Genomic DNA, 52457 nt, shown 5'->3' with positions numbered 1-52457 from the left:
CTACTTCCCGCTGCCGTTCGACTTGCATGTGTTAGGCCTGCCGCCAGCGTTCAATCTGAGCCATGATCAAACTCTTCAATTAAAGTTTGATGCTCAAAGAATCTTTACTGTTAGTTCGTAATGAATTAACTGATGTTCACTCTTCAAGACTTTTATCTATCGTTTGCGCCGAAGCGCTGTTGGATAGTGTCCTGTGAGTGCCCACACAGATTGTCTGATAAATTGTTAAAGAGCGTGCGTCAGGGGAAAAACTTCCCGTGACGCGGGCTGCGTATATTACGCCATCCCGTTTCAGAGTCAAGCGGTAAATCACCGATTTGCGCATTTGCTTCTGAGGCTAACACGGCTTGTGCCGTGTCAGTGGAGGCGCATTATAGGGGTTCGCTGCGGGCTTTCAAGCGCTAATTGAGAAAAGTTGACTGAATGGTCTATTTTTCACCAAAATGCAACGCCACTTACCGAAATGAATAATAATTGAGCGACCCAATAAGCGGGAATTCAGCATTTTGGTTGCAAAGCGTGTGTTAACAGTTGATGGTAATAAGCTGATTATACGAATATGATTGTTCTATACTAACTAAAACACATTTTTACATTTTCATATTTATCAATAAATTATAATAAATATCACTTCTTTTTTAAGGACCACAAAATGCAATTTAGCCTTCAGCAGCAGGCTGCTCACCGAAACTTATCGTACGTAGTTGCAGAAAAGATAGCTCACCGCATTCTGTCTGGAGAATACGCTGCTGAAAGCATTCTTCCCGGAGAGAACGAGCTTTGCGATATTTACAGCGTAAGCCGTACGGCAATTAGAGAAGCGGTAAAAATGCTTACCGCAAAAGGCATGCTGCTAGCGCGACCTCGCATAGGCACCAGGGTCATGCCCCAGCATTACTGGAACTTTCTTGATAAAGAGCTGCTTTCGTGGTGGATAACAAAAGACAATTTTATTGAAGCAACGCAGCATTTCGTTGTGCTTCGCCGCGCGCTTGAGCCTCAGGCGGCCGCTCTGGCAGCCGTTAACGCCAGCAACGAACAGCGCTATCAGCTCTCTTTACTTATGGCCGAAATGAGGGCCTTGCATAAGGAGTTCAATCCGGAAACCTGGGTCCGTGTTGATACGGACTTTCATGAACTCATCTATACTGCTAGCAATAATCCCTTGCTAACGTCGTTCTCTATTTTATTTAGCTCCGTTTATAAAATATATTTCAGATCGGTCACCAATAATGAAGTCATCAAATTAGAGCACCACCAGGCTATTGTTGATGCAATCTTGAAAAAAGACGGGCAGGCCGCTCTTAAGGCAACGCAGGATCTGTTGGAAAAGGATATCAAAGTCTACAACTTCTAATCGATGGGGTAGTGAATGACTCAGGCAACGCGCAGCGTAGCGGGCCTTCCCTGGATAGCCGCGATCGCATTTTTTATGCAGGCGCTGGACGCAACCATTCTTAACACGGCAATTCCCGCAATTGCCAAAAGCCTCAATCACTCTCCGCTCGCTATGCAGTCCGCCATTATCAGCTACACGTTGACCGTTGCGATGCTTATACCTATCAGCGGCTGGCTGGCGGATAAATTCGGCACTCGCAGAATATTCTCTATCTCGGTTTTTTTGTTCGTTTTAGGCTCCCTGCTTTGTGCAATGTCTGGCTCGCTTCTCATGCTGGTCGGCGCCAGAATTATCCAAGGCATCGGCGGCGCAATGATGATGCCCGTAGCCCGTCTGGCGCTGCTAAGGGCCTACCCTCGCAGCGAACTTCTTGCGGTGCTTAACTTTATTACCATCCCTGGATTAATAGGCCCTATCGTCGGCCCGATGCTGGGGGGATGGCTGGTTACCTATGCGACCTGGCATTGGATTTTCTTGATCAATATTCCTATCGGCATCATCGGTATTTTTTGCGCACGCATCTATATGCCGGACTTTACGGCCCCCAGTAAAAAATTCGACACGTCAGGATTTTTTCTGTTTGGGTTTAGCCTGGTCATAATGCTCAGCGCGCTGTCTCTTTTTAGTGAACAAATCGTATCGACGGCCATTTCCGTTGTCGTATTTATCGCAGGCATCCTTTTACTGTTGATGTACATACGCCACGCGCTCAAGTCCCGCTATCCGCTGTTTCACCTGTCGCTGTTTAAAATAAGAACTTTCTCTATCGGTATTTTTGGCGGGATTATTTCCAGGCTGGGAACGGGAAGCGTCCCTTTTCTTATGCCGCTGATGCTGCAAATAGGGTTTGGCTATTCAGCCCTGACGGCAGGCCTTATGATGGCGCCAACCGCCGTTGGGTCTCTATTGGCTAAATCAGCGGTTACCAACATATTAAGACGATTTGGCTATAGAAAGACGCTTATTGGCGTCACTATGATGATTGGCCTAATGATTGCCATGCTCTCTCTACAAACCGCCGATGAGCCTCTCTGGATGCTGATAATTCCCCTTTTCTTTTTGGGAATGGTCATGTCTACCCAGTTCACATCAATGAATACCATTACGCTTGGCGATCTGGATGACAAAACGGCAAGCTCTGGCAACAGCCTGATGGCGGTTAGCCAGCAGCTTGCCGTTAGCTTTGGCGTTGCCGTCAGCGCAACGGTGCTTCACGCTTATGAAAGCATATCGTTCGGCGACACTATCGATCACTTCCACTACACGTTTATTACTATGGGTATCATCACTCTGCTGTCATCAACCGTATTCATGATGTTAAAACCTCACGACGGCAGAGGCCTGATAGATAAAAATCAGTAACCCTTATCAGATTGAACCCCGTCACGTATCCCGTGGCGGGGTTCAATTTAGATATCAATTTGAGTACCAAGCTCAATCACCCTGTTTGGCGGAATTTTAAATTGATCCGGCGCTTTCAGAGCGTTACGGTTAAGCGCCAGAAACAGTCGCCCTCTTATCCGCAGATACCATGGACGTTTACCCAACCTTACTGACTCGTGGGAAAGGAAAAACGACGATTCCTCCATGCTGAAAGAAAGCCCCTCCAATCCGCACAGATAGAAGATGTTTTCAACGTTTGGCGTCTCTTTATAGCCATAGCTAGTCACGACGCGCCAAAAAGAAGGAGAGAGCTGCTCAATAGTCACCCTTTTAACGTTGTGAACATAAGGTGTATCAACAGTTTTTATCGTTAGTAATACAACGCGCTCATGCAGAACCTTATTATGAGTCAGGTTGTGCAGCAACGCGAAGGGAATAACATTCGTCGTTCGAATCATAAAAACGGCCGTCCCCTTCACGCGGGTAGGGGGATTTTTCTCTAAAGACGCAATCAGCGCTTCCAGAGAGTTACCGTGTTCGTTCATAAGACGCAGCAGCCTAAAGCGTTCGCTCTTCCAGGAAGTCATGACGATAAACATGCCCAACCCCAAAAGCAGCGGCAGCCAGCCGCCGGAAAGGACTTTTACTGCGTTGGCGGAAAACAGCGGCACGTCAATGAACAGGAAAACGCAGAGAATCAAAATAACCAGCGGTTTTGACCAGTTCCAGTTTTGCACCGCAACCGTACAGGAAAGAAATGACGTGATCACCATCGTACCCGTTACGGCAATACCATAAGCCGCCGCCAGGTTGCTTGAGTGCTTAAACGTCACTATTACCAGCACAACGGCAAAGTAGAGCATCCAGTTAATAACGGGAATGTAAATCTGTCCGGCTTCCATATCGGAAGTATGCAGTATTCTCATTGGCGGCAGATAGCCCAAGTGGACAGCTTGCCTGGTCAAAGAGAAAACGCCGGAAATAACGGCCTGTGAAGCAATAACCGTCGCCAAAGCAGCCAGTATCAATAACGGGATAAGCGCCCACTCCGGCGCCAGCAGGAAGAACGGGTTTTTAATGGCTTCCGGCGTTCTTAACAGCAAAGCGCCCTGCCCAAAGTAGTTCAGCACCAGACAGGGCAAAACTACGGTAAACCAGGCGTAGCGAATAGGCATCTTGCCGAAATGCCCCATATCCGCATACAGCGCTTCCACGCCGGTAATAGCCAACACCACTGCGCCAAGCGCAAAAAACGAAAGCGATTTATATTGCAAAAAGAAGTCGAGCGCCCAGCTTGGATTAAGCGCATAGAGAATTTGAGGGCTTAGAAAAATGCTGCGAACGCCGAGCGCTCCAATAACCACAAACCACAGCAGCATCACCGGAGCAAACACTTTGCTTATGCCGCCCGTACCGTGTTTTTGTATGCAAAATAAAATAGTGAGCACCAGGATTGCGCACGGAACAATATAGGCATCTAAAGACGGCGCCAATACCTCAAGCCCTTCCAGAGCAGACATAACGGACACCGCCGGCGTAATAACGACTTCTCCGTAAAAGAAGCTGCCGCCGATAAGGCCTACGATGACGATAAGCGCCGTTTTTTTATCGCTGGCAAACCTGCCGGCCAGCGACATCAGGGTCAAAATCCCCCCTTCACCTGAGTTATCGGCCCTCATAACGAAGCAGAGATACTTAATTGAAACAACAAATATCAACATCCAGAAAATCAGCGAGAGAAATCCGAAAATGACGTTCGGTTCAACGCTAAATCCATAATATCCTGAAAAACATTCCCTTAAGGTATAAAGCGGACTGGTGCCAATATCACCATAAACAACGCCTATCGTAGCGAGCATTGCGGCCGGTAACGAACGTTTATTATCTGTACTCATAAGGGCTTCTTTTACCGACGATCCCGGCGGTTGAATATTATTGAAAGTGCATTAACGCACGTTAATGAACAAGATAGGGTAATTATAGATGGTATAGATTCGTTGCACTTTTCTTAAGAAAATATTTTTATAAATGGTAAGTACATATGTTCATTATTTATAACGATAAGATAATTCTATGAATGCTATAATGATAGCTATCTCTAGCGACAGATACCACCTACCATTATGTCTACCTCTATTCCTCTGTCAGAAAGAATTACTCGCTTAAGCAACCACCTTGAGTCAGGCCTCTATGAAAGGCAGCATGCCGTTAGGCTCTGCCTGCTGGCAGCGCTGTGCGGAGAAAGCGTCTTTTTACTCGGTCCGCCGGGCATAGCTAAAAGCCTTATCGCCCGCAGGCTGAAATATGCCTTTAAACAGGCCAAATCGTTTGAATATTTAATGACGCGTTTTTCTACGCCGGAAGAAGTCTTCGGGCCGCTGTCTATTAAAGCGCTAAAGGAAGAAGGCCGCTACGTTCGGATAACGCGTAACTATCTACCTGAAGCTGAAATCGTTTTTCTGGATGAGATTTGGAAGGCGGGCCCCGCCATTCTCAACACGCTGCTTACCGCAATCAACGAACGCCGTTTTCGTAACGGCGATATGGAATCTGCGATCCCGTTAAAACTTTTAATCGCCGCCTCCAACGAACTTCCAGAAGAAGACAGCGGTCTGGAAGCGCTCTATGACAGGATGCTCATTCGAATTTCGTTAACCAACGTACAGGAAAAACACCACTTCTTAATGCTTATAAATCAGCGCAATGAAGAAAACGTTAACTCCGCCGTTGAGGCTCTGGGAATAGACGGGGAGGAATATGAACAGTGGCAGGATAAAATTAATCAAATAGCGATCCCTGAAGAGGTTTTTGAGCTGGTTTATCGCCTGCGCCAGGAAATCAGCGAGCTGGATAACGGCCCCTATATTTCCGACAGGCGCTGGAAAAAGGCCGCCAGACTGCTGCAGGCCAGCGCCTTTTTTAACGATCGCGCGGCGATTAGCATCGTTGACATTATTCTGCTCAAAGACTGCCTGTGGTACGACGAACGCTCTCAATCGCTGGTTGACCATCAGTTAGAAGGATTAATGACTGAAATTGCCTATCAGCAGCAGGCTATGCTGATGCAAATTCGGCAAATAGACAAAGACTGGATGAAGTTTCAACAGCAGCAGTCCAAGCAGCAGTCTTTGACCGTTGAAATAAAAAACGCAATGTTTAGCCGCAAGCCTATTTATCTATTAAACCTTCCAGCCGACACATCAGAAGTCACATTGACTCTGGAAACGCCCCTTACGCTGCACGAAATAGACGTAACGCATGTAGTAATAGAAAAGCAGAGGCTCGAACAGTGGCTGGCTAAAGGTGAATATCTGAAAGGCAAGCTAAACGGCATTGGTTTTATGCAGTCGTTGGATATGGCCGTTAACGACGCTCAACAGCTGGTTTTACAGGATGCCGGCCTGTCGACCTCCACGCTCTATTTATCTAATAATTCGGACCATATTAAGCCTTCGGAAGCGTTAACCCAGCGCCTACAGCAGGTTCAAAACCGGCTTGATGAACAAAGAAAGCGGTTTAACGACGCTCAGCCCTGCCTGTTCGTAGACAAAAGCTGGTTAGCAAAAATAGAGGCCAGCCTTCTTGCCGTTCACGAAGAGATAGAAAAACAGAAACAGCGCTTCCATTCGTCCGGTTCAACTCGATGAGCCTACAAACTATAGAGCTCTTGCTTTCCATCAGCGAAACGGAGCTCATTGAAGAGATTATTATAGGGCTGCTAGCGGCACCTCAGCTTGCGCTTTTTTTTGAAAAATATCCCAAAATAAAGCGCTCATTCGACAAAGAAGTTGCCGCCTGGAAAAAAAAACAACGCTATCAGCTCCAGCAATCAGACGTACCTTCGCCTATATCCCGAGAGTTCGCATTTTACAAACAGGCCATCGCCTGGAGCAGCGCCGACTTTGCCTCGGAAGTAAAAACCATCGTTGAACGGCTTGAGTCGCTCAATTCGTCATTCAGTAACTCGGCCAAAGCGCTTTTAAACTCAACGGAGCGCCACGGCGAAGGGTTTCAAAAGCTGTTTATAGAGCGCTGGCGAAAATCTCTGTCGCTACAGGTGACCTCTCTGCACGTTTCCTTACTCGAAACGGAATGGGAAAAGCTAATGGAAGAGCTGCAGGAGCGGCTGGAGGTCAGCAGTAAGCTGGAGCCTCTGCTGGTTGAAAACGACAAAGGCGCAGGCAGCCTGTGGGACATGAGCCGTCAGCAAAAGTACAAAGCCGACTGCGAAAAGCTTATTGAATACGGTAATTTTCTCGTCAAACAGCCAGAACTGCGTCGACTGGCAGAGATGTTGGGTAGAAGCTATAAGCCTGCCGTTATCTCTCGCCATGAATCCCAAAAAGAAGAATATAAAATCATGGTCAGGGAGCCCGCCGTGCTGCCTGACAGCCTCGAAGGCATACACCAGAGTGATGATATTGTCCGCATGCTGCCGACGGAAATGGTCTTGCTTAACGTAGACGAGCTGGAAACCGAATTTTACCGCCGGTTTCTGGAGCAACGGCTGCTGACCTACCGCCTGAAGGGCGATATATGGCGAGAAAGAACGAAAGTTCGATCTGTTTCAAAAACCGTCAGCGAACGCCAACCCGGCGGGCCGTTTATCGTGTGCGTCGACACATCCGGATCGATGGGCGGATTTAACGAGAAGTGCGCCAAAGCCTTTTGCTTGGCGCTACTGCGCATCGCCATGACGGAAGGCAGAAAGTGCCACGTGATGCTGTTTTCAACCGGCGTGATCCACTACGAGCTTACGTCGGGAACGGGAATTTCAGAAACCGTACGTTTCCTTAGCCAGCGTTTTAAGGGGGGAACCGACCTGGCGGGCTGCCTGCTGCAAACGCTCGAAAAAATAGAAGAAAAAGAGTGGCAGGACGCAGATATTGTCGTGATATCAGACTTTATAGCCCAGAGGCTGCCTGAAAATTTGGCCCTAAGGCTGATTGAAAAGCAGAAAAAAAGCGGCCACCGCTTTCACGCAGTGGCCATGTCTAAACACGGTAAGCCCGGCGTTATGAAAACCTTCGACCGCATCTGGCGGTTCGAAACCGAGCTTGGTCAGCGGCTAAAGCGCCGCCTGTTTAGCCGTTAAAGCATACATTCTACAGCTTCGCGCTGCTCAGGCGTCCACACGCCGCACTGTACCTGTCCAATATGCTTTTGCTGTAGCAGTAGCATAACCAGGCGGGATTGGCCGATACCGCCGCCGATAGTTTGAGGCATTTCGCCGCGCAGCAGCGCCTGATGCCATTCCAACGCCAAGCGAGACTCGTCCTTCGTCAGCGCCAGCTGACGTTTTAGCGTTTCAGCGTCGACGCGAATACCCATGGAGGATATTTCAAACGCATCCTGAAGCGTCGGGTTCCAGACCAGAATATCGCCGTTCAGACCAAGCCCGTCTTCACCCGGCGTTGTCCAATCGTCGTAGTCAGGCGCGCGAATATCGTGCGACTCGCCGTGAGACAGCTTCCCACCAATACCGATAAGGAAAACGGCGCCCAGCTCTTTGGCGATTGCGCGTTCACGCCCTTTAGCATCCAGAGTCGGATAGCGCTGCAAAAGTTCTTCGCTGTGAACGAAGTGAATTTCTTCCGGCAGGAACGGCTTTAAGCCAAACTCGCGTTCAACGGCCGCTTCCGTTTCCTTAATTGCAGTATAAATAGTGCGTACCGTTTGCTTGAGATAGTCGGAGTTGCGCTCCGAATCCGTCATCACGCGCTCCCAGTCCCACTGATCGACGTAGACTGAGTGGATAGGGCTTAAACGATCTTCATCAGGACGCAGCGCCTTCATGTGGGTGTAGATCCCCTCTCCGGCAAGGAAACCAAAACGCCCCATCGTTTGACGCTTCCACTTGGCAAGCGAATGAACAACCTCGAACGTCGCTTCCGGAATAGCCTTTACCTTAACCTGAACGGCTTTCTCGCAGCCGGAAAGGTTATCCTGAGTACCGTCTCCCACGCGGCTCAGAATAGGCGCTTGAACCTCAACCAACCCGAGCTTTTGCTCAAGCTGACGTGAGAAGAACGATTTAACAAAGCTTATCTGTTGTTGTTTTTTAATAAATGGCTGTTTCATTGTGTTTGTCTCAATACGGTGACTTCGTTGATGAGTATTAAGCAACAAAACGGAGAGTAAATTCAATAATCATCAATAAATATAGCCACATTGGTTTTTATTAATCAATTTATAGGCTAGATTAATGATGAAACGATAAAAAAGAGGAAAAAAAATGGCCGATAATTACCAAATCGATAATTTGGATAGAGATATCCTCAACGAGCTCATGCAAAATGCTCGTGTTCCTTACGCCGAGCTGGCTAAAAATTTTAACGTCAGCCCCGGCACGATCCACGTCAGAGTAGAAAAGATGAAACAGGCGGGGATCATTCTGGGCACTCAGGTTGAAATCAGCCCAAAAAGGTTGGGTTACGACGTTTGCTGCTTTATTGGCATCATCCTTAAAAGCGCTAAAGACTACCCGGCGGCGCTGGCCAAGCTGTCCAATCTTGAAGAGGTGGTTGAAGCCTACTACACCACGGGTCATTACAGCATATTTATTAAGGTGATGACCCGTTCAATTGACGGCCTGCAGCACGTACTTATCAACAAGATCCAAACGATTGATGAGATCCAGTCAACTGAAACGCTGATCTCGTTGCAAAACCCTATAATGAGGACGATCAGGCCATAGGCTATTTTTTAGTACCCACATTATCCACAGGTAGATCCCAGAGATTTCACCGCGTACAATGCACAAAACGCAAAGCTTTAAGAGATAACTCATGCCAGATATTACCCTCATTAGCGGCAGCACGCTGGGCGGCGCCGAATATGTAGCCGAACATCTAGAAGAAAAGCTGACTCAAGCTGGCTTTAGCACCGAAGTGCTGCACGGCGCAGAACTTGATGAACTTAGCAACGAAGGCATCTGGCTTATAGTTACCTCGACGCACGGCGCAGGAGAACTGCCGGACAACATTCAGCCGCTCTTTGAACAAATAGAAGAACAGCAGCCGGATCTAAGTCGAGTTGTGTATGGCGCAGTCGGGCTTGGCAGCAAAGAATACGACACTTTTTGTGGCGGAATAAAAACGGTCGATCGCATTCTTCAGGATAAAGGGGCTAAAAGGATCGGCTCACGGCTTGAAATCGACGTAACGGAACACGAAATTCCCGAAGATCCGGCCGAGGTGTGGCTGGATCTGTGGCTTAACGATCTAAAAGAAGCTGGTTTTTTAGCCAAATAAATGTGTATAACTCTATTGAAAACGCGAGATTATCCTGTATTTATCCAAAGAACAACCGAGTTCCTTGGTTTCACATGTGGATAAATACATGTTTTGTACCCACGTTATGAAGAGCATGATCTCCTTTCTTCCACAAGAAAAGGATCCTTTCAATAATATGATCCTTAACGTGAAAAGATCCTTATCCACAGAGAGTGCGGATCCTAATAAAAGATCCAGTAAAGAGATCTTTAAATAAAAAGATCTTTCTTTATTTAAGACCGATCCATCGCGGTTGGACTAATCTTTAAAGTCGAGTAGAATCTGCGCCCCTGGACAACATAATCCAGGCCGAAGATCGTTCGAACATCCCGAGGTGTCATACCATGTTTTATCCAGATTCCTTTGACGTCATCGTAATAGGTGGCGGTCATGCAGGGACTGAAGCCGCCATGGCAGCAGCCCGCATGGGTAAGCAAACTTTATTGCTCACCCACAATATCGATACGCTAGGACAGATGTCCTGCAACCCGGCCATTGGCGGGATCGGTAAAGGACACCTGGTAAAAGAGATCGACGCGCTTGGCGGGTTAATGGCGCACGCCATTGACAAAGGCGGCATACAGTTTAGAACGCTCAACGCCAGCAAAGGCCCCGCCGTGAGAGCTACTCGCGCTCAGGCGGATCGCGCTTTGTATAAATTAGCCGTGCGTACGGCGTTGGAAAACCAGCCTAATCTGACTATTTTCCAACAGCCTGTTGAAGATCTTATCGTTGAAAACGACAGGGTTACCGGAGCGGTAACCAGAATGGGCCTGAAATTTAGAGCTAAGGCGGTTGTTTTAACGGTTGGAACTTTCCTTGACGGTAAGATCCACATCGGTTTAGAAAATTACAGCGGTGGTCGCGCCGGCGATCCGCCGTCAATTGGTCTTTCTCAGAGACTGCGAGAACTGCCTTTGAGAGTTGGACGGCTGAAAACCGGTACGCCCCCTCGCATAGACGCCCGCACTATCAATTTTGATATCCTTCAGCAGCAGCATGGAGACACGCCGGTACCCGTATTTTCATTCATGGGAAGCGCGGACGAACATCCAAGGCAGATCCCCTGCTACATCACGTACACGAATGAAAAAACCCACGAAACGATCCGCAATAATCTGGATCGTAGCCCAATGTATGCTGGGATCATCGAAGGGATCGGCCCTCGATACTGCCCTTCGATCGAAGACAAAGTCATGCGCTTTGCCGATCGCAATTCGCATCAGATCTTCCTGGAGCCGGAAGGATTAACCAGCAATGAGGTTTATCCTAACGGGATCTCAACCAGCCTGCCGTTTGACGTACAGATGCAAATCGTTCGTTCAATGACTGGCATGGAGAACGCAAGGATCGTACGTCCTGGATATGCCATTGAGTATGACTTCTTCGATCCGAGAGATCTCAAGCCGACGCTTGAAAGTAAGTATATTCAGGGCCTGTTTTTTGCCGGCCAGATTAACGGCACTACCGGTTATGAAGAGGCTGCTGCTCAAGGGCTTCTGGCTGGGTTAAACGCCGGACGGTTGGCGTCTGAGGAAGAGGGCTGGGCGCCGCGTCGCGATCAGGCCTACCTCGGGGTACTGGTTGACGATCTTTGTACGCTGGGGACCAAAGAGCCCTATCGCATGTTTACCTCCAGAGCCGAATATCGGCTTCTGCTGCGTGAAGATAACGCAGACCTGCGTCTGACCGAAACGGGGCGGGAAATGGGCCTGGTGGACGATGCCCGCTGGGAACACTTCCTGCGCAAGCAGGAGAATATCGAGCGCGAACGCCAGCGTCTGCGAGACGTCTACGTTCATCCAACGATGCCGCAGGCTGAAGAAATTAATACGCTGTTGAAGTCTCCGCTTTCCAGAGAGGCTACCGGTGAAGAACTGCTTAAAAGGCCTGAAGTCAGTTATGCCTCCCTGACGACGCTGTCGCCGTTTGGCCCTGCGCTTGACGACGCCCAGGCGGCCGAACAGGTAGAAATCCAGGTTAAGTACGAAGGCTATATCGCTCGTCAGAAAGATGAGATTGAAAAGCATCTGCGTAACGAAAACGCCATTCTTCCCGCTGATCTTGACTACCGTCAGGTGACCGGGCTGTCTAACGAAGTGTGCGCAAAGCTTAATGACCACAAGCCGACCTCTATCGGGCAGGCGTCGCGCATCTCCGGCGTTACGCCTGCGGCGATCTCTATACTTCTAATCTGGTTGAAAAAGCAGGGAATACTGCGGAAAAGCGCTTGAGGATATGGCTTTGGAAAATCGTTTTAACAGCCTGTTGGCTTCTGCCGGAATGGCCCTTACGGATGAACAAAAACAGCGGCTTTTAGCCTACGTTGATCTACTCAACAAGTGGAATAAGGCTTACAACCTGACTTCGGTCAGGGATCCGCAAGAGATGCTGGTTCGCCACATTATGGACAGCATCGTGGTTAACGCCCACCTTACCGGGGAGTGCTTTATTGACGTAGGCACAGGTCCGGGCCTTCCCGGCATCCCGCTGGCGATCGTCAGGCCTGAAGCCAGCTTTACCCTGCTTGACAGTCTGGGTAAGCGCATCCGATTTATCCGCCAGGTTGTTCATGAGCTTGGGCTGACCAACGTAACGCCCGTTCAAACACGGGTTGAAGAGTACTCAATCCCTGAAGGTTTTGACGGTGTGATTAGCCGCGCGTTCGCGTCTCTGGGGGATATGCTGAGCTGGTGTCGCCATCTTCCTGGAGATAATGGGCTGTTTTATGCCCTTAAGGGCGTGGTTTCAGAGGAAGAGCTAGCTGAAATTCCTGAGGGTTTTAGCGTTAAAGAGGTTATCAGGCTGGAGGTCCCGCAGCTGGACGGTGAGCGCCACCTGGTGGTGGTTAAAGCTCAAAAATGATGCGGCGCGAGTGTGACTCGCGTCAGAATTTAATTAATTGTGCTTTAGCTACTTCTTTTCAATTTTAAAAAAACACGTTGTTTTTTATTTATTATTGCTACGTTTTTTAATTTACGTGTTAACAATTTTAAAACATAAATTAAACATATTCTTTAGGGCGAGAGCCTGTTGCTCATATTATCAACAGCTTCTCTTTCTTAAACTTCCCCTTAGCTTTCGGCATTGTTGAATCAATTCAGTCTATTGATTTTATATAAATTTATTAATAATTAACAAGATAAGTAACTATTTATGTTCCTTTTCGCTGAATTTATTTATGTGATTCCGTTCACAAAAAGATAATTATTCAATACAGAATTTTGTTTATTAGTAATAATAAGCGTCGTTTTGTTCAAGGCGGGTAAAAAGTGAATATTTGCATTTTTAATTATTTGTTCACTTTTTTGTTACCTAAGTGTGGAATAAACCGGATTTCCCCGTATAATTTAGCTGTCTTTTGCCGCTTGACTCCGGTCAACAAAGGCAGTTTTATACGGTACTTGTGTTTATAAAAAACGGACTTTTGATTTTTATAAAAAGCTAACGCTTGATAGAGATGATACGCCATGTCTGTAGCGCTTTATGATACCGTGATGGCCCGCAGACTGTTGTTGGTTCAGCTTGTCGTTGTTATCCTGTTTAGCGCCGTTTTTTGTATTAACAGTCAGAAATGGGCGATTTCCGCACTTTTTGGCGGGATGTCAGTATATTTGCCCAACGCGCTGTTTTTCCTCCTGACAAAATGGTGTCGGGGCGGGCCTCAGCAAGGGTATCTGGCGTGGCCGTTTTTTATCGGCGAGATAGCAAAGATAGCGATGACTATCGTACTATTGGTCGCTGCGTTGGCGGTATTCAAGGCTGAACCACTGCCCGTTTGTATAGCCTATCTGGCTGTGTTAGTTGCGCAAATAGTGGCGCCTATAGTGATAAATATTTTTCATAACTAGTTGATAATCAAGAGTGAGAGGCATCATGTCTGCATCAGGGGAAATCTCTACTCCACAGGATTACATTGGCCATCATTTAAACAACCTTCAGGTGGATTTACGCACTCTGGAGCTCGTTAAGCCAGGGGTGGATTCGCCAGGGTTCTGGGCGCTAAACATCGACTCGATGTTTTTTTCAATCGTTCTTGGTTTACTGTTTATCTGCATTTTCCGCAGCGTTGCCAAAAAGGCGACCAGCGGCGTTCCCGGTAAGCTTCAGTGCGCGGTAGAGCTTATTATTGGCTTTGTAAACGGCATGGTAAAAGAGATGTACCACGCCAAGAGCCGACTGATTGCTCCTCTGGCGCTGACCATCTTCGTCTGGGTTTTCCTGATGAACCTGATGGACCTGCTGCCTATCGATCTTCTGCCTTACATCGCTGAGCACGTGCTGGGGCTGCCCGCTTTACGGGTTGTACCTACTGCGGACGTCAGCGTCACGCTTTCCATGGCGATTGGCGTATTCTTCCTGATCATTATATACACAGTGAAGATGAAGGGCTTAAAGGGGCTGTTTCACGATCTTGCCCTGCAGCCTTTTAACCACTGGGCGTTTATTCCCATCAACATCATTCTGGAAGGCGTAAGCCTGCTGTCCAAGCCGGTTTCTCTCGGCCTGCGACTGTTCGGAAATATGTATGCGGGTGAGCTAATCTTCATTCTGATTGCCGGGCTTTTGCCCTGGTGGTCACAGTGGTTGCTCAACGTTCCGTGGGCGATATTCCACATCCTAATTATTACGCTTCAAGCGTTTATATTTATGGTTCTGACGATTGTCTATCTGTCGATGGCTTCTTCTGAAGAACACTAATTTTCACAACCAACTGCTTAGTTTTAACTGAAATAAACTGGAGACTGTCATGGAAAACCTAAACACGGATCTACTCTATCTGGTTGCTGCAATCATGATTAGCTTTGCATCAATCAGTGCCGCGATAGGTATTAGTATTTTGGGTGGTAAATTCCTGGAAGGCGCCGCTCGTCAGCCGGATCTTGTTCCTCTGTTACGTACGCAGTTCTTCATCGTAATGGGCCTGGTCGACGCCATCCCGATGATCGCTGTAGGTTTGGGGCTCTATGTCATGTTCGCCGTCGCCGGATAACGTTCGGTGTCAACGGTACTGAAAACAAACCCATTTATTCACTTTAAAAGAGGCATTGTGCTGTGAATCTTAATGCAACAATCCTCGGCCAGGCTATAGCGTTTGTCCTGTTTGTCTGGTTCTGCATGAAGTACGTATGGCCCCCCATTATGGCGGCCATCGAAAAGCGTCAGAAAGAGATTGCTGACGGCTTAGCTTCTGCAGAGCAGGCTAAGAAAGACCTGAGCCTAGCGCAAGCCAACGTGACCGACCAGATGGCCCAGGCGAAAGCCGAAGCGCTGGTGATTATTGAACAGGCTAACAGGCGCAAGACGCAGATCGTTGAAGAGGCCAAGGCCGAAGCCGAACATGAGCGTGAAAAAATTCTTGCTCAAGCGAAGGCCGAAATCGACGCGGAGCGCAAGCGCGCCCGTGAAGAGCTGCGCAAACAGGTGGCTATGCTGGCGATTGCCGGCGCCGAGAAAATTATCGAACGTTCCGTGGATGAAGCTGCCAATAGCGACATCGTTGATAAACTGGTCGCTGAACTGTAAGGAGGGAGGGGCAGATGTCTGAATTTATTACTGTAGCTCGCCCCTACGCCAAAGCAGCTTTTGACTTTGCCGTTGAGCAAAACGCGCTGGATGACTGGCAGCAAATGTTAGCATTTGCCGCTGAAGTCAGCCGCAATGAACAGGTCCACGGTTTGCTGTCCGGCGCTATCGCGCCGGAACACATGGCGGAGACTTTTATTGCGGTTTGCGGCGAACAGCTCAACGAAAATGGCCAAAATCTGATAAAGGTCATGGCTGAAAATGGACGTTTAATCGTGCTTCCTGACGTGCTAGAACAGTTTATTCAGCTGCGCTCGGAACAGGAGTCCACCGTTGATGTGGAAGTGACCTCTGCCGCCGCTCTGAGTGACGACCAGCTGGCAAAGATTGCCGCTGCGATGGAAAAACGTTTGTCGCGCAAAGTTAAGCTAAATTGCAAAATTGATAAGTCTGTTATCGCCGGCTTCATTATTCGCGCAGGCGATATGGTGATCGACGACAGCGTACGTGGTCGTCTGGATCGTTTAGCAGACGTCTTGCAGTCTTAAGGGGACTGGAGCATGCAACTGAATTCCACAGAAATCAGCGAACTGATCAAGCAACGCATTGCTCAGTTCAACATGGTGAGCGAAGCTCACAATGAAGGTACTATCGTTTCCGTCAGCGACGGAATCATCCGCATTCACGGTCTGGCCGACGTTATGCAGGGCGAAATGATCGCGCTGCCAGGCAACCGTTATGCTATCGCACTCAACCTTGAACGCGACTCCGTCGGCGCCGTCGTTATGGGTCCATATACCGACCTTGCTGAAGGCATGAAGGTTAAGTGCACCGGCCGTATTCTTGAAGTTCCGGTCGGCCGCGGCCTGCTGGGACGCGTAGTGAACACGCTGGGTGAGCCGATTGACGGCAAAGGTCCCGTTGAGCACGACGGATTTTCTCCCGTTGAAATGATTGCGCCAGGCGTTATTGAGCGTCAGTCGGTCGATCAGCCGGTTCAAACCGGCTATAAGGCCGTTGACTCCATGATCCCAATCGGCCGCGGTCAGCGTGAGCTTATCATCGGCGACCGTCAGACCGGTAAAACCGCGCTGGCTATAGACGCTATCATCAACCAGCGTGATTCCGGCATCAAGTGTATCTACGTGGCTATCGGCCAGAAGGCGTCAACTATCGCTAACGTGGTGCGCAAGCTGGAAGAGCACAACGCGCTGGCTAACACCATCGTCGTCGTTGCCTCCGCTTCCGAGTCCGCCGCGCTGCAATATCTGGCTCCGTACGCCGGCTGCGCTATGGGCGAATACTTCCGCGACCGCGGTGAAGACGCGCTGATTATTTATGATGACCTGTCTAAGCAGGCCGTCGCCTATCGCCAGATCTCCCTGCTGCTGCGCCGTCCGCCAGGACGTGAAGCATTCCCGGGCGACGTTTTCTATCTCCACTCCCGTCTGCTGGAACGCGCTGCGCGCGTTAACGCCGAGTACGTTGAAGCGTTTACCAAAGGCGAAGTGAAGGGGCAAACGGGCTCGCTGACCGCGCTGCCGATCATCGAAACTCAGGCGGGTGACGTATCTGCATTCGTGCCGACCAACGTTATCTCCATTACCGACGGTCAGATCTTCCTTGAGTCTAACCTGTTTAACGCGGGCATCCGCCCGGCAGTTAACCCGGGTATCTCCGTATCGCGCGTAGGCGGTGCGGCTCAGACCAAGATCATGAAGAAGCTGTCAGGCGGCATCCGTACTGCGCTTGCACAGTATCGCGAGCTGGCGGCATTCTCTCAGTTCGCTTCAGACCTGGACGATGCAACCCGCAAGCAGCTAAGCCACGGCCAGAAAGTGACTGAACTTCTCAAGCAGAAGCAGTATGCACCGATGTCGGTCGCCGCTCAGTCTCTGGTGCTTTATGCGGCAGAGCGCGGCTATCTGGAAGACGTTGAGCTGGAAAAAATCGGTCGTTTTGAAGAGGCGCTGTTAGCCTATGCTTTACGCGACCACGCTGAGCTTATCGAGAAGATCAACCAAACCGGTGGTTACAACGACGAAATCGAGGCCGGCCTGAAGGCTATCCTTGATACGTTCAAAGCCACTCAGTCTTGGTAATAATCCTGCGGCCTGAAAGGGCCGCCAGGTTATGAGGAGAATCTAATGGCCGGCGCAAAAGAAATACGTAGCAAGATCGGAAGCGTTCAAAACACGCAGAAGATCACCAAAGCGATGGAGATGGTTGCCGCGTCCAAAATGCGTAAATCGCAGGATCGGATGTCGGCAAGCCGTCCTTATGCCGAGACGATGCGCAAAGTGATCGGTCACCTTGCGCTGGGGAATCTTGAGTATAAGCATCCCTATCTGGAAGAGCGCGAAGTTAAACGCGTAGGCTATCTGGTCGTTTCTACCGACCGCGGCCTGTGCGGCGGTTTGAACATCAACCTGTTCAAAAAGCTGCTGTCTGAAATGAAAGAGTGGAGCGATAAGGGCGTAAGCGTCGATTTGGCGCTTATCGGTTCTAAAGGCGCCTCTTTCTTTTCATCGGTAGGCGCGAACATCGTCGCTCAGGTCACGGGCATGGGGGACAGCCCCTCGGTCTCTGAACTGATTGGCCCGGTGAAGGTGATGCTTCAGGCTTACGACGAAGGGCGTTTGGACAAGCTGTTTGTGGCGAACAACCACTTTGTAAACACCATGTCTCAGTCTCCTGAAATCCGGCAGCTGCTTCCGCTGCCTCCTTCTGAAGACGAAGAGATCAAAAGCAAGACCTGGGACTATCTCTACGAACCCGATCCGAAGCCGCTGCTCGATATGCTGCTTCGCCGTTACGTAGAATCTCAGGTTTACCAAAGTGTTGTAGAAAACCTTGCCAGCGAACAGGCAGCACGAATGGTGGCGATGAAGGCCGCAACCGACAACGGCGGCGAGCTGATTAAAGAGCTTCAGTTAGTTTATAACAAAGCGCGTCAGGCCAGCATCACTCAGGAACTCACCGAGATTGTCTCTGGGGCTTCGGCGGTTTAAGGCTTGGTTTAGGAATTACGTAGAGGATTCAAGATGGCTACTGGAAAGATTATCCAGGTTATCGGCGCCGTAGTGGACGTCGAATTCCCGCAAGACGCCGTACCGAAAGTGTACGATGCGCTTGAAGTTCAAATTGATGCCAAGCTGGTTCTGGAAGTTCAACAGCAGCTCGGCGGCGGCGTTGTTCGCTGCATCGCGATGGGTACTTCAGACGGCTTAAGCCGCGGTCTGGACGTGCTCGATCTGGAACACCCGATTGAAGTACCGGTGGGCAAAGCGACGCTGGGCCGCATCATGAACGTGCTTGGTCACCCTATCGACATGAAGGGCGACATCGGCGAAGAAGAGCGTTGGGCTATTCACCGCGCAGCGCCGAGCTACGAAGACCTGTCGGGCGCAACCGAGCTGCTGGAGACCGGCATCAAGGTTATCGACCTGATTTGTCCGTTCGCCAAGGGCGGTAAAGTCGGCCTGTTCGGCGGCGCCGGCGTAGGTAAAACCGTAAACATGATGGAGCTCATTCGCAACATTGCGACCGAGCACTCCGGTTACTCCGTGTTTGCAGGCGTAGGTGAACGTACCCGTGAGGGTAACGACTTCTACCACGAAATGACTGAATCCAACGTATTGGACAAGGTGTCGCTGGTATACGGTCAGATGAACGAGCCGCCTGGAAACCGTCTGCGCGTAGCGTTAACGGGCTTGACCATGGCGGAGAAGTTCCGTGATGAAGGCCGTGACGTTCTGCTGTTTATCGACAACATTTACCGCTATACCCTGGCCGGTACGGAAGTATCCGCACTGCTGGGCCGTATGCCTTCAGCCGTAGGCTACCAGCCGACTCTGGCTGAGGAAATGGGCGTGCTTCAAGAGCGTATTACCTCTACCAAGACGGGGTCTATCACCTCCGTTCAGGCCGTATACGTTCCTGCGGATGACTTGACCGACCCGTCTCCGGCGACCACCTTCGCCCACTTGGACGCAACGGTCGTACTGAGCCGCCAAATCGCCTCTCTGGGTATTTACCCTGCGGTTGACCCGCTGGATTCCACCAGCCGTCAGCTGGATCCGCTGGTTGTGGGTCAAGAGCACTATGAGTGCGCACGCGGCGTTCAGTCAATTCTTCAGCGCTATCAGGAACTGAAGGACATCATCGCCATTCTGGGTATGGATGAACTGTCTGAAAGCGATAAGCTGGTGGTATCCCGCGCGCGTAAAATTCAGCGCTTCCTGTCTCAGCCGTTCTTCGTAGCGGAAGTGTTCACCGGTTCTCCGGGCAAGTACGTCTCGCTGAAGGATACTATCCGCGGCTTTAACGGCATCATGAGCGGTGAATACGACCACCTGCCTGAGCAGGCGTTCTACATGGTCGGCTCTATCGATGAAGCCGTAGAAAAGGCCAAGAAACTGTAAGCGTTGACAGGAGGGCTACATGGCCGTATCAACATTCCATCTGGACGTCGTCAGCGCCGAAAGCAGCCTGTTTTCCGGCGAGGTGCAGAAGATCCAGGTGACGGGGAGTGAAGGCGAACTGGGGATTTATCCCCGCCATATTCCCCTGCTCACAGCCATCAAGCCGGGTCTGATTCGTATCGTTAAGCTGGACGGTGAAGAAGAGTTTATCTATCTGTCGGGCGGCATTCTCGAAGTTCAGCCGACCGCCGTCACCGTTCTGTCCGATACGGCTATTCGCGGGCAGGATCTTGATGAAGCTCGGGCATTGGAATCCAAGCGTAAAGCGGAAGAGCACATCCGCAATTCGCACGGTGATATCGACTACGCGCAGGCATCCGCCGAGCTGAGCAAGGCGATTGCGAAACTTCGCGTTATCGAATTGACCAAGAAGCTGATGTAAAGCGCTGCGTTTGTTTTCAGTAATAAAAGCCGGTCTTAACGTCAGACCGGCTTTTTTATCGGCATAATAAGGAAATTATCCGATGAAAAGATGGCCATTGTTACTCATCCTGCTGCTGTGCACAGTGGCTGCCATTTTCATCTATCGTTACGTAACAAGCGATGAAGGGGCGGGATTAATGCCGGATGAACGCACTGAACCGTTTCCCGACGGGGCTCAAATAAAAAGAGAAATCCAACCGGGCGATCGCCTGTTTATCCGAATTCTCAAAGCCGAAGACAAGCTGGAACTGTGGTACAGCGACGGCGTCCATCCGTTCGATAAGTATAAAACTTACACTATCTGCACCTATTCCGGCGGCCTTGGTCCGAAAAAAGCCGAAGGCGACGGCAAGAGCCCGGAAGGATTTTACGCTACAAATAGGGGGCTGCTTAACCCAAACAGCCGCTACCATCTTTCGTTTAATATCGACTACCCCAACGCTTACGATAGGGCCAACGGTTTTACCGGCAGCTTTATTATGGTCCACGGCGGCTGCGCGTCAGTGGGCTGCTATGCGATGACCGATCCTATTATTGAAGAGATTTACGGGCTGGTGGAGCAGGCGCTGGACGGCGGGCAACGAAGCATTCCCGTTCATATTTTTCCGTTCGCCATGACGGATAAAAACTTAGAGCGCTATCGGAATGCTCCTGAGTATCCTTTCTGGATGATGCTTAAGCCTGGTTATGACTACTTTGATAAAAATCGCCAAATTCCCGTCATTGGCGTTGAAAATAAGCGCTACAGGCTGATTGAACGACCCGTTGGCTAAAGGGATAGGATCACAGCATCCCCTTAGTCCGTTCACTCAAAAAATCCAAAAAGCAGGTAATGCGCGCCGAGAGCTGGGTATTGCGGTAGTAAACGGCATTAATCGGCTGCATGGCGTCAACCCGCTTTTCCGGCAGTACTTCTACCAAATCTCCCTGCTTTCTGTCCTGATGGGTCATGAAGTCTGAAAGGCAAACCAGCCCTTCGCCCTTGATGGCCAACTGCCTGATGGTTTCTCCGCTGGAGGCGCTAAGCGTAGGAACTATTTTCAGCAAATGCCCGTTTTCGTCGTTAAAGGGCCATTCGTTAAGCCGGTCGACGTGGGCAAATCCTAAAAGCCGATGCCCGGCGAGGTCGGCAACGTCATTAATCGGGGGCGACTTCGTCAGGTAATCGGGGCTGGCCAGCACCCTGCGGCGGCTAACGCCCAGATGTCTGGCGTGTAGCGTTGAGTCCTGAAGCTCGCCGATGCGAATGGCAATATCGGTTTTTTGCTCCAGCAGATCGATAAAGCGATCGTTAGTGTTCAATTCCAGCGTAATCTGCGGATAGAGGCGGCAAAAGTCGCCGACGATAGGCACGATGGAGTGCGACATAAAGGGAGCTGCCGCATTGATGCGCAACAGGCCCGAAGGCTGCTGGCGTCGAACGGCCATGTGGTCTTCCGCTTCATCGACTGCTTCAAGAATTTTTCTTGCGTGGATAAGAAACGCTTCTCCCTCTTCCGTCAGGGCCAGCCTGCGCGTGGTTCTGTTAAGCAAAGACGTTCCCAATTTATCCTCCAGCCGACCCAGCGCGCGGCTAATGCCGGATACCGTTTGGTTAAGCCTGGCTGCCGCTTTGGTAATGGAAAGGCAGTCGACGACGGTCACAAAAGCCTGAAGTTCTTCCAGCGTGGTTTTCATAAGAAGGCCTGATAAGTGGAAATATCTCTATCTTATTTAAGCGACTTCTTTAAATAAACAGAAAAAACATTACCTTTACACACTCTTTTATTACAGGAACTTATGGATAATCAGATACTCCAATCTATTAGTTGGATCGCCGTTTATTAAGGAATGTACGATGTCTGATATCAGGGTAAGCGCTTCTTCTTTGACGCAGGCCGATGAATTGGCTAATTTTGATACGCCCTATTTATCCATAGATTCGCGGCTTAACGGACTTTTTCTCTCTGCTATGCAGGAGGCGGACGATTGGCACCGCCACCATAATGAAGCCTATGCGATGCTCTATGACGCGCATTTTCAACCAACGATTCCCGTTGCGCTGTTTAAGTCAACCGATCTGGCGACGCCGGTCGCAGACGAAGGGCAGTGGCTGACCAGCTCAGGTACGGGAAGCGGGCGAAAGACAAAGGTATTTTTTGACGTCCACAGCCTGTCTAGAATTCAGCGGGCAATGACCCATCTTTTTATTGCTAACGGCCTGGTCTCCCAGACGCCCTCCCGTTTTCTTTTGCTGTCTCCCGATCCGGCAAAAGGGGATAAGGCCGGGTACGCAACGGCGTTTTTAAAGTTTACCGCCTGCGCGCCGATCTCTGAATGCGTATTTGCCGTCAGCGACGAGGGGCATTTAGACACCGAATTAGCCTGGAATACCTTAAAACGCTGGGCAAGCGATCCTGCGCCAATCTATATTTTTGGCCTGACGGTGTTTTTTGAGCACCTGTGTCTGAGCAGGCCGCAGGCCTTTACGCTAAGCGCACCGGTTCGCGGCTTGACCGGCGGCGGTTGGAAGGGGATGACGCAAAGCCTCAGCCGAAAAGAGATTGTGTCCGGGCTTGCGGAAACGCTGGACTCTCCCCTTGTCGATATTCGCGATATTTACGGCATGACGGAACATCCCCTGCACTACATCAGCTGTCGAGAAGGCCATTTCCACCAGCCGGTGTACGCAAGATTTACCGTGATTAATGCTAGCGGATACGGCGCGCAGGCGGGGGAAGCGGGCCTTATTCGGTTGGAGAACCCTTTCTTCGCCTCTCTGCCGTCCCACAGGCTTTTGACTGAGGACGTTGGCGAATGGAACGAAGGCTGCGCCTGCGGCCTTCCTGGTCGCTTTTTACGCTATATCGGCAGAAGCACCTCTTCGGAAGGCACCTGCGCGGCTCAGGCTCTATGAACGACGAGCTTCAGGCGCGGCTTGTAAAGGTCAAACGTTGGCTCAAAAGCGTTGAATTCAGTGACTGGCTATTTTCCAATGATCCGGACACGCAGGCCTTTTGCCGCTCGCGTATAGCAAAACTATCATCGTCTGACTGGCTTGAACGGAAGCTTTGCGGCGAGCTGGGCGATCGCACTTGGCGTGAGCCCTATCGGCTGCTGCTGGTTATCTCTGAAACCGATCCATTGGGTACGCTGGAAGGCTTTCTTGCCGCCTACCTTATCGGCAGTCGAATAAGAATTAAGGCCAGAGGCTCTTTGCCGCTGCTTGAGGCGCTGCGCCAGGCGCTGGATCTAAGTGAAAGCGAGTGTGAAATAGCTGACTGGCAAAGCCAAAGTCAGGATGACGCCCGCCTGCTTGATGGCGTAGATGTGGTTCTGCTGGCCGGCGGCGATTCGCTGATTCGCCACTATCGCGCCGTTGCCCCTGCGCACGTCAGGCTTGTCGAGCTGGGGCCTAAGCTCAGCGCAATGGCTATTCTGGGAGACGCGCTTCCCCCTGTTTCTCACATACTGACGGACGTCTGCCTGTTTTTGCAGGGCGTTTGCAGTTCCCCGCGCTTTATCGTGGTGGAGAAGCAGCGTATGGCCGAGAGGCTGTTTGACGAGCTGGCTTCGCGCCTTGACGCCCTTCCCCGCCTGCCCGACGACGTGCGCCTTGGGCAGCTTGCCAAGGCAAAAGCGCTTTATTTCCAATCTCTGCTGAGCGGCGGTATGTTTAAAGTAAGCCACAGCGAAGCGTCGGGATGGGGAGTAACGCTCAGCGGAGAACTGTCGCCCGATATTTGGCTGCCTACGGGCATATCTATCGTTTATGGAGACGTAGGCCGCCATCTGGAACAGGCGCACGACCGTTGGTTTGGCCAGCTGCAAACGTTGGGCTACTGGGGAACGGAAAGCGCGCTGCGCTATGGGGGATTTACCCGCTACTGCCCCGTTGGAAAAATGCATATGCGCTCAGCGCTTGCGCCGCGCGACGGCGTGTTCACGCTGGCGGCGCTGGTGACCTTTATTGATGAGGAAAATGAATGACGGCGACAGGGAGCGGGTCAAACGTGTTTGTTACCGGCGGAGCCGGATTTATCGGATCGTATTTACTGAATGAATTACACCGACGGGGATATCGGATAACGCTTCTGGTGCGTTCTGCACAAAGACCAAAAATAGACGGTCGCCCCGATCTGCCGCCGAGCGTTGAGTTAGCGGTAGGAGATCTCCTCCGGCCGGAAAGCTATCGCCATCGCCTTGCGGGCCATCAGGCGCTGGTGCACCTGGCCGCCGACTATCGCGTTGGGCTGCCGGCCACTCGCCGGGCAAGGCGCGCCATGTACTACACCAACGTGGTGGGAACGCAGACGCTGTTTGACGAAGCGGAAAGGGCGGAAATTCCCCACATGGTTTACGTTAGTTCAACCGCTGCGCTGGGTGAAACGCACGGCCAGCTGCCGAATGAAAGCTGGCGGCATAACGGCATTTTTCGCAGCTATTATGAAGAAACCAAACACATCGCCCACGAGCTGGTGGCCGAGCGCCAGCGGCTCGGCATGCCGGTCAATATCGCCATTCCCGGCGGCGTATTCGGCCCTGGAGACGGCAGCATTCTGAGCCAGACCGTCGACGCCTTCTATAACGGAAAAATACCCTTTCAGGTGGAAACCGCCAGCCGCTTTCAGCTCTGTCGCGTCGACCGGCTTTGTGACGGATTGGCTAAGCTGCTTTCGCCGGAAATTCAGCGACAAACGTTTCTGTTTACCGGTGAGGATTTTTCTATGTCGGAGATTTTCACTCTGTTGGCTAACGTCTCGGGGAAGAAAATACCGGCCGCGAAAGGCATCTCTTCACTTAAGTGGCTTGCGCAGGCCATGGACGCTCTTTCTGCTTTCGGTCTCTCGATGCCTCTGTCTAAAGAGGCGCTGAGAGTTATGGATGGCAGCACCTATACGTACAGTTCCGAAAGGGCTAAACGAGAGCTGGGCTGGTCGGCGGGCGATCCCCGTCAGGAGCTGATGGACTACCTTCGGCATCGGGCCGAGAAAGTGAAAGGTTAAATAAACGGGAATGAAAGCAACGTTAAAAAGCCCTTGGGGAAACGTGAGCGTCGAACTGGAAAACGCCCAGCTGATGTGCATACGCGGCGACACCGACAGGGCGGTCTTTTTTGGTCAAGGCTACGGTACAGCCCGGCTGCGCCTGTGGCAGCTTGACCTCTCACGGCGGGTCGCCAGCGGACGATTGGCGGAAATTCTTGGCGACGCGGCGCTGAGAACCGACGTTTTTCAGCGCCGGCTGGGATTAACCGAGCTGGCGAAACGGGCGCAAGCCACCGACGCCTCGGCCGCTCCCGATTCCTGGCAGGGGCAGCAGTATCAGCACGTACAGTCTTATATCGACGGCATAAACTACGCGCTTGAGAGCGCTAAAGCCAGGCCCGCCGAAAGCTGGCTGCTCGGCTATCGCATTGCGCCGTTTAGCGTAACGGACGCCTACCTTCTGGCGCAGCTAAAATATTTTATCAACTCGGCCTGGCAGTATGAGCTGTTTCATACCCGACTGGCGGGCAAGCTGACGCAGGAGCAGCATCGACAGTTGTTCACCACCTTTAGCGAAGAGGGAAGCCGAATATCTCCCCTGCCGCTGGACGCCGAAGGCCAGTGGCTGCCGATGGTGGAAAAGGCGCTGAAAGACGGGCTGTCGGGCCTGAGCTATTTGGGCATGTCGTCGCCGGATACCGGCTCCAACGTTATTGCCGTCAGCGGGCGGCATACCGCTTCCGGCAAGCCTATATTAGCGGCCGATCCGCACATGGGGCACGTTAACCCCGGGTTTAACCTGCTGTGCAAGCTGGTAAGCGACGAAGGGCTGGACGCCATCGGCTCGCACTTTCCCGGCGCGCCGGGGATTATCGTTGGCCGCAACCGGCACGCGTCTTGGGGCATGGTAGGCATCATGGCGGACAATCAGGATCTGTTTTTCGGCCAAATAGACCTGGAGGCCGGTAAAGTGAAAACCGCCGACGGCTGGGTGGCGTTAACCGAAGAGAAACAGCTGATTGCCCGTAAGTCCGGCAGCGTTCACGAATTTATCGCCAGAGGCTTTTCTGAAGGCCGCCTGCTGATGGAAAAGGGCAACTACGGCCTGTTTCTGCGCTGGCCTGCGCTTGAGAAACCGGACGGCGACATCACCTTTCACGCGCTTTCCAAGTGCCACGACTGGCAAAGCTTTCGCGACGCCCTTTCCCGCGTCAACAACTCGCCGATGATGGTGGGCTATGCGGACGTTCACGGCGATATCGGCCTTCAGGCGATGGGCATGATCCCAAGACGGCTTTGCGATATGGGAAGCCTGGTGATGGACTTAACCAATCCCGACCATCAGTGGCGGGGCTACGTGCCGTTTGACCAACTCCCCTCAAGCCACAATCCGCCGGAGGGCTACGCGGTATACGCCAACCAGTACAGCGACGCGCTGTTTAACGGGCGTCAACCGCTGTCAAACCGCTGGCATTCTCCCAGCAGGGCAAAGCGCGTAGCCGAACTGATCCGCGCCACGTCAAAGCATACGGCACAGACCCTGGCTGCCGTTCAGGACGACAAAGTGGACTATTTCGCCCGTCAGGCGCTGCCGGTACTTTTACCCTATCTGACCGTCGATTCGCCGCTGTCTCAATGGGACGGCGATACCCGACAATTGGAATGCGCGCGGCTGTTTGATCAGTGGATCCAGCACCTGATGGATAACGTACTGGCGAAGGCCCTGAAGCGGGGCGCCAGAGCGCTGTACGCTGATTTTTGGCCGGGCTGCCGCTGGAATCTTATAATGATATTGAAAGAGCACCTGTCCGCGTGGGGATTTGAGCAGGAAAGCGTCGCCGCTCTGGTACAGGAGTCGTACGACAAAGCGCTTATCAGTAGCGCAAAAATGACGGTGCCCTGGGTGGAATATCAGCACACGATTAAGCGTCCCGGATGGTTAAAAAAACTGCTGACCGGGCGCTATCCCTATCAGGGCGGCAACCGCGAAACGGTGCACGCCACCAGGCAAAACGCCGACTTTCTTACCCAGTCGCAGTCCAGCCCCGATGGCCAGCTGGTCAGTAAGCCCTATACCTTCGGTCCGGGATTCAAGCTGATAAGCGATATGGAAAGCGCGGGGGACATTCACTATATGACGAACATGCCCGCCGGCGGTTCGCCGTTTTTCTGGCGTTTAGGGCCGACGCTTTCTCGTTGGCAGAAAGGGCTGCGCTTTATTGCGCGTGTCGACAATAAATAGAATATTTACTGGAGCAAAAGGGAACTTAATAATGGCCAGAAAACAGTGGCAGCAAACCGGATACCCCGCCAGGCTATGGAGCCCATTAGCGGATAACGCCATTCGCTGCGAGCTTTGCCCGCGTTCGTGCAAAATTATCCCGGGCCGCACCGGAACCTGCCGCATGCGCCGCAATGAAAACGGTTCGCTCGTTAGCCTGAACTACGGCAAGTCGGTCCCCATGACGCAGGAAAGTATCGAGACCGAGGCCGTTTACCACTATGCGCCGGGGGAGAAAATCCTCTCTTTGGGCAATATCGGCTGCATGCTGCACTGCGACTTCTGCCAAAACTGGACCACCAGCCAGGCGCGCTACGTTCAGGACGACAACGTGATGTACTACAGCCCGGAAGACGTGGTGAACTATGCCCTCAAGCACAATATCCGCGTACTGTCGTGGACCTATAACGATCCGGTCGTTTGGCACGAATTCGTGATGGAAACGGCGAAGCTTGGGCGCGAGCGCGGGCTTAAAAACCTCTATAAAAGCGCCTTTTATATCAGCGAAAAGGGCATTGATGAACTGCTGGGCGTAATGGATATTTTCAGCATTTCGCTCAAATCAATGCAGGACAGCTTCTACCGCAAGCATACCGGCGGCAGGCTTGCGCCCATTTTAGACGGCATCAAGCAGGTCTATGACGCAAGAAAGGGCGGCAGCGGCCCGCATTTGGAAATATCCAACCTGTGCGTCACCGGGCGCAACGACAGCCTGACGGAAAGCCGCCGGGTGTCCGACTGGATGTTGAACCATCTGGATGACGAGATTCCACTGCACTACGTTCGCTTTCACCCCGACTATCGCTATACCGACGTTGAACGCACCTCGATCCCCTTCCTTGAGCAGGCGAGAGTTAACGCGCTGGCCGACGGCATGCGCTATGTCTATTTGGGGAACGTATACGGCACGGACAGCGCCAACAGCTACTGTCCGGACTGCCAGACCCAATGGGTGAAGCGCAACGGGCTGGTGGCTCATTCGTTTCTTAAAGACGGCGGCTGCCCGAACTGCGGCAAGCGTTCACCCATCGTTCTTCCCTGGGGGGATAAAAATCCCCTCTCTGAAGGTATTCGCATCCCGGCCGACCTCTCCTGCTCAACCCATATGTTTCGCGGCGCCATACAGGCGTGCCATATTGAGCAAGATGAAGGAGCCACGCTCTATTACCAGTTCATCTCTTCAGACGGCCAGCCGGTGGGGGAGGTGGGAATGAACGGCTGCGCCCGCTTTATGCTGTCTAAAAGCGACGACAGGGCCGCAGGGATCCGGCTTTATCACCCTGAAAAGAGCGACATTCGGCTATTTGAAGTCTACGACCGCGCCCACTTCCCGGTAATGAGCGCTGAGCAGACGCAGGGCACCAGCGAAGACGTACCGATTACCTTCCATCCGCTGCAAGGGCGCTAATTATGCCGATAAACTGGGGCTATGCGCTGGCGCGAGGGCAAATTATTGCCCAGCGGCTTAAGCGCGCCGGCCTGAATAAAAAGGGCGAAAATCTGCCCGTTTTGTATCTGCCGGGCATTCTTGGCACCAAGCTGTACGACCGGCAGCAGCGAGTGCAAACCTGGGGCGACTATCGCGGCGTGTTTTTCAATCGGCCCGAGCACGCGGGCTATGAGTATGAAGACAGCGACGTTCACCGCGCGCGGGTGTTGGCCAATGAGCAGCTGCATGCCTTTACCATCGTGCCGGGGCTGGTGCACACGCTGGTTACCGCAGAGCTTAAGCTGGTGCTCGAAGCGGCTCTGGGGTATAGGGAAGGGAGAGACCTGTTTTTTGTCGGCCACGACTGGCGGGCCGATCACCGCCATCTGGCTCTTAGGCTGGATGAGGAGCTTTCGCGCATTGCCGCGCTGTTTGGCCCCGAGCAGGAAGTTATTCTTATCGGCCAGTCGGCGTCAAATCTGGCGGTACGCTATTGGCTTGCCACCACCACGGAGGAAAACCGCCGTCGGATAGCCAAGTGGTACGCGTTTGGCCCTCCATGGCGAGGAACCTATCATGCGCTGTCGATGATGATGACCGGGTATTACCCGGCAAGCCGATATTTCCACGGCTTCACGGCGGACGATATTGCCAGCTATCCCAGCGCCTATCAGCTGCTGCCGTCGGACTTTTCGGCGGTAGACGGCAAAGGCAATCCGCTGCCGTCGTTTGATATTTACGATCCCGAATGTTGGAAGGCTTACCGCATGGGGCCCTATCGTGAAACGGGCAACGGCGTTTCTCCCGTCGCCGCTCGCACCAGGGCTGCGCTGGCGGGGAATTTGCAGAGCGCCCGGGAGTTTGCATCCTGGGTACAGGGCGCGGACGCTTATCAATCTCCGGTGCCTCAGGTTTGGTTCCTGAGCGATAACAATCTGGCGGTAAAAACCGCCGTTTATGACGACAACGTCTGGCATCTTGAAGCGAAAGAGATAAAACGTTGCTATCCCGATAGGGCTTCGTCGCTTCTCGAACCAGGCGACGACCACTTGCCTTTGAGCAGGCTGCTTGACGAACGCTGTGGCCCCGTCGTTCGCGACGCTCACCACCAGCCGTGGGGGGAAAGCTTTGTGTACGTCAGTCAGGCAAGAACCCACAGGGCATTGATTAACCATACGCCGAACTTACAGTGCTTGGCTTTCGACTTGGCCGTGGAGCGCCTGAAGCGGCAATAGTCACTATTTTAATAGCAACTTTTTATTTGATAAGAAATAAGGGGTAACCCCGTGGAATAACGCGCGCCGTTTGGCCGATTCGGGGGCAAAAATCTGTCTCCGAACGCAGACAGTTTTTTTGCGGATTTCGCTGAATTGTCGTTTTTTTATCAGCCCTTATGGAACAAGGGCTGAGCGCGTTTCATGATTAAAAATAAGTAGCATTTTTATCGCCAAAAAGGTTTACTTTCGCCAGTTCAATTTATTTACAGGTTGTCTATGTCCAATTCTCAGCTCAGCGTAGTCATTCTCGCCGCCGGTAAAGGCACTCGCATGTATTCCGATCTTCCTAAAGTTCTACACTTATTGGCCGGTAAGCCGATGGTGCAGCACGTTATCGATACGGCATCCAAACTGGGGGCAAAGCAGGTTCATCTGGTTTACGGCCACGGCGGCGACGTGATGAAAGAAACGCTGGCCGGGCAGCCGGTTAATTGGGTTTTACAGGCCGAGCAGCTGGGAACGGGCCACGCCATGCAGCAGGCCGCGCCCTACTTTGCCGACGATGAAAATATTCTGATGCTGTACGGCGACGGGCCGCTGATTTCTGAACAAACGCTGCGTCGGCTGGTGGACGCCAAGCCCGAAGGCGGCATAGGCCTTTTAACGGTGAAGCTTGACGATCCGACCGGCTATGGCCGCATCGTGCGTGAAGGCGATAAAGTGGTTAGCATCGTTGAACACAAGGACGCCAGCGACGAGCAGCGCAAAATTAACGAAATCAACACCGGCATTCTGGTCGCCAACGGGGCGGACATGAAGCGCTGGCTGAGCCAGCTGGACAATAACAACGCTCAAGGTGAATTCTACATTACCGACATTATCGGCTTGGCCCATCGCGAAGGCCGCCGCATTGAGGCGGTGCATCCGGCCCGCGTCAGCGAAACCGAAGGGGTTAACAACCGTCTCCAGCTTGCCCGCCTTGAGCGCATTTATCAGGCCGAGCAGGCCGAGCGCCTACTGCTGGAAGGCGTGATGCTTATCGATCCGGCTCGCTTCGACCTGCGCGGCGAGCTGGTCCATGGTCGCGACGTCGTGATTGATACCAACGTAATTATTGAGGGTCGAGTCGTGCTCGGAGACCGCGTGCGGATTGAAAGCGGCTGCGTGCTGAAAAACTGCGTGATTGGCGACGACAGCGTTATCAGCCCCTATAGCGTGATTGAAGACGCCGTTCTCGGCCTCGGCTGTACCGTTGGGCCGTTCGCCCGCCTGCGCCCTGGCGCAGAGCTTGAGGATGAGGCGCACGTCGGCAACTTCGTTGAAATGAAAAAGGCGCGTCTGGGTAAAGGCTCCAAAGCCGGTCACCTTTCCTACTTAGGCGATGCGGATATCGGCGATCGGGTCAACATCGGCGCCGGCACTATCACCTGCAATTACGACGGCGCCAACAAGTTTAAAACCGTTATCGGCGACGACGTGTTTGTCGGCTCCGACACCCAGCTGGTGGCGCCGGTTAGCGTCGCCAAGGGGGCGACCATCGGCGCGGGTACGACGGTAACGAAAGACGTGGGCGAAAACGAACTGGTGATAAGCCGGGTCGCACAGCGCCACATCACCGGCTGGCAGCGGCCGGTGAAGAAGAAGTAAAAGCAGATTTAAACTTATAAAAGCCCGCATAGCGACGGGCAATAATCCCCATTCTCTACAAGGCTCGGGGACGTCGGAAAATCCGGCACGTTTACTTTAACGTACGTAGGTCAAAGGCATCGCAGGGATCGGTAGACCGATCTCTTAAATCAGGAATAGAAACGATGTGTGGAATTGTTGGTGCAGTAGCGCAGCGAGACGTAGCGGAAATTCTGCTGGAAGGCTTACGCCGTCTGGAATACCGCGGGTACGACTCCGCCGGCCTGGCGGTGATTGACGGTGAAAACCACCTGCAGCGGGTTCGCCGTCTGGGTAAGGTTAAGTGCCTGAGCGACGCAGTGAGCGAGTATCCTCTGTCGGGCGGAACGGGCATCGCCCACACCCGCTGGGCAACCCACGGCGAGCCGTCGGAAACGAACGCCCACCCGCACGAGTCCGGCTTTATCGCCGTTGTGCACAACGGCATTATTGAAAACTACGAGACCCTGCGCGACGAGCTGATGAAAAAGGGCTACGTGTTCACCTCTGAAACCGATACCGAAGTAATCGCCCACTTAGTGCACGAAGAGCTGAAGAACCACGCAGAGCTAAGCCTGCTGGAAGCGGTGCAGCGCGTGCTGAAGGTGCTGCGCGGCGCCTATGGTACGGCGATCGTCGACAGGCGCAATCCGGACGTTCTGGTCGCCGCCCGCTCGGGCAGCCCGATGGTGATAGGCCTGGGCCTTGGCGAAAACTTTATCGCCTCCGATCAGCTGGCGCTGCTGCCGGTAACCCGCCGCTTTATCTACATGGAAGAGGGCGACGTGGCTGAAGTGACCCGCCGCTCCGTGACGATTTTTGACAAGCAGGGCACGCTGGTTGACCGCCCGGCGGTAGAGTCCACCAGCCAGTACGATGCGGGCGATAAGGGTATCTATCGCCACTACATGCAAAAAGAGATTTACGAGCAGCCGCTGGCGATTAAAAACACCCTTGAAGGGCGCATCAGCCACGGGCTGGTTTCGCTGGAAGAGCTTGGCCCGTCGGCGACCGAGCTGCTGGAAAAGGTTCAGCATATTCAAATCGTCGCCTGCGGCACCTCTTACCACGCGGGCATGGTGGCCCGTTACTGGTTTGAAGCGGTCGCCGGCGTGCCGTGCGACATTGAAATAGCCTCCGAATTCCGCTACCGCAAGCCCGCGGTGCGCAAAGGCAGCCTGCTGTTAACGCTTTCCCAGTCAGGAGAAACGGCCGACACGCTGGCGGCGCTGCGCCTGTCTAAAGAGCTTGGCTATCTGGGCTCGTTGGCCATTTGCAACGTACACGGCTCCTCGCTGGTGCGCGAATCGGACATCGCGCTGATGACCCGCGCCGGCGCCGAAATCGGCGTAGCGTCGACCAAAGCGTTCACCACTCAGCTTACCGTCCTGCTGCTGCTGGTGGCCCGCTTTGGCCGCCTGCACGGCATGAGCGAGCAGAAGGAAAAAGAGATCGTGCACGCGCTGCAGGCGCTGCCGAACCGCATCGACCAGCTGCTTTCTTTGGAAAAGTCCATCGAGCTTTTGGCGGAAGACTTCTCCGAGAAGCACCACGCGCTGTTCCTCGGGCGCGGCGATCAGTACCCTATTGCGATGGAAGGGGCGCTGAAGCTTAAAGAGATCTCCTATATTCACGCGGAAGCCTATGCGGCGGGCGAACTGAAGCACGGCCCGCTGGCGCTGATTGACGCCGACATGCCGGTTATCGTAGTGGCGCCGAACAACGAGCTGCTGGAAAAGCTGAAGTCCAACATCGAAGAGGTGCGCGCGCGCGGCGGCCAGCTGTACGTGTTTGCCGAAGAGAACGCGGGCTTTGTCAGCGGTGAAGGCATGACGATTATCCCGCTGCCGCACGTGGAAGAAATCGCCGCGCCGATTTTCTACACCATCCCGCTGCAGCTGCTCTCCTACCACGTTGCCCTGATTAAGGGAACGGACGTAGACCAGCCTCGCAACCTGGCGAAGTCGGTGACGGTGGAGTAACAGGTATTTAAAAAAGAAAGAAAGTAAGACAGTGGCAAAGTAGTAAAGAAGTAAATCCGGCTATGTTTTTTAGAAGCATAGCCGGATTTTTTATTGAGCGCTTTTCACCCCAAGCTCCAAACAAACGTATGCTCCCCACACCCCGGCGCGGGCCGATACAGGGTGGCTATCCTTCCCAATCCTCCTTCCGGCAGCCCCTGTCCCGCCTCTTCCAGCAGATCGGCGGAGAGGATGCGGCGGCGGAACGACTTTTTCTCAATCGGCTTTTCCAGCAGCTCTTCAAACGCCTGCTGTAGCTGGGTCAGGGTAAAGGGCGCGCTGATAGCGTGGATGGGCAGCACCGTATAGGCGGTTTTGTTTCTCAGGCGAGTGCGAGCTTTATCCAGAAGCAGCGCATGGTCGAAGGCGAGCGTCTGCGCTTTGGCTTCATCAAAGGGCCACCAGCGGGCATCGGTGACGGTATCGGTAAACCCTTTCGCCTGCGCGTAGGGGATCAGCGCCATATACAACGTAGTGACCGACCAGCCGCGCGGATCTCGCTCTGCGTTGCCGACGGTTTCTACCTGCTCTAAGTGCGGCGCTGTCGTTGATATAGTCACGCCGGTTTTTTCATTAAGCTTTCTCAGCGCGCAGGCGTGCAGGTCTTCGTCCAACTGCTTATTGATAAAGCCCCCCGGCAGCGCCCACATCCCCTTACAGGGAAAGGAACCTCGTTCTACCATCAGAATGTGGAGCCTGCCTGCAATCAGCGTAAAAATGGCGATATCAATGGAAAGCAGAGGAATGTCGTAATTGTGGATGCGATAGTTTGCCAGATACTCGCGTTCCGTCTGATACATAAGGGTTCCTCTGCGTTGATGAATTGTGCTTGCTATATAGTGGCTATAAGCCAATAATAAGATCATCGGGCGCCAATATCAAGGCGCGCTTTAATAAGCGAAGCGAAAGACGCCTCGCGATACCCCGTTTGCAAGGAGCTTGCAAGATGACGAAACCCTATGATTTCACCGTTTTTATCGGTCGCTTCCAGCCTTTCCACCACGGCCATCTGAAGGTGGTTCGCGAAGGGCTTAATCAGGCGGAGAAGATGATCGTGCTGATCGGCTCCGCCTGGGAACCGAGAAGCCCTCGTAACCCGTGGACCCACCAGGAGCGCGAAGAGATGATCCGCCGCTGCCTGACGCACGAAGAAAACGCCCGTCTGTTCTGCCTGCCTTTGATGGACGTCATGTATAACGACGAGCTGTGGGTGCGCAACGTTCAGTCGACGGTTAACGGATTAGTGACCGCTCACCATCTTTTCCCTCACCGCCCGGCTAAGGTGGCGCTGATTGGCCACAGGAAAGACAGCACCGGCTTTTATCTGAGCCTGTTCCCGCAGTGGCACAGCGTTAGCATCGACAGCGTGCGCGACATCAGCGCGACGCCCCTGAGGGAGGCCTTTTTTACCGATGAGCCCCGGCGGGTGGTTGATGAATTGGTTAGCGGCGAGATTTTACCGCCCCCGGTGGCCGACTATCTGGTGAGCTTTGCACAGAACGGCTCCGGCTATGGCCAGATTCACGATGAAATCACCTTCATCAAAAAGTATCGCGAAGCCTGGAAGGCGGCGCCCTATCCACCAGTATTCGTTACCGTGGACGCAGTGGTTATCCAGTCCGGCCATATTCTGCTTATCGAACGTCGGGCCAGCCCCGGCAAGGGCCTGTGGGCGCTGCCGGGCGGTTTTGTCGATCAGGGTGAGCGCTTGCTGGAGGCCTGCTTAAGAGAGCTGCGTGAAGAGACCAAGCTCAAGGTGCCCGCGCCGGTGCTCAAAGGGTCTATAAGACAGCAGGGCGTGTACGATGCGCCCTACCGCTCGGCGAGAGGCAGAACCATTACCCATGCGTTCTACATTGAGCTTGCGCCCGATACCGCACTGCCGAAGGTGAAAGGAGGCGATGACGCCAAAGCCGCCCGCTGGGTGCCGCTTAGCGAGCTTGACCCGCAGGTGATGTTTGAAGATCACTACTTTATTATTCAGCACATGCTGGGGACGGGATAAAGAAATTCCGGGAAGCTTTCGCTTCCCGGAATCTTCTGAAATTACGCGTAGCCACCCATCTGAGCGCCGATCACCGCAATGCTGGAGAAGATAAACAGCCACAGCATGAAGCGCCAGCTGAAGCGGATCCAGTTACCCCAGTCAACGCGGCATACGCCGAGCGTGCCCATTAGCGAAGCCGAGGTTGGGATAACCACGTTGGTAAATCCGTCGCCCAGCTGGAACGCCAGTACCGACACCTGACGGGTTACGCCAATCAGATCGCTCAGCGGCGCCATTAGCGGCATGGTGAGCGCCGCCTGACCGGAGCCTGACGGGACGAAGAAGTTAAATACGGACTGGAACGCGTACATGCACCAGGCTGCGAAGGAGTCGTGCATTCCGCTGATAGCGCCCGCCGTGCCGTTGAGTACGGTATTCAGCACGCTCGGATCGGTCGCGCCCGAACCGCTGATAAGCAGCATAATGCCCTTGGCGAAGCCGACCAGCAGCGCAGGGGCGATCATCACCGTTGCACCATCTTTAAATGCGTCGGCCGCGTCGTTGGCCGTCATGTTGTTGAGCTTGAACAGCACGCCGATGACGGCGGCAATCACCCCCATGGCGAAAAACTGCCCGGCAATCTCCGGGATGTACCAGCCGTGAACCACTACGCCCCAAACGACCCACACCATAATGCCGACAATCGTCAGCAGCACCAGCCAGTAGCCCAAACCAAAGTCCGTCTTTTTAACCTGAGTTGAGCGCTCGCGAAAGTAGCTGTCGCTGTGGTAGCTGTAGGACTTTTCCGGCGCGCGCTTGATTTTGCGCGCGTAGGCCATGGTAAAGATGATGCCAAACAGCGTAAATCCGAGCCACAGGCCGATGCGCAGCGTCGAGCCGGACAGCACCGGCACGTCGGCGATCCCCTGCGCTATCACGACGCTAAAGGGGTTCATCCACGAGGTGGCGAAGCCGACCTGAGTGGCGACGTAGGTCACCATCACCGTCGTAATGCTGTCGTAGCCAAGCCTGACCATCAACGGGGCAATAATAATGGCGAAGGCAATCGCCTCTTCGCCCATACCGAACACTGCGCCCCCCAAAGAGAACAGGAAAAACATGGCCGGGATAAAAATAATTTCGTTGCCGCGGGTTTTATCGATAAGCCGCAAGATGCCGTTATCGATAGTGCCGGTTCGCATCACGACGCCGAACGCGCCGCCGATAACCAGCATAAACATGATGATACCGATCGCCGAACCGTACTTATCGCCGGAGGCCAGCCCTTCAAACGGGAAGTTAAGCAGGCCGACGCCATCGCCGCTGGCGAACAGCGCTATCTTCTTGAACACCGTCTGACCGGCGTCGTCGACGGAATAGGCAAAGGAGGTGGGGTCGATGACCTTACGGGTTTTTTCCACACCTTCGACCAGATAGTGAACCTCTTTAATCTGGAACGTGCCGACGGGGATGAAATAGGTCAGTGCCGAAACAAAAATGCCGATAAAGAAAATAATAATAAGCGTATCGGGCATTCTGCTGCGCTTATTGGCGCGGATGAGGTCCGGGGAGTTGCCTTCTGGCGTTCCCTGATGTTGTGCGTTATCCATAGTCGTATTTTTTTAGTTTAATTAGCGAAGGCGAGAATACTAATTAACCTGGGTTTTCACATCAAGGAAAAGGGAAGACAAATCTTCATTAGTAAGAAAATTTAGAGAGGGATATGAAAACGGGAGCCAAAAGCCCCCGTTTATCAATAGAACGACCTAAGGCTAGAACTGCGCTTTTACTCCCAGCATAGCGCCGTAGGTGCTGTAGCTGTCTTTACCCATAATTCCGTTAACGTGTCCCCAAACCTGCCAGCCTTTGGCGATACTTTTTTGAACGCCGCCTTTTAGCTCATAGCTGTTATTCGGCACGCCGTCGCTCAGCTTCTCGCCATCGAAACGCTGGCTTCCCTGTGCGCTGTCGTTCCACCAGTTAACTTCCATAAAGGGTTGGATAGCCTCTTTTCCCGGCTTGCTGCGGCTGTAAAAGCGAGCGCCAAGCCGAGTCGTGAAGCCGTCGGCCTTGCCATCGTTGATGCGAGTGCCGTTGGCGTCGTTAAAGTCGTCGGCGCGGTAGCGGCTGTAAATAACCTGCACCTGAGGTTCCAGCATCCAGCTTAAGGTTTCGTTTTCATCGGCGTTGAAGGCGTAGCCTGTCTCAACGGAGGCGCTCAGGCCGCGGCTGTCATAGCTTTCTTTTGCCCTGCCGTTGCCCTGTACGCTGTTGTCGAACCAGCCGTATTGAACCCAGCTGTCGACGTAGGGGCCGCTGAGGGTAGACTGGTTGCCAAGCCAAGTGGCGTAGGCGCCGACGTGATAGCCCTCAACGGAGCCGCTGGCGGTGTTTTTAATGCCGCTGTTGGTGTAAGGCTTAAGGGAGTTTTTGGCGTGAATAGTGCTGCGGCCGTATCCGCCCATCAGGCCCATAAACAGGCGTTCATCGCCGTTGGTCCATTGGGCAACGTCGCCGCCGAGTTGAACAACGGTAGTGTCGGTGTCGATATTAAGCTGACTGCCGCCGCCCTTGCTGTCGGTGTGGGTACCGACGGTGCGTATCCACATGCCGGGCTGAAGGTCGCCTTCGGTACTGCCGTAGGTATTGTGCACGGCGCCCATACGGTCATACATAGTGTGGCGGAACATGCCGGCTGCGACGGTCATGTTGTGGGCGTAAACGCCACTCTCCGGCGCGATGAGCCTGTCGGTCGTACTGTTTGAAGGTGTTGGAGTCGTGTTGGAGCTTGGAGCCGGACTCGGACTCGGCGTCGGCTCTACCCAGTCAGGATCGACAGAGCTGGACAGGTACCAACTGCCGTTCCCTGTATTTTTAAATAGATCATACTGATACATGCCTGCCACGACGCGGTTGCTGAGTGAGAAAACGCCGTCTGACTGGCCATCGACCTGAATTAGCAGAATACCGTTATTGGTCAGTCCGCCTGAACCGCCGGCATTGTTGACGTATACCTGTGTTGTATCGGAGGTGCTACCGTGTACGATCATGCGGTCAGTCAGTGAATTGTCGTCGCCAAGACGCGTGTTGAAGTGCATGCTGCCGTTTCCAGAGTAGTTACCGTTAACAAGCAGGGTTTTGTAGTCGGAAGCCAGAGCTTCATTCGTTGGAGACACAAAAACGATGTTTCCGTCGACGTTGTTATACATATCAGTGACGGAAGAATTCGCCGTGACGTTCCAGGCTGAGTTCGTTAACGAAATGCTGCTGACGTTGGCGGATTTCCCGGTAAGGGATGAGCCGTTGTTTAATACTGCAGTGAGCGTACTGTCTTCAACGTCATCATTTTCCAACAGGTCGCCGCGAAGGGTAGATGCGTTAGCGCGTAGAACAATTTGTCCACCGCCTTCCGCTAGGGCTACTTTACCACGCGTATTTACCTGTGAATTGTATATATCGGCGTTGATTATAGAAGATAAACTGCTAACTTTGAACGCATCTGTGGCCTCGATTCGGCTATTGTCCTTAAGCTGAACGTCTATTTTTGCCGAATGAAAAAGTGAACCTTGCTTATCGATGCTAAAGGCCGCGTCATCCACTTGAATAAGAGAATGGCTTAACGTGGCGTCAATTTTTCCATATATCTCAACTCGGAAACCGTTTTTTCCTGTAAAAATATCGTTTGTGGACGACAGGATATCGCTTCTGTTTGTTTGGAAGCCGGTTAACAAAATGGCGGAGCCATTACGGCCTTCGATAAAACTATTACTGGAAGTTATAGTTGCTTGACCGTTGTATGAAAATATCCCCGCGTTACCGCCTGAAATTGTTGAATTTTTTATTATCAGGTTTGCCGCTATCAGCTGCATAGCGTTATCTTCATCATCGGAGCTGACGTAAACGTCATCTAAAGTAACATTGCTTGAGCCAGCGATATGTATTATTGAACCACGCTTGCCGATGTTGTCACCTGTACCATTTATAAGGTTGTAGTTATTGCTTCCGTAGTACTTCCCTCCGATAATGGACACGTTTGATGGAACATTGTTCATTGAGGTTATCGAGACAGCGCCGCCGCCGTTATTTGCTTCAATCTCCGTATTAAGCAGAGTCAGGTTGACGCCGGTAGCATGGATAAAGCGAGCTCTTTCTGCGCCATTTCCCTGAAACTTTACCGTTGCATTTTCCATTCGGTGTTCTCCAGAAAGTGTCGTGCGCGTAATGTTGCTAAGTTCTAAAGCCGCGGTGTCTCCCGTCATACCGCTCATATCAACGTTGATTTCGTAGTTTTTAATATGAAATATGCCGCCGATGGTGTCTAGCGTGCTATAAACGGGACTATTAAGATAGCCCATTCTGGTGTTTTGCAGATTGATTGTTCCCCCGCCGGTAAGGGTAACGCTGCCGCCATCTATTGCTTCAAATAGCCGCACACCGGAACTCAAATTGAACGTTCCCGTACCGGTTACGTTAATTTCCGAACCTTTATTTTTGCTTTGCATAACCATGCCGGTACTGACCCCGTTCCAGCTTAACGTATCAAAGTTTTTAACCTGGCCGGAGGTAGCTGTAACCTGAGGTGCTGCATTGATGCTGAAAGGGGCGCTAAGTACAGAGATCTGTATAGCAAGAGATAGCGCTTTTTTCTTCCATTGAAAGACGTTTAGTTCCATTAATGAACTCCTTGAAATAATTCAAAATAAGGAATTACTCTTATAATATTTATTTTAAATAATAAATTTTCTTAGTTATTGTAAGTTTGTTTTGGTTTTATAAAAAGTCCACTTTTGGTCTTTTATATTTAAAGCAACTTTTTTGTTTTTTTAATGTTTATTTTATTTGTATGTTGATTGTTTGTTTTTTTGTGAATGGTATGTTTTATTTTTAAAAAATAAAAATATTTTTCAAAATGGATTTTTGTATAAAAAACAACCAATACTAATATATCTAATATAATTAAATAAAAAGGCCAGAAGATTTTTCTTAAGGCCTTTTATTATTAGAATGGTAGTACTATCAGACAACAATACAATCCTGCACCGCCCTCTGGCGAATGGCGTCCAACGTATCGTCAACGATAAGCTGGCCGTCGCGGTAAACCGGTACCAGCAGGTTTTCCGATGGGGAAACGGCGTCCCGCGCGACGGTTTTAAACTCGCCGTTTTCTTTAATCAGCGCCAGTCGGCCCTTTTTGGAGCGCTTGACGCTGTCGGTTATCGGATCTTTATAAACGTCTCTCCACTGTCCGTTAATACAGACGGCGGAGGCCTTCATGGCGAACTTCTGCGTATCGCGGTGGACCTTTTGCAACAGCTCGCCGCCCATGCCGAACGCCACGTTTTCCGCGCTCAGCCGCCGGTTTTTCATTTCTCGCAGAATGGCGGCGATAGAGGACGCTGAAATGCCGTCGCCCTGAATGATGCGAATAAAGTCCGGCAGCACCTTGTAGCCTTTGTCGTTGACGCGAAAGCCGAACTTGGCCATCAGGCGCTCAATCGCTTCGTTAACTATAGCGACCGGTTCGCCGGAATCGGGGCGAATAACCAGCGTACCGCCGCTGTTTTCCACCTGAGACTTCAGGCTGCCGCCCCAGATGTTGTCGATAGCGTTCCAAAGGTCGTAGGAGTCGCTGACCACCGCGACGGTTTTCCCCTTTCCGCCGAAGCGCCTGAGCATGTTGGCGTAGGCGTCGGTTTCCCCCTCACGGCCCCAGCTGGTGATGGTGCTGTGCTCGGCGGCGGGGATGGAGAATCCGGCCATGGGGCTGTGGTAGAAGCGCTTGGCGCTGACCAGCGCCGCCAGGCTGTCGGTGCCCATAAAGTTGACCAAGTGGGCCAGGCTGCCGATGCTGACGCTTTCTTCGGAGCTTGCGCCTCTGGCGCCGAAGTCGTGCAGCTTGAACGGCAGGCCGTCAAGCGAGTCGGCGGTGTCTTGTAAATAGCGGGCTATCAGGCTGTGGCAGGCTTTGGAGATGGTCGCCACCGTCGTCGGATACCAAACGGCGCGCAGCAGCGACGTTTCTATATAGCTGGTTAACCAGGCGCATTTGGGGTCGGTATTGATAACCTGAACCAGCACGTTGCCAGTCGGCACCAGCGTTCCTTCCGGTACGGCTTCGATTTCAAGCGGCAGGTAGCCGTTGTGCGCCTGCAGGATGTACATCCAACCGTCGTAGTTAAACGGCAAGCCGTGCAGGGCCATCATTTCTTCGGCTTCGTTGATGTCCGTCAGGGTGATGGGCGTCATCAGGTATTGCTTGATGAACATTTGCAGGCCGAAAAACAGCGTTTTTGGGTAAACGCCGCCGCGAGACTCAATATAGCTGGAGATGTATTCGGTACCCGCCGGGTACTGAAGGTAGTGAGAGGTTTTGTAAGAATCGCTGTTGAGTATCAGGTTGTGCATGATGGAAATCCTCCAATCAATTGACGTCACGCGCCGGTCTGTCCAGCACGTTGGCAGTTTCCCTGCCCTTTAAGGGTAGCTCCTACCCGGTGTTTTATATACCCGTCATACTTCAAGCTGCATGTGCGTTGGCTGCGCTCGTTCACCCGAATCACTTACTTATGTAAGCTCATCGGGATTAATGAGAGGCTCCTGCCTCTCACCGGAGGCCAGCCTTCGGCTGGTCAAATTCGTTCCCGACGAATTTGTCACTCCCTTGCCGCCTTCCTGCAACTTGAATTATTTAGGTCATATAGTGGCATAAAGACACTATATTGGTCAATGGAATTTAATGGCAATTTGCCACTATTGTGAAAAAAGGTATTTTTATCGCAAAACGCCGGCTGTCATAAAACTGTAATAGAGCCGACATTATACTGTCATCAAACGGTCTTATTGTTTCCAGCGTACTCGTTAATCATCTGAAGTTTGCTTGCAACAGAGTCCCAGCGTTCCTTTAGGAGGAATCATGAAACTGATACGTACGACGCTCGCTTTCGGTATTGCCGCTACCGTTTCAATGACTGCGCTTACCGCCATGGCCGCTGAAAACATCACCGGCGCGGGCGCGACCTTCCCGGCTCCCGTTTACGCCAAGTGGGCGGACAGCTACCAAAAAGAGAATGGAAACAACATTAACTATCAGGGAATCGGTTCATCCGGCGGCGTTAAGCAAATCAACGCGAATACCGTCGACTTCGGCGCATCGGACGCCCCCTTGGCTGACGACCGTTTAGAAAAAGAAGATCTGTTCCAGTTTCCGACCGTTATCGGCGGCGTCGTCATGGCGGTTAATCTTGAAGGCATCAAGTCAGGGGATCTGACGCTGGACGGCAAAACGCTGGGCGATATCTATCTCGGCACGGTGAAGAAGTGGAACGATCCGGCCATCGCCAAGCTGAACCCGGGCGTGAAGCTGCCGGACCTGGCGATTAACGTCGTGCGCCGTGCAGACGGCTCCGGCACCTCATTCGTGTTCACCAGCTATCTGGCGAAAGTCAGCCCCGAGTGGAAAGAGCAAGTGGGCGTCGGCTCTACCGTGAAGTGGCCGGTCGGTCTGGGCGGTAAGGGCAACGACGGCATCGCCGCCTTCGTACAGCGCCTGCCGGGCTCTATCGGCTATGTGGAATACGCCTATGCCAAGCAAAACAACCTGGCCTACACCAAGCTGGTTTCTGCCGACGGTGAAGTCGTCAGCCCAACTCAGGAATCCTTCAGCGCTGCCGCCAAGGGCATCGACTGGTCCAAGTCGTTCGCGCAGGACTTAACGTTCCAAAAGGGCAAAGACGCCTGGCCGATTACCTCCACCACCTTCATTCTGGTGCATAAAACCCAGAAAGACGCCAAGCGCGGCGCCGAAGTGCTGAAGTTCTTCGACTGGGGCTACGCCAAGGGCGGCAAGCAGGCCAAAGAGCTGGACTACGCCGTACTGCCTGACGCTGTGGTTGAGCAAGTTCGCAGCGCCTGGAAAACCCAGATTAAAGACGCCAGCGGTAAGCCGATTTACTAATTATCTTGTAGCCGCCCTCTCGCTTTGAGAGGGCGTTAACCCACTCACAGGGAGACCCAATGGCGGAATATAAGCCGATGATAAAAGCGCCAGGGAAACAGGGCGACATTATTTTCAGCGCGCTGGTTAAACTGGCTGCGCTGATTACGCTTTTACTGCTGGGCGGCATTATCGTTTCTCTGATTATCGCCTCCTGGCCCAGCATTCAGAAATTCGGCATCGGCTTTCTGTGGAGCAAGGAATGGGACGCTCCCGCCGATGAGTTCGGCGCGCTGGTGCCGATTTACGGCACGGTAGTCACCTCCGTTATCGCGCTGCTGATAGCCGTGCCCGTGAGCTTCGGCATCGCGCTGTTTTTGACCGAGCTTGCGCCCGGCTGGCTCAAGCGCCCGCTGGGGATTGCGATAGAGCTGCTGGCGGCGATCCCCAGCATCGTTTACGGCATGTGGGGGCTATTTATTTTCGCGCCGCTGTTTGCCAAATATTTCCAGCAGCCGGTTAACGACGTGGTGGCGAATATCCCCATTATCGGCACGCTGTTCTCCGGCCCGGCCTTCGGCATCGGCATTCTGGCCGCCGGGGTGATCCTGGCCATCATGATTATTCCCTACATCGCTGCGGTGATGCGCGACGTGTTCGAGCAGACGCCGACGCTTCTCAAAGAGTCCGCGTACGGCATCGGCTGCACCACTTGGGAGGTTATCCGCCGCATCGTGCTGCCCTATACCAAAAACGGCGTGATTGGCGGCGTGATGCTGGGCCTCGGCCGGGCGCTGGGGGAAACCATGGCGGTGACCTTTATCATCGGCAACACCTACCAGCTCGACAGCTTCTCGCTGTTTATGCCGGGCAACAGCATTACCTCGGCGCTGGCCAACGAGTTCGCCGAAGCGGAGTCTGGGCTGCACACCGCCGCGCTGATGGAGCTGGGGCTGATTTTGTTTGTTATCACCTTTATCGTACTGTCGCTGTCCAAACTGATGATTTTACGTTTAAACAAGAATGAGGGGCGCTAGGATGAGCATCGTAAGATCTGAAGCCGCCACCCGCGAAGCGACCCGCCGCAACATGCAGGCGTGGCGCCGCCAGAAAAACCGCATGGCGCTGCTGGTGTCCATGCTGGCGATGGCCTTTGGCCTGTTCTGGCTCGTCTGGATACTGTTCTCTACCTTCACCAAGGGCATCGACGGCATGTCGCTGGCGCTGTTTACCGAAATGACGCCGCCGCCCAATACCCAAGGCGGCGGGCTTGCCAACGCCCTGGCCGGCAGCGGCCTGCTTATCCTGTGGGCGACGGTTATCGGCACGCCGCTGGGCATTATGGCCGGTATCTATCTGGCGGAATACGGGCGTAAGTCCTGGTTTGCGTCGACGGTGCGCTTTATCAACGACATTCTGCTGTCCGCGCCTTCGATCGTGGTCGGGCTGTTTGTCTATATGCTGATTGTCACCCAGATGGAGCGCTTCTCCGGCTGGGCGGGCGTCGTCGCGCTGGCGCTGCTGCAGGTGCCGATTGTGGTTCGCACCACCGAAAACATGCTGCGCCTGGTGCCGGACACCCTGCGTGAAGCCGCCTACGCACTCGGCACGCCCAAGTGGAAGATTATCCTGTCGCTGACGCTGAAGGCGTCGACCTCAGGCATCATTACCGGCGTGCTGCTGGCGATTGCCCGCATTGCCGGCGAAACCGCGCCGCTGCTGTTTACCGCTCTGTCGAATCAGTTCTGGAGCCTTGACCTGTCGCACCCGATAGCCAACCTGCCGGTGACGATATTCAAGTTTGCCATGAGCCCCTTTGCCGAATGGCAACAGCTGGCCTGGGCCGGGGTACTGCTGATTACGCTGTGCGTACTGTTACTGAACATTCTGGCGCGTGTCGTTTTCGCCAAAAAGAAATACTAGGAGAGAGGAAGTCATGACGCCTATGGGAAGCAATGCTTACGAAAGCAAAATTCAGGTGCGCGATCTCAATTTTTACTACGGGAAGTTTCACGCTCTGAAGGATATCTCCCTCGACATCGCCAAAAATCAGGTGACGGCCTTTATCGGCCCGTCCGGCTGCGGCAAGTCCACGTTGCTGCGCACCTTTAACAAGATGTATCAGCTGTATCCGGAGCAAAACGCCACCGGGCAAATCCTGTTGGACGGCGAAGACATCCTGAACAACGGTCAGGACGTCGCGCTGCTGCGCGCCAAGGTGGGGATGGTGTTCCAAAAGCCGACGCCGTTCCCGATGTCGATTTACGACAACATCGCCTTCGGCGTGCGCCTGTTTGAAAAGCTCTCCCGCGCCGAGATGGACGAACGCGTGCAGTGGGCGTTGACCAAGGCCGCCCTGTGGGATGAAACCAAAGACAAGCTGAACCAGAGCGGCTACAGCCTGTCCGGCGGTCAGCAGCAGCGCCTGTGCATTGCGCGCGGCATCGCTATTAAGCCGGAAGTGCTGCTGCTCGACGAACCCTGCTCGGCGCTGGACCCGATCTCCACCGGGCGCATCGAAGAGCTTATCAGCGAGCTGAAGTCGGACTACACGGTGGTGATCGTCACCCACAACATGCAGCAGGCCGCCCGCTGCTCGGACTATACGGCGTTTATGTACCTGGGCGAGCTTATCGAGTATTCCAATACCGACATGATGTTTACTACGCCGAGCAAGAAGCAGACTGAAGACTACATTACTGGCCGCTATGGTTGATTTTACACGCTATGTTTTGCGCCGCAGGCGCGAAGTATTCGGTGTAAATAAATGAGGAATAAACATGGAAAACCTGAACTTAGGCAAGCATATTTCCGGCCAGTTTAACGCCGAGCTGGAGCACATCCGCACGCAGGTGATGGTAATGGGCGGGCTGGTGGAGCAGCAGCTGACGGACGCCATCAACGCGATGCATCAGGCCGACGAGGCGCTGGCGCAGCGGGTGATCGACGACGACCACAAGGTCAACAAGATGGAGATCGAGATCGACGAGGCGTGCGTGCGCATCATCGCCAAGCGCCAGCCCACCGCCAGCGATCTTCGTCTGGTTATGGCGATCACCAAGACCGTCTCCGAGCTTGAGAGGATTGGCGACGTGGCGGATAAAATCTGCCGTATGGCGCTGGAGAAGTTCTCCCAACAGCACAAGACGCTGCTGGTGAATCTGGAGTCGCTCGGTCGCCACACCGTGCAGATGCTGCACGACGTGTTGGACGCCTTCGCACGCATGGACATCGACGAAGCCGTTCGCATCTACCGGGAAGACAAAAAGGTCGACCTGGAGTATGAAGGTATTATCCGCCAGCTGATGACCTACATGATGGAAGACCCGCGCACCATCCCCAGCGTGCTGACCGCGCTGGCCTGCGCCCGCTCCATCGAGCGCATCGGCGACCGCTGTCAGAACATCTGCGAGTTTATCTTCTACTTCGTGAAGGGGCAGAACTTCCGCCACCTGAGCGGGGATGAAGTGGAGAGCATGCTGGCGAGGAAGTAGCCGGCATAGCAAAACTGAAAGAGCCGCCGTAAATAATAAGCATCGGCGGCTTTTTTATGGGGTTCGCTAGTTGGCCGGCTGTTCGTCGAACTTTATCGATAGTAGCGACGCTTTGACCGAACTCTTATAGGTGCTCCACAGGTCAGCCGTGCAGTTAAACGCTACCAACACCATCTTGTCCTTATAGGACGTTACCAGCATCGCGTTGTGAATGTCGGTATCGATGGCTTTGGAAGTGAAGTGGATGAGCCAGGCCTTTCTATTGCCGTCGATAGTGACGCTCTCCGCCGCCGGATGATAGTTGCGCATGGCCTGAAGCATGTAGTCTTTATAGGTGTTTAGCTGCTCGGCCTTCAGCGGCGCTTTGCCCGCGCTTAGCGCAACGTTGACCTTCCCGCGCTCATCGGTAAAAACGACGGCGGGGCGGTTTTCAGACGGGTATTTCACCTTTTTCATCGCTTCGTCCATTGGGGTAAAGCCCTTGGGGACGTTGATAGAGATGCCCTGCGAGGGGATCTTCTGGTTTTCCATTTCGACCTGAGCGGCGGCCTGGAAGGAAAAAAACAGGCTAAGTGAGATACTAAACAGCCATTTCCACGTTTTGTTCATAGAGGGCTTCCTGTTTAATCGAGTGGCGGATGTAGATATTTTATTCTTTCCGGGGGTTTTATTCACCTTGCCTTATTTGTTGTTTTGTCGCGTTTGACCTCTCTTTTTTACCGTGAGCTGACGGCTGTTTGTATTACTGTAGTTGGCCATAATACCAGTGCTCGCCTGCAAACCATTCATCCGGGTCGTCACTACCGTGGTATTCAAATGCAATACCTAATTCTTGAATACCTTTTGGAAGAATAAGTCCCCATTCTTTAGCTAGACTACGCTCCCTGAGACGTATTGATGAACCCCTTTCAGTGCTGCTTTCTGATATGAAACCCTGAAAGTAATCCTCAGAGCGGAACAGGCAGACTTCGCTGCTAAACATGTCCGGGAGGCAGATTACAGCAGTAATTCGAGGGCAGTAATCCCATTTTGCCGTTGCGAGTATTAAATTAGAACATGCATTGATTAAGGCTTGAGCGCAGTCTGCCTTGGTTTTCTGCTTGCTGTGCTTTCCTTCAACAAGATTGAAATCTACAGGTATTTTGTAGTTCCAGTAGCGCTGATCTTCCGAAAAAACGGCGCGGATTGGGTTATGGAAGGTTTCTGCCCAACGATTAAGCGCTTTTATACGGCGGGGGATGTTTCTGATTTTCTTGCGGTGATCTCTGTTGAGGCGCCTGCTCATAGGTTTCGAGTTTCTTATCCACTTAACGGGTATTTGTTATTGTCTCACATTTGGCATTTCTCTGTATTTAATTGATTAATGGATAGCCATTTTCACGACACAGTTTTATTCATCATGAAAAGTGAATCCAAAGAAATTATTTGGATCTAAAGATAGCTGTCTTTCGATATTCCCGTCTTTATAATTGATTTTCATTTTAGAAAAAGGAATTGGCTGATAGTTGATATTCAAAATTTTTACGGCTTGCTCTGTTTTAAATAGCATTGAGTGTATCGACATGAGTGAGAAGTTATCATCCTCATCAATATTCTATATTTTGCAAGACGCCTCCAGACTCTAAATTCCCTTTCTTACTGCGGGCCGTAGGCCGCCGTGTCGTCGTTTGAGTATAAGAGATTAGGCTACGAGGTTGGCATCCTGAAAGTCTTATCGGCGACATTATCGTTCAACTATCGTTCAAAAGAGGTCCTTTTATTGCTACAATTTCAACCTAAACGCATTCGCTACTTTCTACTACCGTTTGCTCCAATGCGGATCTCACTGTTCTGGCGTTTCACTCTCCAGCAAGTGCCATTTTTCTCCAATAAAAATGACAGGGGATATTGTTGAAGCATTTTTAGAAACCTTCCTTTTTTTGATGGATATCCAGCAGCAACCCAGTGTTGGGATAATTCACTTACGGACAACCAGTCGCTAGCGGCATTCGGCCATATGTTTAGAATGCAATTTTCCTCAACGGTTAAGGGGATAATTTCTTTAATTTTCGGTCTTTCTTTCATGAAAAACTGACTACAGGCAAACTTGAAGGCAGGAGAAGAACGACTGTCGCCAATACCAATAACGTCAGAACCGGATTCTTTTAGTCGAATGATTAAGCGCACAAAATCACTGTCGCTGGTTACTAAGACAAACGTTTTGAATTGGCCGGAATACATCAAATCCATGGCGTCTATTGTTAGCGTAATATCAGAGGAATTTTTACCTGATACAAAAGACGGTTGGTGTACCGGATTAATGCCATAATTAATCACGGCTTCTTGCCATTTATTCAGGTTGCATTTGGTCCAGTCCGCATAGGCTCTGATAATGTGGCTGCATTGAAGTTTTTCCATAAGCGCCATAACGTCTGGCATAACGCTACTACTGATATTTTCAGCATCAATAAGCACGGCGACGTTGTTCCTGTTTTTCATTCATGTTTCCCAGGGAATATATCGAGTCGAATATGATAGGGATATGGAGGATGTATGCTGGCTAAAAGTCTCAATAATCCTTATTTTCCTTTTTGAGAGTGAAAATAAATGGCGTTACTTTATTTACTATTTTGCGAGACGTCTCCAGACTCTAAATTCCCTTTATTGCTGCGGGCCATAGGCCGCTGTATCGTCGTACTGAGCCTGCAAAATCAGGTTACGGGATTGGCATCCTGAAAACTTCATCGGCGATATTAAGCGCATCAGCGTTTTTTTGTATCGCGCGTCCGGTTCTGGAAACGATATACTGTCGTTTCTCTATGGTGGGCTGGACGGAGGCGCCGTTAGGTGCGCCGGTACCCGATGAGGCCGGTAATGCCAACTCTGTCCAGTTCCGCCACCTATGAAATTGGCATTTCCGGTGGTGGTTATATTAACGACTCATCGGAGGCTGCCTCATGGCTACAACCCCAACCCAAGTTCACCCGTTACTCACACTCTCTATTGACCCCAATGCGGACTTCACCGTTTTGGCCGACTACTGCGAACAGTTTGCCGAAGCTCAGGCCGAATTTGACTTTCCGGGGCTGCGCTCCGCGTTTTGCGAGCGGCTTACCGCCTGCCTCGCGTGTCTAGGGCCACGCAGAACGACCCGATCCCGCCTCATTTGGAATCCCTGTTTATTACTAACGCTCATCCCCTCGTTTTTCCACGCTTCGAGCCCGATACGGAACAGCTGTGCGGCTACTGTATGGCGCTGTCTCAAACCCTCACCGAGCAGGAGCTTCCCCCTGATGTAGAACAAACCCTGTCAGACCTGCTGTTTGGGCTGGTCAGCTACCTCGCGGCGGAACTCAAGGCCCCGCGTTGGGTGCGCATGGGCAATAGGGTCGTTCCCGTCAATGGGGGTGAGTTATGAACCAACAGGACTGGCATTCCGCCGACGTGATCGCGGCGCTGAAAAAGCGCGGCACCTCGCTTGCCGCCGTCTCACGCGAAGCGGGGCTGACATCCTCTACGCTGGCTAACGCCCTGATGCGCCGCTGGCCGAAGGGGGAAAGGCTGATTGCCACAGCGCTGGGCGTTGCGCCGGAGGAGATTTGGCCTTCTCGGTATTGCGGTAGGTAGGGTGTTTTTTAAGAGAGGCTTCCCGCGCCGTTATTGGCGGCGGCGCGGGTTACATAATGCTGAATGCTTCCTAATAAATAGCTTCGTATATTATCTGTTGATTCGATTACTTTCATAAAATATGATTAATGTAGTAAAAATTAAATGTGTTGTTATTGATCGCGTAGCACAAGAAAATCTAAATCTGCGTAAAACTTTGAAAGGAAATGGTTATATGCAGGATGAAAGAAGGATATATCATAATGGTAAGAAGCTATTTTTTACCAGAGAGGATGACCGATATACCATCTGCAACTATTATTAATATTTAGGGAATGAATATGCTAAGAGATTTAATGTTTATATTTTCTTGTGTCATTATGTTAGTTGCATGTGAGAATGAATATTCTAGGGGGGAATGCTCTAAGGATTATGAACGACTGAAGCAGCTTGTCAGTTATGGTGAGGTAGAAGATCATGTCACCTTACAGTTGTATGATATGCAATATGCCTGTGGAGAATGTTTAAGTTTATATAGAGTGGATAAAATAATATATTCTGAAAGTGGTGAATATGAATATTATTTTAATAAAGAAATTAAGTTAAATTTTTTAAATAGAAATTTAGAAGATAAATTTAATAAGTTTGTTTGTGATAGCAATAAATATAATTATATATTTTCTGGGGATTTCCGACGTAACTCGCTGGGGGTTGGGCGACTGGACGTCACTGAAGGGAACTTCGTGTGTATTGATTAATTTTATTTAAGATAAACCCGCGTTACCGTCCGACGTAGAACAAACTCTGCCAGACTTCCTGTTCGGGCTAGTCAGCTAGAACTCAAGGCCCCGCGCTGGGTACGCGTGGGCAATAATAGGATAGTTCCCGTCAATGGAGATGAGCTATAACGCAGCAAGACTGGCATCCTCCACGCTGGCTAACGCCCTGATGCGCCGCTGGCCGAAGGGGGAAAGGTTGATTGCTGCGGCGCTGGGCGTTGAGCCGGGGGAGATTTGGCCTTCTCGGTATTGCGGTAGGTGAGGTGTTTTTTAAGAAGCGTTTCCCGCGCCGTTATCCATAATGGCGCGGGTATCTCGACAAGTAATTTACTGCTTCTCACCAGATTTGCGGCATGGTCAAAACTGAATTGATATACGCGGTGCTGAATAGACAACAGAACAGCAAAGCACTTAATGTAATTCTCGTTTCAGTAAATATGATTAATACTATCGCAGTTTTATAGCCAAGGTATTCGCCAAGAGGGAAAGCGCATGAGTAAAAAGAGATGGATTTCTATTGTTATTATTTTCTTTTGGGGAAGTATCGCCAACGCCGAAAATAGTAAAGAAAATAAGAAATATGCTTATCCATTTATCAGTGCCTGTGTTT

47 protein-coding genes, 1 rRNA gene and 1 pseudogene (1 of these 49 running past the window's edge) are annotated in these 52457 nt (G+C 52.1%); 38 read left to right on the top strand and 11 right to left on the bottom strand.

What is annotated here, in order from left to right; genetic code table 11:
- Nucleotides 1-82 (bottom strand): 16S ribosomal RNA (locus G544_RS0106840); the annotation flags it as partial.
- A 570-nt stretch (nt 83-652) separates the two neighbouring features.
- On the opposite strand from G544_RS0106840, the gene G544_RS0106835 reads away from it, so the two are divergent.
- The gene (locus tag G544_RS0106835; protein ID WP_027273903.1) at nt 653-1357 is read left to right on the top strand and encodes a FadR/GntR family transcriptional regulator; all 705 of its coding nucleotides are present in this window, start codon (nt 653-655) and stop codon (nt 1355-1357) included.
- A gap of 15 nt (nt 1358-1372) precedes the next feature.
- Nucleotides 1373-2761 carry a multidrug transporter subunit MdtD gene (gene mdtD / locus G544_RS0106830; protein WP_027273902.1) on the top strand — a complete coding sequence of 463 codons (1389 nt, stop codon included), beginning with the start codon at nt 1373-1375 and terminating at the stop codon, nt 2759-2761.
- Between the two features lie 47 nt (nt 2762-2808).
- Here the strand turns inward: mdtD and kup are convergent, their stop codons facing one another.
- Nucleotides 2809-4677, bottom strand: coding sequence for a low affinity potassium transporter Kup (gene kup / locus G544_RS0106825; protein ID WP_027273901.1), 1869 nt, complete (start codon nt 4675-4677; stop codon nt 2809-2811).
- 228 nt (nt 4678-4905) lie between these two features.
- Here kup and ravA point away from each other — a divergent pair, with 228 nt between their 5' ends.
- Both ravA and viaA read left to right on the top strand, forming a co-directional pair.
- Nucleotides 4906-6429 (top strand): ATPase RavA, encoded by a 1524-nt coding sequence (gene ravA / locus G544_RS0106820; protein WP_027273900.1) that lies wholly within the window; start codon nt 4906-4908, stop codon nt 6427-6429.
- Complete coding sequence (viaA, locus tag G544_RS0106815; RefSeq protein ID WP_027273899.1) at nt 6426-7877, top strand: ATPase RavA stimulator ViaA; 1452 nt, start codon at nt 6426-6428, stop codon at nt 7875-7877. The genes ravA and viaA overlap by 4 nt, the downstream gene beginning before the upstream one ends.
- Here the strand turns inward: viaA and asnA are convergent.
- Nucleotides 7874-8863, bottom strand: a complete 990-nt coding sequence (gene asnA / locus G544_RS0106810; protein WP_027273898.1) for an aspartate--ammonia ligase — start codon at nt 8861-8863, stop codon at nt 7874-7876. The genes viaA and asnA overlap by 4 nt on opposite strands.
- Nucleotides 8864-9017: 154 nt before the next feature.
- Between asnA and asnC the strand changes: the two genes are divergently transcribed.
- The 14 genes from asnC (at nt 9018) to G544_RS0106735 (ending at nt 21262) form a co-directional block, all read left to right on the top strand.
- A complete protein-coding gene (gene asnC, locus G544_RS0106805) occupies nt 9018-9479 on the top strand; it encodes a transcriptional regulator AsnC (RefSeq protein ID WP_027273897.1) in 462 nt (153 codons plus the stop codon).
- A gap of 91 nt (nt 9480-9570) precedes the next feature.
- Nucleotides 9571-10035, top strand: coding sequence for an FMN-binding protein MioC (gene mioC, locus G544_RS0106800; protein WP_027273896.1), 465 nt, complete (start codon nt 9571-9573; stop codon nt 10033-10035).
- Between the two features lie 365 nt (nt 10036-10400).
- Entirely contained in the window at nt 10401-12290 is a 1890-nt protein-coding gene (gene mnmG / locus G544_RS0106795; protein ID WP_027273895.1) for a tRNA uridine-5-carboxymethylaminomethyl(34) synthesis enzyme MnmG, read from the top strand.
- A gap of 10 nt (nt 12291-12300) precedes the next feature.
- On the top strand, nt 12301-12921 hold the full coding sequence (gene rsmG / locus G544_RS0106790; protein WP_027273894.1) for a 16S rRNA (guanine(527)-N(7))-methyltransferase RsmG: 621 nt from the start codon (nt 12301-12303) through the stop codon (nt 12919-12921).
- A gap of 605 nt (nt 12922-13526) precedes the next feature.
- Nucleotides 13527-13907 carry an ATP synthase subunit I gene (locus G544_RS0106780; RefSeq protein ID WP_027273892.1) on the top strand — a complete coding sequence of 127 codons (381 nt, stop codon included), beginning with the start codon at nt 13527-13529 and terminating at the stop codon, nt 13905-13907.
- A gap of 25 nt (nt 13908-13932) precedes the next feature.
- Nucleotides 13933-14757, top strand: coding sequence for a F0F1 ATP synthase subunit A (gene atpB, locus G544_RS0106775; protein ID WP_027273891.1), 825 nt, complete (start codon nt 13933-13935; stop codon nt 14755-14757).
- Between the two features lie 49 nt (nt 14758-14806).
- Nucleotides 14807-15049 (top strand): F0F1 ATP synthase subunit C, encoded by a 243-nt coding sequence (gene atpE, locus G544_RS0106770; protein WP_027273890.1) that lies wholly within the window; start codon nt 14807-14809, stop codon nt 15047-15049.
- Nucleotides 15050-15111: 62 nt separating this feature from the next.
- Nucleotides 15112-15582 (top strand): F0F1 ATP synthase subunit B, encoded by a 471-nt coding sequence (atpF, locus tag G544_RS0106765; RefSeq protein WP_027273889.1) that lies wholly within the window; start codon nt 15112-15114, stop codon nt 15580-15582.
- A gap of 14 nt (nt 15583-15596) precedes the next feature.
- Complete coding sequence (gene atpH, locus G544_RS0106760; protein WP_027273888.1) at nt 15597-16130, top strand: F0F1 ATP synthase subunit delta; 534 nt, start codon at nt 15597-15599, stop codon at nt 16128-16130.
- Nucleotides 16131-16142: 12 nt separating this feature from the next.
- The gene (atpA, locus tag G544_RS0106755) at nt 16143-17684 is read left to right on the top strand and encodes a F0F1 ATP synthase subunit alpha (RefSeq protein WP_027273887.1); all 1542 of its coding nucleotides are present in this window, start codon (nt 16143-16145) and stop codon (nt 17682-17684) included.
- A 45-nt stretch (nt 17685-17729) separates the two neighbouring features.
- Nucleotides 17730-18593 carry a F0F1 ATP synthase subunit gamma gene (atpG, locus tag G544_RS0106750; RefSeq protein ID WP_027273886.1) on the top strand — a complete coding sequence of 288 codons (864 nt, stop codon included), beginning with the start codon at nt 17730-17732 and terminating at the stop codon, nt 18591-18593.
- 33 nt (nt 18594-18626) lie between these two features.
- Complete coding sequence (atpD, locus tag G544_RS0106745; protein ID WP_027273885.1) at nt 18627-20006, top strand: F0F1 ATP synthase subunit beta; 1380 nt, start codon at nt 18627-18629, stop codon at nt 20004-20006.
- 19 nt (nt 20007-20025) lie between these two features.
- A complete protein-coding gene (locus G544_RS0106740) occupies nt 20026-20448 on the top strand; it encodes a F0F1 ATP synthase subunit epsilon (RefSeq protein ID WP_027273884.1) in 423 nt (140 codons plus the stop codon).
- A gap of 82 nt (nt 20449-20530) precedes the next feature.
- The gene (locus G544_RS0106735; RefSeq protein ID WP_027273883.1) at nt 20531-21262 is read left to right on the top strand and encodes a L,D-transpeptidase family protein; all 732 of its coding nucleotides are present in this window, start codon (nt 20531-20533) and stop codon (nt 21260-21262) included.
- Nucleotides 21263-21272: 10 nt separating this feature from the next.
- Here G544_RS0106735 and G544_RS0106730 read toward each other — a convergent pair whose 3' ends face one another.
- On the bottom strand, nt 21273-22166 hold the full coding sequence (locus tag G544_RS0106730) for a LysR family transcriptional regulator (RefSeq protein WP_027273882.1): 894 nt from the start codon (nt 22164-22166) through the stop codon (nt 21273-21275).
- A gap of 160 nt (nt 22167-22326) precedes the next feature.
- Here G544_RS0106730 and G544_RS0106725 point away from each other — a divergent pair, with 160 nt between their 5' ends.
- The 8 genes from G544_RS0106725 to glmS all read left to right on the top strand — a co-directional run bounded on the left by G544_RS0106725 (nt 22327) and on the right by glmS (nt 34030).
- On the top strand, nt 22327-23385 hold the full coding sequence (locus tag G544_RS0106725; RefSeq protein ID WP_036023436.1) for a LuxE/PaaK family acyltransferase: 1059 nt from the start codon (nt 22327-22329) through the stop codon (nt 23383-23385).
- Entirely contained in the window at nt 23286-24458 is a 1173-nt protein-coding gene (locus G544_RS0106720) for an acyl-CoA reductase (protein ID WP_081650750.1), read from the top strand. Before G544_RS0106725 ends, G544_RS0106720 begins: the two co-directional genes overlap by 100 nt.
- A complete protein-coding gene (locus G544_RS0106715) occupies nt 24455-25474 on the top strand; it encodes an NAD-dependent epimerase/dehydratase family protein (RefSeq protein WP_027273879.1) in 1020 nt (339 codons plus the stop codon). The genes G544_RS0106720 and G544_RS0106715 overlap by 4 nt, the downstream gene beginning before the upstream one ends.
- A gap of 10 nt (nt 25475-25484) precedes the next feature.
- Nucleotides 25485-27698 carry a penicillin acylase family protein gene (locus tag G544_RS0106710; RefSeq protein WP_027273878.1) on the top strand — a complete coding sequence of 738 codons (2214 nt, stop codon included), beginning with the start codon at nt 25485-25487 and terminating at the stop codon, nt 27696-27698.
- 31 nt (nt 27699-27729) lie between these two features.
- A complete protein-coding gene (amrS, locus tag G544_RS0106705) occupies nt 27730-29145 on the top strand; it encodes an AmmeMemoRadiSam system radical SAM enzyme (RefSeq protein WP_027273877.1) in 1416 nt (471 codons plus the stop codon).
- 2 nt (nt 29146-29147) lie between these two features.
- The gene (locus G544_RS0106700; RefSeq protein ID WP_027273876.1) at nt 29148-30401 is read left to right on the top strand and encodes a lipase/acyltransferase domain-containing protein; all 1254 of its coding nucleotides are present in this window, start codon (nt 29148-29150) and stop codon (nt 30399-30401) included.
- Nucleotides 30402-30659: 258 nt separating this feature from the next.
- On the top strand, nt 30660-32030 hold the full coding sequence (glmU, locus tag G544_RS0106695) for a bifunctional UDP-N-acetylglucosamine diphosphorylase/glucosamine-1-phosphate N-acetyltransferase GlmU (RefSeq protein WP_027273875.1): 1371 nt from the start codon (nt 30660-30662) through the stop codon (nt 32028-32030).
- A 164-nt stretch (nt 32031-32194) separates the two neighbouring features.
- Nucleotides 32195-34030: a glutamine--fructose-6-phosphate transaminase (isomerizing) gene (gene glmS / locus G544_RS0106690; protein ID WP_027273874.1), complete on the top strand. Its 1836-nt coding sequence runs from the start codon at nt 32195-32197 to the stop codon at nt 34028-34030.
- 104 nt (nt 34031-34134) lie between these two features.
- Here the strand turns inward: glmS and G544_RS20120 are convergent, their stop codons facing one another.
- Nucleotides 34135-34869: an NUDIX hydrolase gene (locus tag G544_RS20120; RefSeq protein ID WP_036023434.1), complete on the bottom strand. Its 735-nt coding sequence runs from the start codon at nt 34867-34869 to the stop codon at nt 34135-34137.
- Between the two features lie 146 nt (nt 34870-35015).
- On the opposite strand from G544_RS20120, the gene G544_RS0106680 reads away from it, so the two are divergent.
- A complete protein-coding gene (locus G544_RS0106680) occupies nt 35016-36074 on the top strand; it encodes a bifunctional nicotinamide-nucleotide adenylyltransferase/Nudix hydroxylase (protein ID WP_027273873.1) in 1059 nt (352 codons plus the stop codon).
- A 41-nt stretch (nt 36075-36115) separates the two neighbouring features.
- Here G544_RS0106680 and yfcC read toward each other — a convergent pair whose 3' ends face one another.
- From yfcC to G544_RS0106665, 3 genes are all read right to left on the bottom strand, one after another.
- Nucleotides 36116-37591 (bottom strand): putative basic amino acid antiporter YfcC, encoded by a 1476-nt coding sequence (gene yfcC, locus G544_RS0106675; protein WP_027273872.1) that lies wholly within the window; start codon nt 37589-37591, stop codon nt 36116-36118.
- A gap of 237 nt (nt 37592-37828) precedes the next feature.
- The gene (locus G544_RS0106670; RefSeq protein ID WP_027273871.1) at nt 37829-40729 is read right to left on the bottom strand and encodes an autotransporter family protein; all 2901 of its coding nucleotides are present in this window, start codon (nt 40727-40729) and stop codon (nt 37829-37831) included.
- A gap of 343 nt (nt 40730-41072) precedes the next feature.
- Nucleotides 41073-42461, bottom strand: a complete 1389-nt coding sequence (locus G544_RS0106665) for a nicotinate phosphoribosyltransferase (RefSeq protein WP_036023431.1) — start codon at nt 42459-42461, stop codon at nt 41073-41075.
- Between the two features lie 508 nt (nt 42462-42969).
- Between G544_RS0106665 and pstS the strand changes: the two genes are divergently transcribed.
- The 5 genes from pstS (at nt 42970) to phoU (ending at nt 47483) form a co-directional block, all read left to right on the top strand.
- A complete protein-coding gene (gene pstS, locus G544_RS0106660; RefSeq protein WP_027273869.1) occupies nt 42970-44010 on the top strand; it encodes a phosphate ABC transporter substrate-binding protein PstS in 1041 nt (346 codons plus the stop codon).
- 59 nt (nt 44011-44069) lie between these two features.
- Nucleotides 44070-45026, top strand: coding sequence for a phosphate ABC transporter permease PstC (gene pstC / locus G544_RS0106655; protein ID WP_027273868.1), 957 nt, complete (start codon nt 44070-44072; stop codon nt 45024-45026).
- Nucleotide 45027: 1 nt separating this feature from the next.
- Entirely contained in the window at nt 45028-45912 is an 885-nt protein-coding gene (gene pstA, locus G544_RS0106650) for a phosphate ABC transporter permease PstA (RefSeq protein WP_027273867.1), read from the top strand.
- Between the two features lie 22 nt (nt 45913-45934).
- Entirely contained in the window at nt 45935-46705 is a 771-nt protein-coding gene (gene pstB, locus G544_RS0106645; protein WP_036023543.1) for a phosphate ABC transporter ATP-binding protein PstB, read from the top strand.
- Nucleotides 46706-46769: 64 nt separating this feature from the next.
- Complete coding sequence (gene phoU / locus G544_RS0106640; protein WP_027273865.1) at nt 46770-47483, top strand: phosphate signaling complex protein PhoU; 714 nt, start codon at nt 46770-46772, stop codon at nt 47481-47483.
- A gap of 66 nt (nt 47484-47549) precedes the next feature.
- On the opposite strand, the gene G544_RS0106635 is transcribed toward phoU, so the two are convergent.
- From G544_RS0106635 to G544_RS21270, 3 genes are all read right to left on the bottom strand, one after another.
- A complete protein-coding gene (locus tag G544_RS0106635) occupies nt 47550-48014 on the bottom strand; it encodes a hypothetical protein (protein WP_051155614.1) in 465 nt (154 codons plus the stop codon).
- Between the two features lie 211 nt (nt 48015-48225).
- On the bottom strand, nt 48226-48768 hold the full coding sequence (locus G544_RS0106630; protein WP_027273863.1) for a DUF3916 domain-containing protein: 543 nt from the start codon (nt 48766-48768) through the stop codon (nt 48226-48228).
- A 503-nt stretch (nt 48769-49271) separates the two neighbouring features.
- Nucleotides 49272-49961, bottom strand: a complete 690-nt coding sequence (locus G544_RS21270) for an NYN domain-containing protein (protein ID WP_051155607.1) — start codon at nt 49959-49961, stop codon at nt 49272-49274.
- Nucleotides 49962-50116: 155 nt separating this feature from the next.
- On the opposite strand from G544_RS21270, the gene G544_RS22695 reads away from it, so the two are divergent.
- From G544_RS22695 to G544_RS0106600, 6 genes and pseudogenes are all read left to right on the top strand, one after another.
- Nucleotides 50117-50368 carry an ash family protein gene (locus tag G544_RS22695; protein ID WP_161624112.1) on the top strand — a complete coding sequence of 84 codons (252 nt, stop codon included), beginning with the start codon at nt 50117-50119 and terminating at the stop codon, nt 50366-50368.
- A 221-nt stretch (nt 50369-50589) separates the two neighbouring features.
- Nucleotides 50590-50880 (top strand): hypothetical protein, encoded by a 291-nt coding sequence (locus tag G544_RS22635; protein ID WP_309297258.1) that lies wholly within the window; start codon nt 50590-50592, stop codon nt 50878-50880.
- Nucleotides 50877-51089, top strand: coding sequence for a helix-turn-helix domain-containing protein (locus G544_RS0106610; RefSeq protein ID WP_027273862.1), 213 nt, complete (start codon nt 50877-50879; stop codon nt 51087-51089). The genes G544_RS22635 and G544_RS0106610 overlap by 4 nt, the downstream gene beginning before the upstream one ends.
- A 320-nt stretch (nt 51090-51409) precedes the next feature.
- Complete coding sequence (locus tag G544_RS0106605) at nt 51410-51826, top strand: hypothetical protein (RefSeq protein ID WP_027273861.1); 417 nt, start codon at nt 51410-51412, stop codon at nt 51824-51826.
- A 154-nt stretch (nt 51827-51980) separates the two neighbouring features.
- Nucleotides 51981-52109 (top strand): annotated as a pseudogene (locus G544_RS21620) (helix-turn-helix domain-containing protein); the annotation flags it as partial.
- Between the two features lie 230 nt (nt 52110-52339).
- Nucleotides 52340-52457: the 5' end (the start) of a WG repeat-containing protein gene (locus G544_RS0106600; RefSeq protein ID WP_027273860.1), read on the top strand. It continues 1277 nt past the right edge of the window; 118 of the gene's 1395 nt are visible here — the first part of the coding sequence; its start codon is at nt 52340-52342; the stop codon falls past the right edge of the window.

Source organism: Leminorella grimontii ATCC 33999 = DSM 5078 (genome assembly GCF_000439085.1).
In the GTDB taxonomy this organism is placed as follows: domain Bacteria; phylum Pseudomonadota; class Gammaproteobacteria; order Enterobacterales; family Enterobacteriaceae; genus Leminorella; species Leminorella grimontii.
Note: the sequence above shows the minus strand (reverse complement) of the source record. Positions and strands in the feature narration are given on the sequence as shown.

Coding starts and splice junctions, on each gene's coding strand:
- atpG (WP_027273886.1), top strand. CDS start 17,730: ATGGCCGGCGCAAAAGAAATACGTAGCAAGATCGGAAGCGTTCAAAAC.
- G544_RS0106730 (WP_027273882.1), bottom strand. CDS start 22,166: ATGAAAACCACGCTGGAAGAACTTCAGGCTTTTGTGACCGTCGTCGAC.
- G544_RS0106780 (WP_027273892.1), top strand. CDS start 13,527: ATGTCTGTAGCGCTTTATGATACCGTGATGGCCCGCAGACTGTTGTTG.
- G544_RS0106630 (WP_027273863.1), bottom strand. CDS start 48,768: ATGAGCAGGCGCCTCAACAGAGATCACCGCAAGAAAATCAGAAACATC.
- G544_RS0106735 (WP_027273883.1), top strand. CDS start 20,531: ATGAAAAGATGGCCATTGTTACTCATCCTGCTGCTGTGCACAGTGGCT.
- mioC (WP_027273896.1), top strand. CDS start 9,571: ATGCCAGATATTACCCTCATTAGCGGCAGCACGCTGGGCGGCGCCGAA.
- asnA (WP_027273898.1), bottom strand. CDS start 8,863: ATGAAACAGCCATTTATTAAAAAACAACAACAGATAAGCTTTGTTAAA.
- pstC (WP_027273868.1), top strand. CDS start 44,070: ATGGCGGAATATAAGCCGATGATAAAAGCGCCAGGGAAACAGGGCGAC.
- G544_RS0106700 (WP_027273876.1), top strand. CDS start 29,148: ATGCCGATAAACTGGGGCTATGCGCTGGCGCGAGGGCAAATTATTGCC.
- G544_RS0106665 (WP_036023431.1), bottom strand. CDS start 42,461: ATGCACAACCTGATACTCAACAGCGATTCTTACAAAACCTCTCACTAC.
- atpD (WP_027273885.1), top strand. CDS start 18,627: ATGGCTACTGGAAAGATTATCCAGGTTATCGGCGCCGTAGTGGACGTC.
- kup (WP_027273901.1), bottom strand. CDS start 4,677: ATGAGTACAGATAATAAACGTTCGTTACCGGCCGCAATGCTCGCTACG.
- G544_RS0106720 (WP_081650750.1), top strand. CDS start 23,286: ATGGAACGAAGGCTGCGCCTGCGGCCTTCCTGGTCGCTTTTTACGCTA.
- yfcC (WP_027273872.1), bottom strand. CDS start 37,591: ATGCCCGATACGCTTATTATTATTTTCTTTATCGGCATTTTTGTTTCG.
- atpH (WP_027273888.1), top strand. CDS start 15,597: ATGTCTGAATTTATTACTGTAGCTCGCCCCTACGCCAAAGCAGCTTTT.
- G544_RS20120 (WP_036023434.1), bottom strand. CDS start 34,869: ATGTATCAGACGGAACGCGAGTATCTGGCAAACTATCGCATCCACAAT.
- G544_RS0106635 (WP_051155614.1), bottom strand. CDS start 48,014: ATGGAAAACCAGAAGATCCCCTCGCAGGGCATCTCTATCAACGTCCCC.
- G544_RS0106680 (WP_027273873.1), top strand. CDS start 35,016: ATGACGAAACCCTATGATTTCACCGTTTTTATCGGTCGCTTCCAGCCT.
- atpB (WP_027273891.1), top strand. CDS start 13,933: ATGTCTGCATCAGGGGAAATCTCTACTCCACAGGATTACATTGGCCAT.
- phoU (WP_027273865.1), top strand. CDS start 46,770: ATGGAAAACCTGAACTTAGGCAAGCATATTTCCGGCCAGTTTAACGCC.
- G544_RS0106605 (WP_027273861.1), top strand. CDS start 51,410: ATGCTAAGAGATTTAATGTTTATATTTTCTTGTGTCATTATGTTAGTT.
- G544_RS0106725 (WP_036023436.1), top strand. CDS start 22,327: ATGTCTGATATCAGGGTAAGCGCTTCTTCTTTGACGCAGGCCGATGAA.
- ravA (WP_027273900.1), top strand. CDS start 4,906: ATGTCTACCTCTATTCCTCTGTCAGAAAGAATTACTCGCTTAAGCAAC.
- pstA (WP_027273867.1), top strand. CDS start 45,028: ATGAGCATCGTAAGATCTGAAGCCGCCACCCGCGAAGCGACCCGCCGC.
- G544_RS21270 (WP_051155607.1), bottom strand. CDS start 49,961: ATGAAAAACAGGAACAACGTCGCCGTGCTTATTGATGCTGAAAATATC.
- viaA (WP_027273899.1), top strand. CDS start 6,426: ATGAGCCTACAAACTATAGAGCTCTTGCTTTCCATCAGCGAAACGGAG.
- pstS (WP_027273869.1), top strand. CDS start 42,970: ATGAAACTGATACGTACGACGCTCGCTTTCGGTATTGCCGCTACCGTT.
- G544_RS0106670 (WP_027273871.1), bottom strand. CDS start 40,729: ATGGAACTAAACGTCTTTCAATGGAAGAAAAAAGCGCTATCTCTTGCT.
- G544_RS0106740 (WP_027273884.1), top strand. CDS start 20,026: ATGGCCGTATCAACATTCCATCTGGACGTCGTCAGCGCCGAAAGCAGC.
- G544_RS0106715 (WP_027273879.1), top strand. CDS start 24,455: ATGACGGCGACAGGGAGCGGGTCAAACGTGTTTGTTACCGGCGGAGCC.
- mnmG (WP_027273895.1), top strand. CDS start 10,401: ATGTTTTATCCAGATTCCTTTGACGTCATCGTAATAGGTGGCGGTCAT.
- glmU (WP_027273875.1), top strand. CDS start 30,660: ATGTCCAATTCTCAGCTCAGCGTAGTCATTCTCGCCGCCGGTAAAGGC.
- atpE (WP_027273890.1), top strand. CDS start 14,807: ATGGAAAACCTAAACACGGATCTACTCTATCTGGTTGCTGCAATCATG.
- mdtD (WP_027273902.1), top strand. CDS start 1,373: ATGACTCAGGCAACGCGCAGCGTAGCGGGCCTTCCCTGGATAGCCGCG.
- G544_RS0106710 (WP_027273878.1), top strand. CDS start 25,485: ATGAAAGCAACGTTAAAAAGCCCTTGGGGAAACGTGAGCGTCGAACTG.
- atpA (WP_027273887.1), top strand. CDS start 16,143: ATGCAACTGAATTCCACAGAAATCAGCGAACTGATCAAGCAACGCATT.
- asnC (WP_027273897.1), top strand. CDS start 9,018: ATGGCCGATAATTACCAAATCGATAATTTGGATAGAGATATCCTCAAC.
- amrS (WP_027273877.1), top strand. CDS start 27,730: ATGGCCAGAAAACAGTGGCAGCAAACCGGATACCCCGCCAGGCTATGG.
- pstB (WP_036023543.1), top strand. CDS start 45,935: ATGGGAAGCAATGCTTACGAAAGCAAAATTCAGGTGCGCGATCTCAAT.
- glmS (WP_027273874.1), top strand. CDS start 32,195: ATGTGTGGAATTGTTGGTGCAGTAGCGCAGCGAGACGTAGCGGAAATT.
- G544_RS0106610 (WP_027273862.1), top strand. CDS start 50,877: ATGAACCAACAGGACTGGCATTCCGCCGACGTGATCGCGGCGCTGAAA.
- G544_RS0106835 (WP_027273903.1), top strand. CDS start 653: ATGCAATTTAGCCTTCAGCAGCAGGCTGCTCACCGAAACTTATCGTAC.